The organism is Kaistella palustris DSM 21579 (assembly GCF_000422265.1).
In the GTDB taxonomy this organism is placed as follows: Bacteria; Bacteroidota; Bacteroidia; order Flavobacteriales; family Weeksellaceae; genus Kaistella; species Kaistella palustris.
Genome location: NZ_AULL01000018.1, coordinates 57,672 through 114,465, shown reverse-complemented (window position 1 = coordinate 114,465; position 56,794 = coordinate 57,672). Strand labels below are relative to the sequence as shown.

Annotated in this window: 58 protein-coding genes and 1 tRNA gene (2 of these 59 only partly in view); 15 read left to right on the top strand and 44 right to left on the bottom strand. The window is 41.7% G+C overall.

Annotation, left to right across the window (positions count from 1 at the left end; genetic code table 11):
- A protein-coding gene (locus H562_RS0108920) for an oxygenase MpaB family protein (RefSeq protein WP_394330173.1) crosses the window boundary here: on the top strand, window positions 1-409 show its 3' portion. 401 nt of this gene lie to the left of the window's left edge; 409 of the gene's 810 nt are visible here — the last part of the coding sequence; its start codon lies off the left edge, out of view; it ends in the stop codon at window positions 407-409.
- 287 nt (window positions 410-696) lie between these two features.
- Here H562_RS0108920 and H562_RS0108915 read toward each other — a convergent pair whose 3' ends face one another.
- From H562_RS0108915 to queD, 7 genes are all read right to left on the bottom strand, one after another.
- On the bottom strand, window positions 697-3,564 hold the full coding sequence (locus tag H562_RS0108915; RefSeq protein ID WP_027377186.1) for an alpha-amylase family glycosyl hydrolase: 2,868 nt from the start codon (window positions 3,562-3,564) through the stop codon (window positions 697-699).
- 109 nt (window positions 3,565-3,673) lie between these two features.
- Complete coding sequence (locus H562_RS14910) at window positions 3,674-4,417, bottom strand: DUF4230 domain-containing protein (protein ID WP_169463269.1); 744 nt, start codon at window positions 4,415-4,417, stop codon at window positions 3,674-3,676.
- 54 nt (window positions 4,418-4,471) lie between these two features.
- Complete coding sequence (locus H562_RS0108905; protein ID WP_034690997.1) at window positions 4,472-5,011, bottom strand: hypothetical protein; 540 nt, start codon at window positions 5,009-5,011, stop codon at window positions 4,472-4,474.
- Window positions 5,012-5,023: 12 nt separating this feature from the next.
- The gene (locus H562_RS0108900) at window positions 5,024-6,067 is read right to left on the bottom strand and encodes a LuxE/PaaK family acyltransferase (protein WP_027377184.1); all 1,044 of its coding nucleotides are present in this window, start codon (window positions 6,065-6,067) and stop codon (window positions 5,024-5,026) included.
- Window positions 6,068-6,216: 149 nt separating this feature from the next.
- Window positions 6,217-6,597 carry a GxxExxY protein gene (locus H562_RS0108895; protein WP_027377183.1) on the bottom strand — a complete coding sequence of 127 codons (381 nt, stop codon included), beginning with the start codon at window positions 6,595-6,597 and terminating at the stop codon, window positions 6,217-6,219.
- A gap of 34 nt (window positions 6,598-6,631) precedes the next feature.
- The gene (locus tag H562_RS0108890) at window positions 6,632-7,399 is read right to left on the bottom strand and encodes a UDP-2,3-diacylglucosamine diphosphatase (protein WP_027377182.1); all 768 of its coding nucleotides are present in this window, start codon (window positions 7,397-7,399) and stop codon (window positions 6,632-6,634) included.
- Window positions 7,400-7,518: 119 nt separating this feature from the next.
- Complete coding sequence (queD, locus tag H562_RS0108885; RefSeq protein WP_027377181.1) at window positions 7,519-7,965, bottom strand: 6-carboxytetrahydropterin synthase QueD; 447 nt, start codon at window positions 7,963-7,965, stop codon at window positions 7,519-7,521.
- 184 nt (window positions 7,966-8,149) lie between these two features.
- On the opposite strand from queD, the gene H562_RS0108880 reads away from it, so the two are divergent.
- Entirely contained in the window at window positions 8,150-8,803 is a 654-nt protein-coding gene (locus tag H562_RS0108880; RefSeq protein WP_027377180.1) for a ComF family protein, read from the top strand.
- 107 nt (window positions 8,804-8,910) lie between these two features.
- On the opposite strand, the gene upp is transcribed toward H562_RS0108880, so the two are convergent.
- Window positions 8,911-9,561 carry a uracil phosphoribosyltransferase gene (gene upp, locus H562_RS0108875; protein WP_027377179.1) on the bottom strand — a complete coding sequence of 217 codons (651 nt, stop codon included), beginning with the start codon at window positions 9,559-9,561 and terminating at the stop codon, window positions 8,911-8,913.
- Window positions 9,562-9,945: 384 nt separating this feature from the next.
- Window positions 9,946-11,253, bottom strand: a complete 1,308-nt coding sequence (gene der / locus H562_RS0108870; RefSeq protein ID WP_027377178.1) for a ribosome biogenesis GTPase Der — start codon at window positions 11,251-11,253, stop codon at window positions 9,946-9,948.
- 193 nt (window positions 11,254-11,446) lie between these two features.
- Between der and H562_RS0108865 the strand changes: the two genes are divergently transcribed.
- Complete coding sequence (locus tag H562_RS0108865; protein ID WP_027377177.1) at window positions 11,447-12,001, top strand: LemA family protein; 555 nt, start codon at window positions 11,447-11,449, stop codon at window positions 11,999-12,001.
- 173 nt (window positions 12,002-12,174) lie between these two features.
- On the opposite strand, the gene murA is transcribed toward H562_RS0108865, so the two are convergent.
- From murA to H562_RS0108845, 4 genes are all read right to left on the bottom strand, one after another.
- Window positions 12,175-13,482 carry a UDP-N-acetylglucosamine 1-carboxyvinyltransferase gene (gene murA, locus H562_RS0108860; RefSeq protein ID WP_027377176.1) on the bottom strand — a complete coding sequence of 436 codons (1,308 nt, stop codon included), beginning with the start codon at window positions 13,480-13,482 and terminating at the stop codon, window positions 12,175-12,177.
- Window positions 13,483-14,133: a DUF4290 domain-containing protein gene (locus tag H562_RS0108855; RefSeq protein ID WP_027377175.1), complete on the bottom strand. Its 651-nt coding sequence runs from the start codon at window positions 14,131-14,133 to the stop codon at window positions 13,483-13,485.
- Window positions 14,134-14,277: 144 nt separating this feature from the next.
- A complete protein-coding gene (locus H562_RS0108850) occupies window positions 14,278-14,682 on the bottom strand; it encodes a thiol-disulfide oxidoreductase DCC family protein (protein WP_027377174.1) in 405 nt (134 codons plus the stop codon).
- 38 nt (window positions 14,683-14,720) lie between these two features.
- Entirely contained in the window at window positions 14,721-15,203 is a 483-nt protein-coding gene (locus H562_RS0108845; RefSeq protein WP_027377173.1) for a heme-binding domain-containing protein, read from the bottom strand.
- Window positions 15,204-15,440: 237 nt separating this feature from the next.
- Between H562_RS0108845 and H562_RS0108835 the strand changes: the two genes are divergently transcribed.
- The 3 genes from H562_RS0108835 to H562_RS0108825 are packed head-to-tail and all read left to right on the top strand — an operon-like array spanning window position 15,441 to window position 16,644.
- On the top strand, window positions 15,441-16,079 hold the full coding sequence (locus H562_RS0108835) for a peroxiredoxin (protein ID WP_027377172.1): 639 nt from the start codon (window positions 15,441-15,443) through the stop codon (window positions 16,077-16,079).
- Window positions 16,080-16,087: 8 nt separating this feature from the next.
- Entirely contained in the window at window positions 16,088-16,396 is a 309-nt protein-coding gene (locus H562_RS0108830; protein WP_027377171.1) for a thioredoxin family protein, read from the top strand.
- Window positions 16,396-16,644: a DUF6952 family protein gene (locus H562_RS0108825; RefSeq protein ID WP_027377170.1), complete on the top strand. Its 249-nt coding sequence runs from the start codon at window positions 16,396-16,398 to the stop codon at window positions 16,642-16,644. The genes H562_RS0108830 and H562_RS0108825 overlap by 1 nt, the downstream gene beginning before the upstream one ends.
- 53 nt (window positions 16,645-16,697) lie before the next feature.
- Here the strand turns inward: H562_RS0108825 and H562_RS15780 are convergent, their stop codons facing one another.
- The 9 genes from H562_RS15780 to H562_RS0108775 all read right to left on the bottom strand — a co-directional run bounded on the left by H562_RS15780 (window position 16,698) and on the right by H562_RS0108775 (window position 25,112).
- The gene (locus H562_RS15780; RefSeq protein WP_034690993.1) at window positions 16,698-17,219 is read right to left on the bottom strand and encodes a Ku family protein; all 522 of its coding nucleotides are present in this window, start codon (window positions 17,217-17,219) and stop codon (window positions 16,698-16,700) included.
- 76 nt (window positions 17,220-17,295) lie between these two features.
- Entirely contained in the window at window positions 17,296-17,793 is a 498-nt protein-coding gene (locus tag H562_RS0108810) for a GNAT family N-acetyltransferase (protein ID WP_051190456.1), read from the bottom strand.
- Window positions 17,794-17,809: 16 nt separating this feature from the next.
- Complete coding sequence (locus H562_RS0108805) at window positions 17,810-18,325, bottom strand: DUF421 domain-containing protein (protein ID WP_027377168.1); 516 nt, start codon at window positions 18,323-18,325, stop codon at window positions 17,810-17,812.
- Between the two features lie 34 nt (window positions 18,326-18,359).
- A complete protein-coding gene (gene uvrA / locus H562_RS0108800) occupies window positions 18,360-21,194 on the bottom strand; it encodes an excinuclease ABC subunit UvrA (protein WP_027377167.1) in 2,835 nt (944 codons plus the stop codon).
- Window positions 21,195-21,683: 489 nt separating this feature from the next.
- Window positions 21,684-21,757: transfer RNA gene (locus tag H562_RS0108795), tRNA-Ala, on the bottom strand.
- Window positions 21,758-21,959: 202 nt separating this feature from the next.
- Window positions 21,960-22,376 (bottom strand): EamA family transporter, encoded by a 417-nt coding sequence (locus H562_RS0108790; protein WP_027377166.1) that lies wholly within the window; start codon window positions 22,374-22,376, stop codon window positions 21,960-21,962.
- A gap of 242 nt (window positions 22,377-22,618) precedes the next feature.
- On the bottom strand, window positions 22,619-23,968 hold the full coding sequence (gene hisS / locus H562_RS0108785; RefSeq protein WP_027377165.1) for a histidine--tRNA ligase: 1,350 nt from the start codon (window positions 23,966-23,968) through the stop codon (window positions 22,619-22,621).
- A gap of 293 nt (window positions 23,969-24,261) precedes the next feature.
- Complete coding sequence (locus H562_RS0108780; protein WP_027377164.1) at window positions 24,262-24,708, bottom strand: HRDC domain-containing protein; 447 nt, start codon at window positions 24,706-24,708, stop codon at window positions 24,262-24,264.
- Between the two features lie 74 nt (window positions 24,709-24,782).
- Window positions 24,783-25,112 carry a single-stranded DNA-binding protein gene (locus H562_RS0108775; RefSeq protein WP_027377163.1) on the bottom strand — a complete coding sequence of 110 codons (330 nt, stop codon included), beginning with the start codon at window positions 25,110-25,112 and terminating at the stop codon, window positions 24,783-24,785.
- 287 nt (window positions 25,113-25,399) lie between these two features.
- Here H562_RS0108775 and azu point away from each other — a divergent pair, with 287 nt between their 5' ends.
- Window positions 25,400-25,918, top strand: a complete 519-nt coding sequence (gene azu / locus H562_RS0108770; RefSeq protein WP_027377162.1) for an azurin — start codon at window positions 25,400-25,402, stop codon at window positions 25,916-25,918.
- Between the two features lie 86 nt (window positions 25,919-26,004).
- Here azu and H562_RS0108765 read toward each other — a convergent pair whose 3' ends face one another.
- Window positions 26,005-28,053, bottom strand: a complete 2,049-nt coding sequence (locus H562_RS0108765) for a M16 family metallopeptidase (RefSeq protein WP_027377161.1) — start codon at window positions 28,051-28,053, stop codon at window positions 26,005-26,007.
- A 6-nt stretch (window positions 28,054-28,059) separates the two neighbouring features.
- A complete protein-coding gene (locus H562_RS0108760; RefSeq protein ID WP_027377160.1) occupies window positions 28,060-29,373 on the bottom strand; it encodes a M16 family metallopeptidase in 1,314 nt (437 codons plus the stop codon).
- Between the two features lie 349 nt (window positions 29,374-29,722).
- Between H562_RS0108760 and H562_RS0108755 the strand changes: the two genes are divergently transcribed.
- Window positions 29,723-30,043 (top strand): four-helix bundle copper-binding protein, encoded by a 321-nt coding sequence (locus H562_RS0108755; RefSeq protein WP_027377159.1) that lies wholly within the window; start codon window positions 29,723-29,725, stop codon window positions 30,041-30,043.
- Window positions 30,044-30,192: 149 nt separating this feature from the next.
- Here H562_RS0108755 and H562_RS0108750 read toward each other — a convergent pair whose 3' ends face one another.
- On the bottom strand, window positions 30,193-31,116 hold the full coding sequence (locus H562_RS0108750) for a mechanosensitive ion channel family protein (protein WP_027377158.1): 924 nt from the start codon (window positions 31,114-31,116) through the stop codon (window positions 30,193-30,195).
- 198 nt (window positions 31,117-31,314) lie between these two features.
- Between H562_RS0108750 and tyrS the strand changes: the two genes are divergently transcribed.
- The 4 genes from tyrS (at window position 31,315) to H562_RS14900 (ending at window position 35,498) form a co-directional block, all read left to right on the top strand.
- Window positions 31,315-32,610 (top strand): tyrosine--tRNA ligase, encoded by a 1,296-nt coding sequence (gene tyrS / locus H562_RS0108745; RefSeq protein WP_027377157.1) that lies wholly within the window; start codon window positions 31,315-31,317, stop codon window positions 32,608-32,610.
- Window positions 32,611-32,733: 123 nt separating this feature from the next.
- Window positions 32,734-33,486, top strand: a complete 753-nt coding sequence (locus H562_RS0108740) for an acyl-CoA desaturase (RefSeq protein ID WP_027377156.1) — start codon at window positions 32,734-32,736, stop codon at window positions 33,484-33,486.
- A 164-nt stretch (window positions 33,487-33,650) separates the two neighbouring features.
- Window positions 33,651-34,289, top strand: a complete 639-nt coding sequence (locus H562_RS0108735; RefSeq protein ID WP_027377155.1) for an alpha/beta hydrolase — start codon at window positions 33,651-33,653, stop codon at window positions 34,287-34,289.
- A gap of 9 nt (window positions 34,290-34,298) precedes the next feature.
- Window positions 34,299-35,498: an alpha/beta hydrolase-fold protein gene (locus tag H562_RS14900; RefSeq protein WP_051190455.1), complete on the top strand. Its 1,200-nt coding sequence runs from the start codon at window positions 34,299-34,301 to the stop codon at window positions 35,496-35,498.
- Between the two features lie 76 nt (window positions 35,499-35,574).
- Here H562_RS14900 and H562_RS0108725 read toward each other — a convergent pair whose 3' ends face one another.
- A complete protein-coding gene (locus H562_RS0108725) occupies window positions 35,575-36,030 on the bottom strand; it encodes an Lrp/AsnC family transcriptional regulator (RefSeq protein ID WP_027377154.1) in 456 nt (151 codons plus the stop codon).
- Window positions 36,031-36,186: 156 nt separating this feature from the next.
- On the opposite strand from H562_RS0108725, the gene H562_RS0108715 reads away from it, so the two are divergent.
- A complete protein-coding gene (locus H562_RS0108715) occupies window positions 36,187-37,389 on the top strand; it encodes an aminotransferase class I/II-fold pyridoxal phosphate-dependent enzyme (protein ID WP_027377153.1) in 1,203 nt (400 codons plus the stop codon).
- A gap of 174 nt (window positions 37,390-37,563) precedes the next feature.
- On the opposite strand, the gene purE is transcribed toward H562_RS0108715, so the two are convergent.
- From purE to H562_RS0108700, 3 genes are all read right to left on the bottom strand, one after another.
- The gene (gene purE / locus H562_RS0108710; RefSeq protein WP_027377152.1) at window positions 37,564-38,073 is read right to left on the bottom strand and encodes a 5-(carboxyamino)imidazole ribonucleotide mutase; all 510 of its coding nucleotides are present in this window, start codon (window positions 38,071-38,073) and stop codon (window positions 37,564-37,566) included.
- Window positions 38,074-38,141: 68 nt separating this feature from the next.
- The gene (locus H562_RS0108705; RefSeq protein ID WP_027377151.1) at window positions 38,142-39,320 is read right to left on the bottom strand and encodes a BaiN/RdsA family NAD(P)/FAD-dependent oxidoreductase; all 1,179 of its coding nucleotides are present in this window, start codon (window positions 39,318-39,320) and stop codon (window positions 38,142-38,144) included.
- 46 nt (window positions 39,321-39,366) lie between these two features.
- Window positions 39,367-39,840 (bottom strand): CYTH domain-containing protein, encoded by a 474-nt coding sequence (locus H562_RS0108700; RefSeq protein ID WP_027377150.1) that lies wholly within the window; start codon window positions 39,838-39,840, stop codon window positions 39,367-39,369.
- A 202-nt stretch (window positions 39,841-40,042) separates the two neighbouring features.
- Here H562_RS0108700 and H562_RS0108695 point away from each other — a divergent pair, with 202 nt between their 5' ends.
- A complete protein-coding gene (locus tag H562_RS0108695; protein ID WP_027377149.1) occupies window positions 40,043-41,011 on the top strand; it encodes a YpdA family putative bacillithiol disulfide reductase in 969 nt (322 codons plus the stop codon).
- 239 nt (window positions 41,012-41,250) lie between these two features.
- On the opposite strand, the gene H562_RS0108690 is transcribed toward H562_RS0108695, so the two are convergent.
- From H562_RS0108690 to H562_RS0108645, 9 genes are all read right to left on the bottom strand, one after another.
- Window positions 41,251-42,366 (bottom strand): 5-(carboxyamino)imidazole ribonucleotide synthase, encoded by a 1,116-nt coding sequence (locus H562_RS0108690; protein ID WP_027377148.1) that lies wholly within the window; start codon window positions 42,364-42,366, stop codon window positions 41,251-41,253.
- Between the two features lie 2 nt (window positions 42,367-42,368).
- Entirely contained in the window at window positions 42,369-42,920 is a 552-nt protein-coding gene (locus H562_RS0108685) for a DUF1543 domain-containing protein (protein WP_027377147.1), read from the bottom strand.
- Window positions 42,921-42,946: 26 nt separating this feature from the next.
- Window positions 42,947-43,921, bottom strand: coding sequence for a chorismate-binding protein (locus H562_RS0108680; RefSeq protein ID WP_027377146.1), 975 nt, complete (start codon window positions 43,919-43,921; stop codon window positions 42,947-42,949).
- Between the two features lie 42 nt (window positions 43,922-43,963).
- Entirely contained in the window at window positions 43,964-44,380 is a 417-nt protein-coding gene (locus tag H562_RS0108675; RefSeq protein WP_027377145.1) for a PaaI family thioesterase, read from the bottom strand.
- A 44-nt stretch (window positions 44,381-44,424) separates the two neighbouring features.
- Window positions 44,425-44,991, bottom strand: coding sequence for a 1-acyl-sn-glycerol-3-phosphate acyltransferase (locus H562_RS0108670; RefSeq protein ID WP_027377144.1), 567 nt, complete (start codon window positions 44,989-44,991; stop codon window positions 44,425-44,427).
- A 366-nt stretch (window positions 44,992-45,357) separates the two neighbouring features.
- Entirely contained in the window at window positions 45,358-47,058 is a 1,701-nt protein-coding gene (locus H562_RS0108660) for a PspC domain-containing protein (RefSeq protein ID WP_027377143.1), read from the bottom strand.
- A 4-nt stretch (window positions 47,059-47,062) separates the two neighbouring features.
- Entirely contained in the window at window positions 47,063-47,434 is a 372-nt protein-coding gene (locus H562_RS14895) for a PadR family transcriptional regulator (RefSeq protein ID WP_051190454.1), read from the bottom strand.
- A 311-nt stretch (window positions 47,435-47,745) separates the two neighbouring features.
- A complete protein-coding gene (locus tag H562_RS0108650; protein WP_027377142.1) occupies window positions 47,746-48,036 on the bottom strand; it encodes a chaperone modulator CbpM in 291 nt (96 codons plus the stop codon).
- Window positions 48,029-48,955 carry a DnaJ C-terminal domain-containing protein gene (locus H562_RS0108645; RefSeq protein WP_027377141.1) on the bottom strand — a complete coding sequence of 309 codons (927 nt, stop codon included), beginning with the start codon at window positions 48,953-48,955 and terminating at the stop codon, window positions 48,029-48,031. The genes H562_RS0108650 and H562_RS0108645 overlap by 8 nt, the downstream gene beginning before the upstream one ends.
- Before the next feature lie 157 nt (window positions 48,956-49,112).
- Between H562_RS0108645 and H562_RS0108640 the strand changes: the two genes are divergently transcribed.
- Window positions 49,113-49,754 (top strand): hypothetical protein, encoded by a 642-nt coding sequence (locus H562_RS0108640; protein ID WP_027377140.1) that lies wholly within the window; start codon window positions 49,113-49,115, stop codon window positions 49,752-49,754.
- 98 nt (window positions 49,755-49,852) lie between these two features.
- On the opposite strand, the gene H562_RS0108630 is transcribed toward H562_RS0108640, so the two are convergent.
- From H562_RS0108630 to H562_RS0108595, 6 genes are all read right to left on the bottom strand, one after another.
- A complete protein-coding gene (locus tag H562_RS0108630; RefSeq protein ID WP_027377139.1) occupies window positions 49,853-52,363 on the bottom strand; it encodes a M1 family metallopeptidase in 2,511 nt (836 codons plus the stop codon).
- A 525-nt stretch (window positions 52,364-52,888) separates the two neighbouring features.
- Window positions 52,889-53,683 carry a thymidylate synthase gene (locus H562_RS0108615; RefSeq protein WP_027377138.1) on the bottom strand — a complete coding sequence of 265 codons (795 nt, stop codon included), beginning with the start codon at window positions 53,681-53,683 and terminating at the stop codon, window positions 52,889-52,891.
- Window positions 53,684-53,756: 73 nt separating this feature from the next.
- Window positions 53,757-54,197, bottom strand: a complete 441-nt coding sequence (locus H562_RS0108610; RefSeq protein WP_027377137.1) for a GreA/GreB family elongation factor — start codon at window positions 54,195-54,197, stop codon at window positions 53,757-53,759.
- A gap of 107 nt (window positions 54,198-54,304) precedes the next feature.
- Window positions 54,305-55,651, bottom strand: a complete 1,347-nt coding sequence (locus tag H562_RS0108605) for an alpha-amylase family glycosyl hydrolase (RefSeq protein WP_027377136.1) — start codon at window positions 55,649-55,651, stop codon at window positions 54,305-54,307.
- 108 nt (window positions 55,652-55,759) lie between these two features.
- Complete coding sequence (locus tag H562_RS0108600) at window positions 55,760-56,344, bottom strand: IS1096 element passenger TnpR family protein (RefSeq protein WP_027377135.1); 585 nt, start codon at window positions 56,342-56,344, stop codon at window positions 55,760-55,762.
- 135 nt (window positions 56,345-56,479) lie between these two features.
- Window positions 56,480-56,794 carry the 3' portion of a sensor histidine kinase gene (locus H562_RS0108595; RefSeq protein ID WP_027377134.1) on the bottom strand. 720 nt of this gene lie beyond the right edge of the window, so 315 of the gene's 1,035 nt are visible here — the last part of the coding sequence; its start codon lies beyond the right edge, outside the window — the gene reads right to left on this strand; the stop codon is at window positions 56,480-56,482.

Here is a 56,794-nt window from a genome sequence, read left to right as displayed (position 1 = left end):
ATTTCTGCCCGACAACCGGCAGCAGGCAGTTGAACAGTTTTATTGGTGGACCACTTTACAAGCTGCCGGCGACAATGATTCGGCACAGCTCGCACAGGCTTTGCTTCAGGAGAATTTAGACAATACCATTTACAAACATTCGTTTCAACGCAGGATGTTGCTGAGACTTCACCAAAGTATGAACTGGTATTTGCTGGACGGGGAAATCAACAACCGCTTACAGATTCCAAATCCCGGAAAAGCTTTTAGTCTTTTTCCAAAAATGATAAAGAAAGGAAATTACATTTCGCAGAAAATATACCTGCAAAACGTGCAACAATATCAAAAACTGGTAGAAATGGGACATTTGCAGCAGCAAAAAGTCCTGGATGATTACATAAAACATACACCGAAAGACTTTCATTATTAGATGAGTCAAATGCGCAACAAGTTTTGGCTAAAGCCGCACGCATTCATCAATCTAAAGGACGGGCTAAAGCCCGTCCCTATTGAATCAAGGTATCCTTTAATAATTTAAAAGAAAGCATAGACTCCTTTTACTGTGATTTCTGTCAACTGCTCAAGCTTAATGCTCCTGTTAACTATTAATCCTTAAAGTAAAACAATTTTCGAAACGGGAAATTTCCAGGCGTTTACACAAAAAAAGAAACGGTTCGCAAAATATGCGAACCGCCCCGGACTATATTTAAGTGGAACTTATTTGACTATCATTTTTGTAACCGCAACACCTTGATCGGATTTTAACTGCATAAGATACATGCCGGTTTTCAACCCACGTACTGAGATATTCTGATCACCGTTTTCTTGCGATACCTTTACCGTTGTAATTAGAGTTCCGGTTAAGTCATAAATCGCAAGCGAGCCGTTTTTGGCGTTGGTGTAACGGATTGAAGCTGTGCCGTTGGTCACAGGATTTGCCGTAAGCATTAACGTAACCGCATTTTTTGCGGATCCGGTTTCATTGGTTGCTAAAGCAGATGCGTTCCCGAAAATCCTGAAACCGCCCGGTTCAATCGTGATTGGACTGGCAACATCAGAAACCGTGAACGGTGAGTTATCCATGAGATTCACCCAGTTTCCGGTGTAAGGAAAATTCGGAACTATATTTTGAGCCGTCAAAGTGAAGTTTGCCAAAACAACCACGTTTTTCAAAGCACTAGCGGTCGCAGTATTATTAATATAAATTCTCGGCATCAGGTTGCCGGATTCTACCGTGAAATCTTTGGTATTGAATACATCGTTGGACAGTCTTATTTCCAGAATTTTCGCCCACGTGTCATACACCGATTTTCTGGCGGCATCTATATCGTAAGCTAAACCAAAGGCAGACGGTTTTTTGTCGAGTTTACAATCTCCGGGAGTGGAGTCGCTTTCTGTATTTACAGTACCGTCTTCGCAGGTATAAATACTTTTATCGAAACCAAGTTCGGCAAACTGCCAGATCATTTTCGGACCTGGAACGGTAAGAAAAACAGCTCCGTAAGCTTTCTGTCTTTCCAAAGCGGTGGCGAGATCCCGGGTATTATAACCTGCACCTACAGCTCCGAAGTTTAGATTTTTATACATAATCCTTTCTTCATCATGGCTTTCGCCATAGCTTATTGCCCGGCGGTCGGTAAAGCCGTGCGCGCTGAATTTTACGCGGTTGAAATTGCTGTTTTCTGCAAAACCCATGGTATTTTGATTGTACGGCGTAGTTTCCTTATCCCACATCATTACCCCTTTTCCTTCGCCGACTCTGTAATTTGCCCATTGCGACTCTTCGGAATCGGTCCCCAAATGTTCGAAAATAATAAATGACGACGGATCGTAACTCCACTGGTAATCGGCATAGGTTCGAAGTATATTAACCCTGTCCTGTTGGTACGCATCGGTACAGGCGTTGTCGCCGGCGCTGCAGTTCTGGGTAAAACCTTTGGTAAGATCCCAACGGAAACCGTCGACTTTATATTCTTTGATCCACTGTTCCAATACGCGGTTCACGTAATATTTGGTTTCAGGCTTTGAATGGTTGAAATCATTAAAAACACTGTAAGCATGTTTTGCCACCTGATTGAAATAGGGGTTATCTGCCGCGGGATCACCGTAACCGTCGCCATCCGGATCAATCATCCACATTCGCTCGATGGGACTTCTGCCGGTGGCATGATTTAAGGCAATATCCAAAATCACCGCGATCCCGTTCTGGTGACACAGATCGATAAACTCTTTGAATTTTTCGGGAGTTCCGTAAGCTTTGTCTAAGGCATAATGAAATCCGGTATTATAACCCCACGAATTATTTCCATCGAATTCCATGACCGGCATGAGTTCGACCGCATTTATTTTTAATGATTTCAGGTATGTCATCTTATCAATCAATGACTGCCAGGTTCGTTCGGTGGTGAAATCGCGCACAAGTAATTCATAAACGATCAGATTTTCTTTAGCCGGTTTTGCAAAGTTAGTAACCGTCCAGGGGTAGGCTGGTTTCGCCGTTTCTATTACCGAAACTTCAAAATTCTGGCCTGCCGGATATGCCGGTAAACTAGGGTAAACATTGGCATACTGATTAATATAGGGATCGTCATAAGGCGAAAGCACGAGTGGCGAATAAGGATCGGCAACTTTTATTCCGTCGGCAGTCCGGTATTGGAAAGTGTAAATCTGCTGCGGTGTAAGACCGGTAATTTCTGTCCAGTAAAGATCGGGATTAGCCGTATCTCTTTTCATTAAATACGGTTCGCTCACCGTCCAGTTGTTAAAACTGCCGATCACATGTACGAAAGCCTTTCCGGGAGCATAAAGTGCAAGACCGACCTTAGTAGGATCGTTGGGGTTGTAGGTGATCCCCTGTCGCATGTAAGACGGAATCGCGGCCACAGGAACAGGAATCGACAGAGCGACGGTGAATGATTTGGTAATCGTGCTTCCGTCGGTCACATTAGTAGCGACAATTTCAATCAACGCATCTTTAGTAACCGTGTAGTTAAAGTCCAATGTTTTTGACGTTGCCGGACTTGCGTATATTCCGGTTCCATTCTCTTTAACCACAAAATTCGAAAACAAGGAAGTATTTCCAGTGATATGGATTACGGTTCCCGCATTGACTACGTTTGTACTGCCTTCGACCGGGCTGGTAAGATTAAACTGAAACTTACCCAAGTTAAATAAAATATCCTGCGACTGAACGCCGCCATCAGCAGTTTTTACAAGCATCCCGATCTTTGACAAAGGAAGCGCGCGGTTGCCGAAATAGGATTTTACCGTGTTCATTGTAAAAGTGTAAGTTCCTGCAGAACCCGTGCTGGAAACGTAGGTGAGTTTATTTGCAGGGTTGGAGGCAGTCCAGGTGCCATTGGTCGGCGCATCCTGCGAAACACCGTTGCTGTCTATTGACCAGGCCCACAAATAAAGTGCATGCGAAGACACTACGCCAAAGGCTGTTTCATTTACCGTAAAAGTTACGGTAATGGCATCGGTTTCATCGAATACCAAAGGACTTACAGAGTAGGTCACATTCTGCTGACCGTAACCAAAATACGGCAAAAGCAACGCGAGGAAAAGCGTGTAAAAGTATTTCATTTTCAATTTTTTTTAAGTGTGTAAAAGTAAATAATCTATTTGGTAAAGGTGATTATTACGGTATTTTATGATTTTTTTACCTGATAAACGAAGATTCGTGGAATAAGGATCAGATCTGATTGCTGATTTTATCCGAATTTTGATTCATCTTATCGTAGTCGATCTGGTTTTTGCTTTCGGATATTTGTGCTGGATTTTCCAGGAAAAAGTTCTTGCCTTCCAGCAATTCTGTAAGTAAAGTGCGCATCTGCTCGGCAGCAACCTCGGGCAGATGAGATTTTTTAGCAGCTTCTATCACCTGTCTTTTTCCGTTCTGCTGAATTTTTGCCAGATCTTCTTTGCTGAAGAGATTAAAAAACTGCTCCTCGATATTGTAGTATTTGTAGTCGGTTTCTGTTGACAGAATCTCGGGTGCGGGGAAGCTCAGTAACTTCACTTTACGGTTCTGCTCATCAACTTCCCACTTGAACTTTTCGAAATCATAGCCTACCAAAACCTTGGCCTGCACGATCACCAAAGCTTTTTTCTTTGAAGGAATAAAATTAAGCAGTTTGGTCGTCTCTTCGTAATTATAAATTTCGTTAAAGTGTCCCTCGGCAGCTACCACTTTGAAAACCTTGCGCATACTTTCGGCAATGGTGTGCGAACTTTCCGTAATAACCGCGGGTTGCGCCGTCATTTTTTTTGAAAGTAAAAATGCAATTACGCCACCTAAAATAAGGCCCAAAATTAACATGAGGATCGTCATCATGGAATTAATATTCTGACTCTGAGTCATTTGGTAAAAGAAAAATCCCAGAAAGACAACCAACAAAATACCGAATGCCCAAAGTACAGTTTTAAATTTATTCATCTTCATCCGTATTATATTTACGTAAAGATAGGGAATTTGCAAAAGGCTTGGTTCTCATTTTTTGTTTAGAAACGTCGGTGGCAGGATCAACTCTTCAAACTTTCCTTTCACTTCCAGTTTTTTAAAATAAAGATTTCTGGCCATGATTTTCAGCATCAGATCCTTATCAAAAAATTTCCAGAAAACATCATCATGAACTTTGGCAGGTTTCCGGATTTCGTAAAAAGAAGTTTGCCAGGCATCAGGATTGTGGTAAAACTCAATGATACCGCAATTCTCCGGAACCTGAGCAACATCGATCATACCTTGCGGCACCAGGAAACTGAAATAATTACACGGATAGTCGCCGCAGGATATTTTGTCGTGTTTCAGGAATTTTTCTTTGGTCTTCTGGTTTTGATATTTCTTTTTGAAATCATTTTTAAAGTCAGCTTTAGAGAATTTGATTTCGATCTCGTGACTCAGACCTTTTTCATTAATGATCAAAATATCTGCTTCCCAATCGGAATGGAAATGGTTCGTCAGCACCAGATCTTTCTCAAAATCGCAGAATTTCGAGATATAGTTGTACGTAAGTTCTTCTACCTTCAGCATGTAAATTTTAAATTAAGAAACGAGCAGGCTGCAACCGCGGATATCTGAATGATCGATCCTGCCCAAAACCTGAAATCTGTCGGACAAAACCTTCGGGCCTTTCAGAACGGATTCTGGCACCGAAAATGGCTCTGGATCCACGATAATTTTTCCCAAATCCTGCGTGGCAATAAAACTGCAGGAATATTGGTTTGCAAGATCGATGATATTGATCGCGCCACTTCGACCTTTCTCCACATAAGAGAAGGGATCTTCGGTATTTCTGATGAGAACGCGCATCCAGTTGGGACTTTCGTATATGTTATGACCTAAAGAATAGGCCTGCGAAAGCAATTCGGTCATGGAATATTCGGAATAAATCCGGTCCGTACCAAAGCCCTTTTGCAAAATCCCGAGCAGTTCGTCTTTGGTCATTTCCTCCTTCCGCCCTTTCATACCGCCGGTTTCGATAATGGTGAGTTGGGCAGACGATTTGCCAAACCGCGGATCACTTTGTGCAAAATCCAGAAAGTCCAACAGTGCGAACGAAACGCCGAATAAAATGACTTTCTTATCTTCCACTGCGAGTTTCTGCAGCAACTCCAGTAGTTCATTATGATTGTAGAGAAAATATCCGTTTTCCGGTTTTCCCGATTTTTCCATCAGAAAATTTACCATATAAATGAGTGAGGAATTCTGCTTTTCGAGATAGCTTGGTAATAATCCCAGAAATACAAAGTCTTCCGGCTTTCCGATAAACTGTTCAAAACTTTTTGCAATGCTTTCACGGTACAGCTTTTCGTCTGCAATCCAGTGTTTGGAAAGATTCATTTGCGTGGTGCCGGAACTTTGAAAATAGAGTTCAGTGTTTTTTGTGTGGTCAAGGATCGTGTGATTCTTGAACATTTCGATTGGTAAAAAAGGAATGTTGTCTACTTCGTGAACTTTTGTTGGATCAATGTTCAGATAATCTACAAATTTGCGGTAGACTTTTATGTTCTGATATTGATAGCGAAAAGTCTCCAGGCATTTTTGCCGGAAATCGGCTTCGGTTTGGATGTTGAAAATGTTTTTCATTTTTTTAACCACAAAGTTCACGAGGGATTACACAAAGACACAAGAATTCATACTTTAGTTCTTTACCTTTCATATTCTCTTTTCTAATAATTAATGAGCAGATCTGATTTGCATTTTTCATAACCACAAGGACTATATAAAAGGTTGCCTTAAATATTTCCGTTGATTACACGTTTGATACCATTTTTAAATAACAAAGTATTAAAATTAATGAGCATACCCAGCTTGCAGTGACTAAGTTTAAGATATGTAAGAACCTGCGCAAGATGGATATCATTCAGTCCCTCTACAGCTTTCACTTCAATTACAACTTTTCGCTCCACCAGCAAATCAATCCTATAGCCAACGTCTAATTTTACTTCATCATAAATGAGCGGCATCGGCATCTGTTTTTCAATTAACAATTGTGTTTTGCGCAATTCATAATAAAGACATTCTTCATATGCCGACTCTAAAAGACCAGGACCAAGCTGTCTGTGAACTTTTAATCCCGCATCAAAAATTACTCGTGAAATTTCATTTTCATTCATAACAATCGTGATCTTAGTGAAGCCCTTTGGGAACTTAGTGGTTAAATACTACTAATTCAAACCTTTCATTATCGTAAACCCCGTATGTAAAATACGTAATCCAGTCGCCGAGATTGATGTATTTGGCTTTGCCGTTTTCAAGATCCAACACCATAGGCAGATGCCGGTGACCATAAATGAAATAATCAATTTTTTCGGTCTTCAGTTTTTCTTTGGAGTAGATGATCAGATATTCTTTGTCTTCACCTAAAAATGCTTTGTCTTCCTCGCCGGAGATCATTTTATTTTTAGTCGAAAAATAAATGGCCAGTTTCATGGCAATATCGGGATGCAGCCATTTGAAAGCCCACTGTGCCAAAGGATTTGTAAAAAGTTTTTTCATCCTTTTATAACCTTTATCACCAGGCCCGAGCCCGTCGCCATGTGCAAGAAGAAAGTTTTTTCCGTTGATTTCAAAATACTGCTTTTCGAAAAAAACAGTACATCCTATCTCCTCTTCGAAGTAGTTCTTCATCCAAAGATCATGATTTCCCACAAACATAAAAAGTTGAATTCCCGAATCCTTCAACTCGGCCAGTTTACCCAAAACCCGCACATAACCTTTGGGAATTACGTGGTTCCATTCGTGCCAGAAATCAAACAGATCGCCCATCAGGAATAAAACCTGTGCATCGGCTTTAATCCCATCCAGCCAGCGGATAAATTTCTCCTCGCGTAATTTGCTTTCTTTGGGAGTCGGTGCGCCAAAATGCTGATCAGACGCGAAATAGACTTTTTTATTTGGTTCTAAGGTGATTTTCATTTGAAAGAGTCAAGATAAAGGATTGCGTTTCCAAAGTTCTATAAATTACTAAAAATGATCATAGGAACGGCAGATTAAAATTTACGAGCTTCAAATTTCCACATCTTCAATTTACGACATTAAACCTGGTCCTCTGCGAACCATTCACCGTAAGAGTTTTCAGTTTCATGAAGTTTTAGGTAAGCCAGAGAAACGTTCCCGGGAAGATGTTTTTTAATCTTGTCAGCAATTTCGTATAACATATTTTCGCAGGTCGGCTGGTAGTTACAGAAGATCACTTTGTGTCCTTTATCCTCCAAATCCTGACCCAGTTCACGGTGCGGCGAAACGCCATTGACCAAAACCGCATGGTCCCAAACTTCGGTGATCTGCGACTTTACAATTTTCTTGATATCACCGAAATCTACCACCATTCCGTTCTTTTGATCATCCAGGTCGTTGATGGGATTTCCTTTTACAGTAACAAAGAGTTTATAGGAATGCCCGTGCATATTTTTGCATTTGCCATCGTAATTGTAAAGAACGTGCGCCGTTTCAAAAGTAAAGATCTTGGTAATACGTATCATGCCGCAAAGATAAGATTTTTGAAGCCGAATGTTAAAGTGTACCGTAAAATGAGTTTTCCTGCAGACGTGTTTTGACGAGATAATAACAGGCTGCTCTGAAATTATATTTTTGGGCAAAAAGGCTTTTTCTTAATCTGAAAATTTTTTTTAAATTTAACAGTAACTTTCTGTAAACAAATGGAGTATGTTTTTGGTCGACTTACTTTTCCCTAACCGCTGCCTTGCGTGCAGCCGCATTACTGAGCCCGATGAAGTGGTTTGTAATCTGTGTTTCGATCAGATCCATTTTACACATTTCAAGTTTTCTGCAAGTAATTTACTTACTGAACGTTGCCGCTTGCTTTTTCCTGTGGATAAAGCCTGTGCCTTAATGGAATTTGAAGAGGAAAGTCTGAGCCAAAAGATAATCCATCAGCTGAAGTACGGCAGGCGCGAGAAAATCGGAAAAATACTGGCAAACTGGACAATCGAAAGGGTAGATTTTGCCGACTTGAAACCTGACATGTTGATTACCGTTCCTCTTCATCAGAAAAAATTAAAAGAAAGAGGCTATAATCAGCTTCATTTATTTGCAGATACACTCTCGGAACAACTTAAAATTCCATGTTCACATACACTCATCAAAAGAAATTTTTACAAAAAAGCACAGGCTAAGAAAAACAAAGCGCAAAGGAATTTTAATGAAAACCTGTTTTCCAATACGCAGAGAATCACAGGAAAGCACGTGCTGATCGTTGATGACGTGCTAACAACCGGCAATACTATGAGTGCTGTGGCATGGGAACTCCTGAAATCGGGAAATAATAAAGTGAGTGTTTTGGTCATGGCGATGGACTGATTTCCGGAGATGAGATTTTTAGATCTTAGATTTTGGTTTACTATTATTCACATTTATTGAAAAAAAACCCTCTGAAAAGAAGGATAATTTTTTGATTTTTAAAAGCGTTACTGCTGCAGTTTTTCACCGTAAGATAAATCGCCGGCATCGCCTAGCCCAGGCGTGATATATCCCTTTGAAGTCAGTTTTTCATCGATTACACCTACCCAGATTTTAGCTTCCGGATATTCCTTTTGAATGGTATCCACGCCCTGTTGAGAAGCAATTGCTGCCACAATATGAAGTTGTGTGGGTTTGCCGTGGTTCAATAGATCTTTGATCGCCTCGATGAGACTTGCGCCGGTTGCCAGCATTGGATCTGCGACAATCAAAGGTCTTCCGTCGATATTAGGACAGGTCAGGTAGTCCTGCTTGATGGAGAAATAATCATTGGCATCATGTTTCCGGTATGCCGCCACAAAACCACAGTCGGCCTTGTCGAGGTAATTGAGGATCCCCTGAAATAAAGGAACTCCCGCTCTGAGGATCGTGGTGATTACAGGTTGTACAGCAACTTCCTGAACTTTTATCTTATCTAAAGGTGTGGAAATTTCAATTTCTTTCTGTTCAAGACTTTTGCTGATCTCAAAAGCCGCGATCTCGCCAATACGTTCCATATTACGGCGGAACCGCAGGCGGTCATTTTGTATGTCTACATTTCGAAGCTCATTGATCCAGGTGTTTACGAGAGAAAAATTGTCAGAAAGAACAGTAATCATAATATTGATGTGATAATTAGATGATGTGATGAGTTGGTTATTTGGTGCTGGGGAATGTTATAATTGGTGATGTGTTAATAAGGTTATATTTTTCAATCTATTAAATGAGCTTTGCGGTAGATATAATTTTTGATAAAGTTTCTGACTGCTTAATAACTTCAGTTTTTAAATCATCTTTAAAAGGATAAACTTGGAGCCTTTTCGCAAAACAAAAGCCAATATTCAGATTCCTTTGCCTTTTTGTCTGCAATTTTTAATTTATCAATGACATCTGCTCTACTTTCTGCGCTCTAGGTTTCAGGTATATTTTCGCGACAGAGGTTCCGCTTTATAAAATTACATCATTAAATCCACAAACTCGAATCAACAAACCATTAGATCAGGTTACTTTTGGCGGAAATAAACTTCAATAGGAACTCCGGTAAAACCGAAATGTTTACGAAGTTGGTTCTCGGCAAATCTTTTGTAAGGCTCCTTCACATATTGCGGCAGATTACAGAAAAATACAAACTGCGGGCTTGGCGTAGGGAGCTGCACACAATATTTGATCTTTACATATTTCCCTTTCAGCGCGGGCGGCGGTGTGTTTTCGAAAACCGGCAGCATGACTTCATTAAGTTTTGATGTTTTGATTTTCTTTGCCCTGTTCGCATAAACTTCCATGGCGACTTCTACTGTTTTCAGAATTCTCTGCTTCGTTAGTGCCGAGACAAAAAGAATGGGAATATCTGTAAACTGACCGATCCTTTCCTTGATCTGCGCTTCAAAATCCCGTGTGGTATTGGTTTCTTTTTCCACAAGATCCCATTTATTCACCACGATCACTATTCCTTTACGGTTTTTCTGAGCCAGGCCAAAAATATTCATGTCCTGCGATTCCCAACCCAAAGTGGCATCAACCATAATGATCACTACATCAGAATACTCGATTGAACGTACAGAACGCATTACCGAATAAAACTCCAGATCTTCTTTCACTTTCGCTTTACGGCGCATGCCGGCCGTATCAACCAGAACAAACTCGTGCCCAAATTTATTATACAAAGTCTGGATTGAATCCCGGGTGGTACCCGCAACATCGGTCACGATATTCTGTTCTTTGTCTAAAAGTGCGTTGGTTAATGTTGATTTGCCCACGTTCGGTCTCCCGGCAATGGTAATTTTCGGTAAACCTTCGAAAGGATCTTTGTATTCGGTAGTCGGAAAATCCTTCACAATATCATCCAGCAATTCTCCTGTTCCCGAGCCTGTTGCCGAAGACATGGTGTAATATTTTGAAATTCCCAGTTGGTAAAATTCTGTGGCCGCCAGTTCCTCTTTGGCAGAATCCACTTTATTGATCACAATATAGACGGGCTTGTTGGAGCGGCGCAACAGTTCGTGGATCTCGATATCCGTATCCGTCAGGCCTTCCTCCACATTAAGCATAAATATAATAGAAGTAGCTTCATCTACAGCCAATTCAACCTGCTTTGTAATTTCTTCCTGAAAAACATCTTCGGAATTCACTTCATAACCACCGGTATCTATAACGGTAAACTCCACGCCATTCCAGTCGGATTTGCCGTAATGGCGGTCTCTGGTCACACCGGCAGTGGAATCTACAATAGCTTCTCTTCTCTCAAGAAAACGGTTAAAAAGGGTTGATTTTCCCACATTGGGACGGCCTACAATAGCCACGATATTCGACATAAAATTTTGTTTAATAACATTATTATTAATGGGTTACTCGAACTTTTCGAGCCCAAAAATTTTTGCAAAGATAGTTTTTTGCAGGCGATTTATTAGGGAATATTTGTAACTTTGAGTTAGTTGAACGCGACGATGAAAAAAAAGGACGCTTCAACTGAGGTATTTTGTAGATACATAATAACCAAAACACAAAATGATGATACTATTAATGATTCTGGCAATTTTTGCCGTTGTATTGTTTTACCCAATTTCAATTTACAACAGGCTGGTAAAACTCCGAACCCTTGTTCACGAAGCATGGAGCAGTATTGATGTCATGCTGAAAAAACGACATGACCTGATTCACAGCCTGGTAGAAACTGTAAAAAGCTATGCCCCTCACGAGACCGAAACATTCGACAGTGTCAACCGCGCACGCGCTGCTGCCATGAATGCCCATACTTTGCAGGAAAAAGAAGCCGCCGAAAAAAACCTGGATCAGGCGATGATGAATCTGAATGCTGTAGCAGAACATTACCCGGACTTGAAGGCCAATACCAACTTCCTGCAACTACAGGCAGAACTTGCGGCTTTGGAAAATGATATTGCAAACTTCCGCAAATATTACAACGGAACTGTGCGGGAAAACAACATCCTAGTGCAGACGTTTCCAAGCAACTCCATTGCCAATATGTATAAATTCGAAAAAGTAAATTTTTTCGAACTCGATAATATTGCAGAACGCGCTTTACCGAATGTAAGGTTCTGACACAACCCAATTCTTTCACTTTACTGTTACGTCCTTAATTTCACTTTAGGACTGGCTTAATGGCGATCGAGAGTATCAGTCTTTACCATGAAAAATGAGATTTTCCGTGGCAGTATTGGCTGCCAAAAAAAATGTCCCGAATAATCAGGACATTTATTTGTAGATGAAAAATTTTAAATTCTTTCAATATCGGCGCCCAAAGCTCGTAAACGCCCGTCGATATTTTCGTAACCGCGGTCGATCTGTTCTATATTTTGTATTACAGAGGTTCCTTCGGCAGAAAGTGCCGCGATCAACATCGCAATTCCCGCTCGGATATCAGGTGAAACCATACTCGTTCCGCGCAGCGGATATTCGTGATTAAGTCCAACAATTGTGGCCCGGTGTGGATCACAGAGAATGATCTGCGCACCCATATCAATAAGCTTATCCACAAAGAACAGTCGGCTTTCAAACATTTTCTGGTGCACCAGGACAGTTCCCTTAGCCTGGCTCGCTACTACCAGAACGATCGAAAGCAGATCCGGCGTAAAGCCCGGCCAGGGCGCATCTGAAACGGTTAATATCGAACCGTCGATAAATTTCTGGATTTTATAATTCTCCTGCGCCGGAATGTAAATATCATCGCCGCGCTGTTCAAGGTCGATTCCAAGTTTTCTGAAAGTATTGGGAATGACGCCAAGTTCGTTCCAGTTTACATTTTTAATGGTGATCTCCGATTTCGTCATGGCAGCTAAACCAATCCAGGATCCGATCTCAACCATATCGGGTAACATCGTATGTTCGGTACCGCCTAGTTTTTCAACACCTTCCACCGTTAACAGATTGGAGCCGATTCCCGTGATCTTTGCACCCATGCGGTTCAGCATTTTACAAAGCTGCTGCAGATAAGGTTCGCATGCCGCATTATAAATCCGCGTTTTTCCTTTTGCAAGAGCCGCCGCCATCACGATATTTGCCGTGCCTGTTACAGAAGCTTCCTCAAGCAAAATAAATTTGCCCTGCAGATTTTTTGCTTTAAAGGAATAATAGGATTCTTTCTCATCATAATGAAATTCAGCACCGAGTTCTACAAGACCCTGAAAATGAGTATCCAACCGTCGGCGACCGATTTTATCGCCGCCCGGTGTAGGCATATAGGCTTCGCCGAAGCGCGCAAGCATTGGCCCAAGAAGCATTACAGAACCGCGCAGTCTGGCACCGTCTTTTTTAAATTCGTCGGATTTTAAATAGTTGAAGTTGACTTCATCTGCCTGAAAGCTGTAATCGCCATGTCCATTTTTAGTCACCTTTACACCAAAGTCGCCCAGAATCTCTATCAGTCTGTTGACATCGTGGATATCCGGAATATTCTTGATCCGAACTATATCTTCGGTCAGCAGAACTGCACAAATGATCTGCAGTGCCTCATTTTTTGCACCTTGTGGCGTAATTTCACCGTGTAAACGTTTACCGCCTTTTATTTTAAAAGTACCGTTCATTTACTTTCGGTTTTTATTATTGGTGTGGAAATTCCGTTTTTTATTTTGGGCATTCTGGCTTTGATTATTTTTCGGATTGTTCTTGTTATTGCGGTTAGTAGCGTAATAAATTTTACTTTTTTCCAGTGAATCCAAACCTGTAAGATCCAGGCGGTTCTGGGAAAGATCCTTCAGGTGGCGGAAAATAACTTCATCCTGTACGTGTTCTTTATTATACACATTATAAGATTTCTTCATGTTATTGGCGATAACCTGAATCAGCGCATCTTTTTCGTCACCGCTTTCCAGTTCAATCGCCTTGTCGATGAGCTGCAGAATACTTTTGCCGTAGAATTTAAAATCGCCCTGCAGCTTTGGATATTCCATGCGCGAAGGTTTTACGTGCAGTTCCTCTTCCGTCGGGAAGGGATAAGGTGAATCCACATCCAGATCGTAATTCGCGAGAATATAAAGATGGTCCCAGAGTTTATGCTTGTAATTTTCTTCGTCGCGGAGTTGCGGATTGCGCTGACCCATAAAATCAACAATCGCCAAAGCCATTTCGTTGCGTTCTTCTTTGGTTTCGAGCTCTTTGCAGCGCTCTACCAACTGCTGTATAATTCTGCCATACTCCGGCAGGTGAAGGTGTGTTCTTTGGGTATTGTATTCCATGGGTGCAAATATAAGAATTTGTTCGGTGTATTTTGGGTGTGCTGATGTGCGCATTCTTCCCCAAAAGAGAAGTGAAGGCAAGTCACAAAATAAGTACCAAAACGAAAATATTGTTTAAATATGCAGGTTGCAAATGCTGAAATTCTACGCCACGAATTTCGATTTCTGTTTTTCATTCGGAAGAAAACATTTCTGGGTGTAAAGTTTCTGGCGGTTGGCAGCCACCAAATCATATACAGCATCCGTTAAAAAGCGCGGAAAGAAGTTGAGATTCCCAAGGACCGCAAACTTGCCACCCAGAATTCTTGCAATCGCAAAGACCGCCTGGGATTTTTTAAAGTAAAATGATTTCGGTTTCCAAAGATAAAGGGTGCTTAAATTTCCGGCCTCAAGGTTGCGATCATTGAGGAAATTTTGGCCAAAATCTGATTGTAGCGAGGCAAAAAGAAACTGATCATTCCGGTCATTTTTCAGGATCCACTCCACCCAATGATTACAGAAACCACAGTCGCCATCGTAGAAGACATAATATTTTGAGGAATCTGTCATTTTAAATATTTTCTGCAAGTATGAACCTGGTTATTAAGTTATTTCTTCTTTGCATCGGGCGGTAAATTGTGGCTGCGGCGGATATCGGCTTCAATAAGTTTAAAATACTGAATGATCTCCTGTTTCTGAGCCGCTGAAAACTTGGCTTCCGGATGTCCCAAGACGTAGGAATCCAAAGGCATTTTGCCATTTTCAATCATTTCCTGCACTTCAGAAAGCTTATGTGCCTGCCTTTTGGCTGGATTCGTAGCAAAGGTTGAAAAATTTAATTCTTTGCGTCCTTCTTCAATATGATCTTTCAAAAACCAGCCTACCGGTTGCAAATTAGCGTACCAGGGATATTTACTTTCATTGCTGTGGCAGTCATAGCAACCATTTCTAATTAAATTTGCGGTACTTTCCGGCGTATCTTTAATTTTTAAAAAATCGAGCTGCGGCGTGGGAGCCGGATTATTTTTATCGATCTGGAAAAACTGAATCAGGATAAATGCAACCAGTAAGATCAGGAGAATTTTTTTCATAAAAAATAATTTACAGCGTGAAGTTACAAATAAAACCGGTTTGCGGAATTAAATATAAAATCGCCGGCTTTTTAAACCGCATATAAAGGGTAATTAAAATCTTCTCTTTTAAATGATAAAATTCCATTTTCAGAAAATCGCACATTTTACCACAATAGATTTTATAAATCGATAATGCTTTCGTGATTGATGAAGGCTTGCTATCTTTGCATAAGAAATTTTAAAAACAACAATATTATGTCATTAGTAGGAAAAAAATTCCCAAATGTAGCCATCGACGCCATGAGCGAAATGGGTGACGATTTAAAAATTAACATCTTTGAAGAGAGCACTAAAAACGAGCAGAAGATTCTTCTCTTCTGGTATCCTAACGATTTCACTTTTGTATGCCCTACGGAACTTCACGCATTTCAGGAGGCTTTGCCGGAATTTGAAAAAAGAAATACTAAAATTATCGGTGCATCTTGCGACTCCAACGAAGTACATTTTGCCTGGTTAAATACACCAAAAGACAACGGAGGCATCGAGGGTGTAACTTACCCGATCCTTGCTGATACGCACAGACAGCTTGCAAATATCCTTGGAATTGTAGATCAGGATTTTGAATACGATGAAGAAGGAAACGAGAATTATACAGGTTCCAACGTAACTTACCGCGCCACTTATCTGATCGATGAGACCGGAAAGATCTTCCACGAATCTGTAAATGATATGCCACTGGGCAGAAACGTAAAAGAATATCTTAGACTGATCGATGCATATACGCACGTGCAGAAACACGGCGAAGTTTGTCCCGCAAACTGGGAAGAAGGTAAAGATGCGATGAAAGCGAACCGGGAATCCACAGCCGAATATCTATCAAACCACCAAAACTAAAAAGGATTATGTATACTGAACTGGCAGAAGACACTTTGCAGGACATTGTAAGCAGCAACCCCAAGGTTGTGGTACAGTATGGTGCAACATGGTGTGGAAACTGCAGAATTATGAAACCCAAATTCAAAAAACTGGCGGTAGAAAACGACGAGATCCCTTTCTATTACGTAGATGCCGAGAAGTTACCTGAAAGCCGCAAACTTGCAAAGGTAGACAACTTACCAACTTTTGCGGTTTTTAAGAACGGTGAACTTTTGAATCAGGTGCAGACAAATAAGGCAGAAAGCCTCACTGAACTTTTTAATGAACTGAAATAATGAAATTACCTATCATCAGACAACTTTATCAAACGCAAACTCCCGAAAATCTGGAGGCTACGCTGGAAGTTCTGGAAGCCTTTTCAGAATTCCGCGGAACCACTGAAGAAGATCTGAATGTTGCCGGCGAACTGATCACCAATATTTGCGGCGCGCTCGAAGTACACGCAAGCGTGAAAACCGGTATGGCAGAACGTGATGCATTGAACGGTTTTGCCCAAAAGGTGTTGGGATCTATTGATAAGTAAGTCTTAATAAGCAAAGAAAAAGCGGGAATTTAAATATCCCGCTTTTTTTGTGATCAGTCATCACTGTTGCGCTTGCCAGTTCGGTTTTTAAACCCTTTCTTTCTGTTATCTTTTTCAAATTTCCGGTCACCGTTTTTATTATAATTACGGTCGTCATCTTTTTTTAGATATCGGCCGTCGTAACTGTTGTTATTTCTTTTTTTAACCTGACCAGGTGCGTAATCTCTTGCGTTTCCGCCGTAGATTTTTTTTGCCTGTCCCGGCGGCAGCCGCCGCGCTTTTGCGGTCGGATAATAGACGGTGTTTGTATTTCGGCTGATAACTCCCGGTCTGCCATAAGTATTATCTCTGCGAATTACCTGGCCATTTTGGTATACATTACCGTTTCTGTCGCGGTAGATTTCTCCCGGTCTGTAAATAGTACCGTCTGCAGTTCTGTACACCGATCCGTTGCTTGGGTAACTTGCGGGGTAGTTATTTGGATAATTGCTTCCGTAAGGATCGTTGGCCGCTCCACAGGAAGTCAGTACAAATCCTAATCCAGAAAGCGTGAGTATTTTAAATGCGTTTTTCATTGTATTGATATTAAAGGTTACCTAATCTATCTCAATGATGATGCCAAAAAATAAATAACCACTGAATATCAGCAAGTTACAAACCAACCGTTTTGCTTCTGCGTTCCAAAAAAGCGATATCGCGCCAGCGCCCATTCATCTGCCCGATTTTTTCACGGTTCCCGACGAGACGGAATCCAAGTTTTTTGTGTACCGAAATGCTCGCCTGGTTTTCAGGAAAAATCCCCGCCTGCAAGGTCCAGAAATTTTGTTCTTCACTATCGGTAATCAATTTTTTTAAAAGCATGGCGCCCAGTCCTTTTCCCTGCACATCTGCCGTTAAATAAATACTCACTTCAGCCACGCCGCGAAAGCATTCGCGATTGCTGACAGGTTGCAGTGCGGCCCAACCCACTATTTCATCGGTTTCATCTTCCAGAACCCAGCGGCAGGATTTCACATATTTCTGCTCCCACTCGTCCGCCGAGGGAGCGCGTGGATCGAAGGTCGCATTGCCACCTGCAATTCCTTCTTCAAAAATTTCAATCACCCTTTTGATATCCGAAGATAACATGGGCCGGATTTCGTAGTTCATTCCTGTCTTATTTTAATTAAAGATGATGCGATTTTCTTGGAAATTTCTTTTTATGATGCGAATAATTGGTCTGATGATTTTCGTTTTCGGATATAATGCTGATGTTTCCATCAAACTCTAGAATTGCAAGCCTTACGTTTTCTACGTTTTCCAGACCGTGCTCATGAATCGTTTCAATAAGCTCATCCACCGTGATCTCGGCTTTTTTCATCAGCTGCAGGTCAACAATACCGTCTTTTACCAGAATCTCCGGCTGAGCTTCGATCAGATTCTGGATTTTTTTACTTCGAAACATCAACTTTTTCAGCACCATGTTGGCGACAAATAAAATGCCGGCCGCCACCAATCCGCCCTGGAGCGATGTATCAGGTCCGACCATTGCATTCTGAACCGCATTCGAAATCAATAGCAGCAAGATCACATCTGCAGCATTGAGCTGCGAAAGCTGGTTTTTGCCAAAGATCCGCAGGGCGAAAATCATAAAAAGATATACCGCAAGGCTGCGTATACTGATTTCAAGTAACGGTTCCATGGTTTATTGTAAATCGAGGTTCAAAAAGTGAATATTAACTTTCGAGTTCGCGTTTCAGGAATTTGGCAGTCAGACTTTTTTTCGATTTCGCCACGGTTTCGGGTGTTCCTTTCGCTACGATTTCGCCGCCATGTTTACCACCTTCCGGACCAATATCTATAATATGATCTGCCATTTTTATAACGTCCAGATTATGTTCGATAATGATAAATGAATTACCCAGATCTACTAGCTTGTTTATTGCTTCCATCAGAATCTTTACATCCTCAAAGTGGAGGCCTGTGGTCGGTTCATCTAAAATATAAAGCGTATTGCCGGTTTGCCTTTTCGACAGTTCTGCCGCAAGTTTAATTCTCTGCGCCTCACCTCCACTCAGCGTGGTACTTTGCTGGCCTAAAGTGATATAACCTAAACCTACATCCTGCATCGTCTTTACACGCATATAAATTTTGGGGATCGGCTGAAAAAATTCTGTTGCTTCATCAATCGTCATTTCCAGTACATCGGAAATAGATTTTCCTTTGTAGCGAACTTCAAGCGTTTCGCGGTTGAACCGTTTGCCGTTGCAGGTTTCGCAATGCACGTAGACATCAGGAAGAAAATTCATTTCAATCACCTTCAGCCCACCACCCTGACAGGTTTCACAGCGGCCGCCTTTTACATTAAAGGAAAATCTACCCGCCTTATAACCGCGAATTTTTGATTCGGGAAGTTCGGCAAACAGGTTCCGGATATCCGTGAACATTCCCGTATATGTAGTGGGATTTGAGCGCGGTGTGCGACCGATTGGCGTTTGATCCACATCTACAATTTTGTCGATGTTATCAATGCCTTCGATCTTTTTATAGGGTAAAGGTTCCTGCACACTTCTGTAGAAATACCGGTTAAGGATCGGATACAGTGTGCCGTTGATCAGGGATGATTTTCCGCTGCCGGAGAGCCCGGTTACAACCACGAGTTTACCCAACGGAATTTCTACGGTAACATTTTTCAGGTTATTTCCTGTGGCACCTTTCAAAACGATACATTTTCCGCTTCCTTCGCGGCGCTGCGCGGGAACTTCAATACGGCGTTTGCCTGTAATATAATCTGCAGTAATGGTTTCGGCTTTTAACAGTTCGGTTGGCGTACCCTGCCAAAGCACTTCGCCGCCGAATTTCCCTGCACGGGGACCAATATCTAAAACCTCATCAGCTTCCAGAATCATATCTTTATCGTGCTCCACTACAATCACAGAATTGCCTATATCCCGCAAATTTTTCAGCGAACGGATCAGCCGCTCATTGTCCCGCTGGTGCAGGCCGATCGACGGTTCATCTAAAATATAGAGCACATTTACAAGTTGCGAGCCGATTTGTGTCGCGAGGCGGATCCGCTGGGATTCCCCTCCTGAAAGCGTGCGCGAACTGCGGCTCAGACTCAGATACTCCAGTCCTACATCAAGCAGAAACTGGAGCCGGGTTTTAATCTCTTTCAGTATTTCGTGGGCAATTATTTTATTTTTCGGACTGAACTTGTCTTCGATATCAATCAGCCATTCTTTCAGTTCCAATAAAGGCAAAGCGTTGATCTCTGCAATATTTTTACCGTCAATTTTGAAACTTAAACTTGAAGGCTGAAGGCGTGTCCCTTTACATTCGGGGCAGGTCTCTTCAGTTGTAAAATGCCGCTCGAGCAGAATTGCGTCGTAGCTTTCCCTCTCTTCGATCATATCGTTTATGATCGGCACAAGGCCATCGAAACTCACTTTTATCTTTTTGGTTATGCCGGCATATTTCAGATCTTTATTAAATTCCCTGTGGCAGCCATCGTAAATATATTCGAGTGCTTCCTGTGGAATATCTTTAAACGGAGTCGCTAAACCCAAACCAAAGATCTCCAGAATATTTTTGATCTGGCCGAGGATCCATTTGTTTGATTTAAGATCCTCTAAAGGTTTTAAAGCTCCCTGATTGATCGATAGTTTTGGATTCTCTACAAAGTAATCTGTATTTACTTTTTTTACCGTTCCCAAACCTTTACAGTAAGGGCAACTGCCTTTGGGTGAATTAAAGGAAAAGCTGTTGGGCTCCGGCAATGCAAGCGAATGTCCCGTTTCGGCATCCATCAGATTTTTCGAGAAGTATTCAATTTCCGTACTGCCGAGCTTTTGAATCCCGATGAGTCCTTCACCCATTTGAAGTGCCGTTTTCATCGATTTTTCCATGCGGTTTTCGGAAGCGTTTTCGCCCATGATCCAGCGGTCGATCACGATATCGATATCGTGGGTTTTGTAGCGGTCGAGTTTCAGATCATATTCAATATCCTGAAGTTCACCGTCGATCCGTGCCTGACCGTAACCTTTTTTGGCCATCTGTATAAAAAGTTCGTGGTAATGGCCTTTCCGGGAACGGACAACAGGAGCCAGCAGCATGATCTTTTCGGTTTTATAGTTTTCCTTGATGGTTTCCAGGATCTGATCTTCGGTATAACTCACCAGTTTTTTACCGGTCGTTGAGGAATACGCATCGGAAACCCGGGCGAAGAGAAGACGCAGAAAGTCGTACAGTTCTGTCACTGTTCCCACGGTGGAACGTGGATTTTTATTTGTGGTTTTCTGCTCTATAGCGATTACCGGCGAAAGTCCATCGATCTTGTCCACATCCGGCCGCTCCAAGCCGCCGAGGAACTGGCGGGCGTAAGCAGAGAAGGTTTCAATGTAACGCCTTTGTCCTTCGGCAAAAATGGTATCGAAAGCCAGGGATGATTTCCCACTGCCGGAAATACCGGTAATTACCACAAGTTCGTTGCGGGGAATCTTTACGTTAATGTTTTTTAAATTGTGTTCACGGGCGCCGTAAACCTCGATATATTCTTTGGGATCAGTCATAGATAAGTACCGAATTTTGAATTTTCGGAATTTTACAAAAATACGCAATTTTTAAACCAATCTGAAATGGAAAAGACTTTCTGCTTTTAATTAAAGAGTTGAAAATGAGAAAAAGAGTACGCCGATATTTAATCAGTTTTCTTAATGTTGTAGTATTGCGCGACAGATAAAAATACCTCCTAACGGAGTCCTGGAGTTCAGGAAAGAAAACATCAGGGTTTCGGAATGGTTAACCTGGAAATTAATCAAATGGTGGGAATTCTAAAAGAAGATTTATTTTACAGGATCTCTTTCCATAAACACAGTTAACCGCACAAACCGTAAATCGCGCCCCACCCTGAGTGGAAATCCTTTTTTGTGCTTTCATCAGAAAGCACAAAAAAGATTGGGAACGGAGGGTGGAAATGTGCGCCCAAAAAAATCTGATGGCGAAACTTGCGGAAACATTATAAGATATAAAAAAACCACTTACCCGATGATAAGTGGTTGTGGAGGATATCGGGATCGAACCGACCACCTCTTGACTGCCAGTCAAACGCTCTAGCCAGATGAGCTAATCCCCCGTTTTCTAAAATTCCGGATTAAATTCTGGATTTTAGAATTGCAATGTTACGAAAATTTTTGTTTCAGTGAAACAGGTGGCGAAGGATTTTTTTTACAATTAAGATTAGTGGATTGTAATGTATTTAGAAAAATTCAAGATAAAGCGGCGCGTGACCTTGGATCTTTGAGGAAATTTTCCTCATTCATCGGTTAATATGAATGTTATTTCCAGATTAAAAATACAGTTCCCGCGATGATTAATACAGCTCCCACTGCAGTTTTCCACGTTAAAGTTTCGCCCAAAAATACGACGGCGAATATGATTGTTAAAGCCAGGCTGAGTTTGTCGATTCCCGCGACTTTTGAAACTTCGCCCATTTGCAAGGCTTTAAAATAGAAGATCCACGAAAGTCCGGTTGCAAATCCTGAGATGGTGAGAAAAATCCAATTTCGGGAAGATAATTCGCCGATTGATTTATACTCATTCCGAAAGAAAACAATCATCCAAATCATGACTAATACAACAACTGTTCGAATGGCAGTCGCTAAATTTGAATTGACATTTTCTACGCCGACTTTCGCAAAAATCGCGGTTAGTGCCGCAAAAACTGCGGAAAGTAAAGCGTAAATCCACCACATGATTATGAGTAATCAATGATCTTACAGTGCACGACTGTTATTTATACAAAAAATTTAAACACAAAAACGCAGCGATTTAATTCCCTACAACGTGTATTCGTGCCTTTTTTTTGGACGCCAAAGCGTTTGACTCGTCGAATTTTCGATTTCACTTAGCAAAGTTTAAAGATAATCGCTTTTACATCAGACGAAAGGTATTCTTTCAATTTCACTGACTCACTCTTGACAAGGTTAATTCCTGCTTAGCGAAGAAACTCTTCAGTTGTCTGCGTAATCTGTTCGCCCGTTTTCAAATTCTTAACGGTAATTTTTCCTTCAGAAATTTCCTGCTCTCCAAGGAAAACCAGGTTTTTAATACCTTTTCTTTCGGCATACGTAAACTGTTTCTTCAGTTTGGCAGCTTCGGGATAAAGTTCGGCAGAAATTCCTTTCGTACGAAGTTGCGCGATAACCTTCAGCGCTGCCAAAGATTCAGTTTCGCCATAATTTGCAAAAAGATATTCAATGGAAGAGAGCGCTTCCTCCGGGAATAACCCGAGTTCTTCCATCACCAGATAAATTCGGTCGAGACCAAAAGAAATCCCGATTCCCGGAATATTTTTTACGCCGAAAACCTCGGTGAGATTATTGTATCTCCCACCGCCGCCAATGGAACCCATGGCAACGTTTGTGGCTTTGACTTCGAAAATGGCTCCGGTGTAATAGTCCAGACCGCGGGCCAAAGTAACATCAAATTTTAACGATTCAGGTGTAATCCCCAGTTCCAGACAGTTTTTTACTACAAATTCCAGTTCTTCAACTCCTGCAGTTCCGATCTTGTTCCCCAGGAATTTCTCTTTAAGCTGGGTAATATTTTCAAGAGTATTTTTATTCTGTTCAAAAAGGAAATCAAGTTGATCAATCGAGTTCTGCGAAATATTTTTTTCTAATAACTCTTTTACCACACCTTCTTTACCGACCTTATCCAACTTATCCAGTGCAACGGTGAAGTCGACGACCTGATCCGGAATTCCTGCAATCTCAGCCAGGCCGGTAAGGATTTTCCGGTTGTTTAGGTGAAGCGTCACCGGAATGTTCAGATCGGCAAATGATTTCAGATAAAGCTGTATCAACTCCACTTCCTGCCATAAACTTTCGCTTCCTACCACATCGGCATCACACTGATAAAATTCACGGAAGCGCCCTTTCTGCGGGCGGTCAGCACGCCACACAGGCTGAATCTGGTAGCGCTTGAACGGGAAAACCAACTGTCCCTGATTCATGGCGACGTATCTTGCAAATGGCACGGTAAGATCATACCGCAGGGCTTTTTCCGAGATCTGTGTAATCAGTTTCTGCGAGTTTTTAGCGCTCCAGTCCTCATCATTTGTTTTGGAGGCGTAATCGCCGGAATTCAATATTTTAAATATCAGGCGATCTCCTTCCTCACCATATTTGCCGGTCAGCGTCGAGAGATTTTCGAAACTTGGTGTCTCCAAAGGCTGGAAGCCGAAAAGTTCAAAATTTTTCTGTAATATATTGATAATGAATTTCCTGCGGGAAACTTCCTGCGCAGAGAAATCTCGGGTTCCTTTCGCTAAACTGGGCTTCATATTTATAAATGCTTTGATGTACTGAAACTGGGTCCTAAGATTCCGTATCCCGGACAAAACGCAAAAATACGGAATTGTTAAGGATTTGCACCTTAGGTCAGCACAGGTTACAGGGCCGCCTAACCATTTATGAACAGAAAGCTAAATGGCATTCTAGAATTCAGCTGCAAAGTGAATGCATTTAAAATATAAATTTATTGCGATCGATTCGTAGTTGAGCAACTATAACAGTCTTCAAAAACAATAAGTTTAAGATTTGTGCGAGAAATCAGCGGTAACGTGCAAGAATAAAACTACACAGTTTCCAGAATTTCGATAATCTCTTCGCCATAATTTTCGATTTTAAATTTACCAAAACCTTTGATGTCGCGGAGTTCCTCCTTTTTGACCGGTTTATATTTGGCGATGGAGAAAAGCTCTTTATTGGTGGCAATCAAATAAACCGGCAGACTTTTTTCCCGAGCTTTTTCGGTACGCCATAATTTGAGACAGTCGAGGATCTTTATTTCGTCGGAACTCAACTGTTCCTGTTCAGCACTGTATTTTTCGGGTTTACCTTCATTGAACTGGACTTTCAACTCTTCATAATAAAGAATTACCGACCAGTAATTTTCTTCATCTTTTACAAAGGCTGTTTCATATTTCAGAATGCTGTTTTCCTGTAAGAAACGGTCCAGAAGCTTTTGATCTGTGTGAATATATTCTTCTGAAAGACGGATTTTAAAAATTTTTGTTTTCATAATTTGGTGTTTTTATTAACATTAAAAAAAGCAGGCCGACCTGAACTGAAAATACATGCCGGCGCTGCGTTCCGTTATTTGCCGCTCAGGAGTACGAGCTGATCTACCCTGATATCTGTAGAATATCGCTTTATACCTTCCTTATCTTCGTAATTTCGGTATACAATTTTACCTTCTACAGCGATCTCCTTTCCTTTATCCACATATTTCTCCATTATATCTGCAATCTTTCCGTTCGCAGTTAAATTGTGCCATTGTGTTTCCTCCACTTTCTCACCAAGACCATTTGTATAATGGTCGGTGGTTGCCAAACTTACTTTCGCGATTTTTCCGTTTTCGAATTTCACGATTTCGACATCTTTGCCTGTTCTACCGATAAGGGTAACTTTGTTTCTTAGTGACATGACTTTAAATTTTATTATTAAACATTAGAAACGGGTCTCACTGATTTTTCCCCGAATCTCTGCTGCAAAGGTTCATCGGTTTGTAAAATTTAGTCGGTAAAGAATTGTTTAATATCGTTTGTAGTCGTTTGCAACGCTTATATAACTGAAAAACAATTCGTTATTAACGATGGAAGCGCATTTTTAACCGAGATAATTTTAAATAAGATATATTTGTCTTAATTAAATGCCCAAAAATTTGACTGCTTAGAACAATATGGCTAACTTTGTAGAAAATTATATTAAAAATGACAAATTTAAATTTTAAATCAATGTTTTTTGCCCTTGCAGTAAGTGGGGCTGTGTTCACGTCATGTTCAGACAAAAAAGAAACTGTGGTTGCTGCCGATACACCGGAAGCCACTGTGGCTGATGATAGCGCTGCAAAACAGGACACCATTAAAATAACCCTGAACGCAAACGACAAAATGCAGTATGACCAAACAGAACTTAACGTGCAGGAAGGTCAAACCGTAGTGTTAACGCTTAACCATACAGGTACGATGCCTGTGGAAGCAATGGGACACAATTTTACACTGTTGAAACAAGGAACAGACCTGACTAAATTTGAAGAAGAAGCTGCAAAAAATAAAGAGAACGGTTATATCCCAACGGATACCAGTTCAATTATTGCGCATACAGATCTGATCGGCGGTGGACAGTCTACAACTATCACCTTCCCGGCACCGGAAAAAGGTTCTTATGATTTCCTTTGTTCTTTCCCTGGACACTATTCTGTGATGAAAGGAAAATTCAACGTAAACTAATTACAGCATTTATTTGTCCTGCAACAGGATAACAAAATAAAAACGGCGCTCCTGAGAGTGCCGTTTTCGTTTGCCGCTGCTTTTATTTATTTAAAATCTTCGGCAGTCGCTTTGTTCAGTTCATAGGATTTCACATCCAACTGCATGTCCTGGCCCATTTGATTTACTTTAATGGTAAACGGAAACTTTACGCCGTCCACCTCCTTATAATTAGAGAAATAAGTCGGCACCTCAATTTCCTGGCCCTGCATTTTCTGTTTTTTGATCTCGCCCACTTTCAGACCGGTCTTTACATCATAGTAATAAGTCGTGTCGCCGGATTTTACCACATAAGCGTCCGCTCCTTCAATTTTTTCGATGCCGCCCAGCGCAAGATCTTTTGATGAAGCAAAAGCCAGCTCCGGGAAAATATTTTGTTCTTTTGCGTACGCTGCCAGCATTTCCGCGGGCATTTCCATTTTGTTTCCCTGGGTTGTCATAAAACCTTTGGTACCGTCGTAGGTCATTTTCTGCACAACATTACCCATCATAGAAACTTCCATGTTTGCTTTAGCGCCCAGTGCGCGGATGTTTTTAATGCCCAGTTCCATCCCCTGCATTTTCGTAGCAGCAGTACTTGTAACTGAAGTGATTTTGGAAACCTTGTCTTTGCCACCGATGGCAGCCAGATAATTGTCGGCAATGCTTGCCACGGTCACATTCGCGTCTACTTTTTTTACTTCCGGTTTTGAAGTCGGGTTCGCATACGCATCAAAGTACTTTACCGGGTAACCCAACGTAGCGAGCTGATCTGCAAACTGACTGGTTTTTCCGGCCACGAAAATTCTCATATTATTTGGCTTAATGAATTCATCCGAAACCTTTTGTACCTGATCCACTGTCAGCGCGTCTACCGATTTTAAGTAATTGGTATAGAAATCTTTCGGCAGATCCTGAGTAATTAAATTCAAAGCAAAACGTGCAACTGTTTCCGGTTTTTCCAGTGAAAGTATAAATGAGCCTTTCTGTTTTTCTTTGGCGTTGTGTAATTCTTCCGGTTTAATGGTTTTGATGCCTCTAATTTCCGTCATAAACTCTTTGATGGCTTTGTCGGTCACCTCGCCGCGCACATTTGCAGTTCCACCAAAATTAGAATCATATTTAGATGTGTCCAAACTGGTATAAGCTCCGTAAGTAAACCCGTTTTTCTCGCGAAGATTCATATTCACCCGCGTTTCCAGACTGCCGCCACCTAAAATATAATTCGCAGTTGTGGCTGCAAAATATTTGGGGTCCTTCATTTTAAGGTCGTGCAAGTTGCCCAACAGAATAACCGACTGCGCAGCGTTTGGCACATCAACCACATCGATTTCAGTTTGCGCTAAATTGTTGAACTTTTGAAGTGGTTCGAATTTGTAATCAGATTTTTTCCAGTCGGCGAAGGCTTTTTCCATCAGCTTTTTAACCTCAGCATATTTCACGTCGCCAATTACAACCAAATATCCGTTGTTTGGTGCATAGTTCTTTCGGTAAGAATCCTGCACGTCGGCTAAAGTAATGGCGTTCAAGGTTGTCTCGGTTTCAAATTCACCCGGAGCAGAATTTTTTCCGTAGGTCAAAGCATTAAAAACCCGGTTTCCGATGACCTGCGCACTAAGCTCTGTAGATTTTAATCCGGCAATACTTCTTTCCTTGGATTTGCTCAGTTCATCAGCAGAGAATTGCGCATCGGTAATTCCTGCAGCGAACAGATTCAGGATTTCCGGATAATATTTTGAAAGCGTATTCGCGGAAGCGCCGTTAGCCCTGTAATTGATGGACGCACCAAGGAAATCTACTTTTTTATTAAAGTCGTCCTTCGTTATTTTTGATGTTCCGCTGCCTAACAGATCCGCCATAATTCCACTTACACCTGCTTTGCTGCCTTCCACCAGCGGCGCGTGATCAAAGGTCAAAGTCGTGTTTACGCGCGGCAGTTTGTGGTCTTCAACTACCATGACCGTTAAACCGTTTTTAAGTTTAAAGGTTTGGGGAGTGGCAATATTTACCGTGGGCGTTGGGCCCGGCTTCGGCATTTTATTAATGTCGATTGCCTGCGCGCTGATAAAGCCAGAAATAAAAAATACGGCGGCAATACTATATAATGATCTTTTCATGAGTAATTATTTTTTTTCCGGTATATAGTTAATGATTACGCGCTGGTTGCTGTTCAGGTATTTTTTCGCAGCCTCGCGGATTTCTTCACGGGTTATGTTTCTGTAGATCTCAATTTCTTTGTTGATCAGATTGGTATCGCCCTGTAATACATGGTAAGTTGCGAGCGAGCCTGCAATTCCCTGAATGCTGGAGTTCGCGTTTACAAACTGATTTTCGAACTGGTTCTGAAGTTTTGTGAAATCTTCTTCACTGATCAGCGTAGTCTGAAGTTTTTTCACTTCAGCATCAATATCCGCCCGCAGTGTTGCTTCGGTAGTATTTCCCATAGGAATCGCGAAAAATGCGAATACACTGTAATCCTCCTGCCCTAAATTAATGGCCTGAACTTCCAGCGCTTTTTTCTCCTGATCAACCAGTTTTTTGTACAACACAGAAGATTTTCCCGTGCTTAAATACGCAGAAACGAGATCCAGCACTTTGGAGTCGCGGGTCTTGTTGCCGGGCGTCCGGTACGTGTACAGATACGCCGGCAGCTGAATGTTCGGATCGGTGTAAGTCATTACAGTTTCGCTGGTTATCGGATCTTCCTGCGGAAAATTTCTTACGATCGGCGCACCTTTGGGAATACTGCCAAAATAAGTTTCGATCATTTTTTTGGTTTCTGCAGGATCAATGTCTCCCGCCACAACCAATGTAGCATTGTTCGGAATATAATATTTTTTAAAGAATGCTTTGAATTCATCTAAAGTCGCCGAATCCAGATCTTCCATCTCGCCGATGGTTGTACTTTTATACGGATGCTTTTTGAACAGACCCATTTTAATGGCTTTCATAATATTGCCATAAGGTTGGTTGTCTACACGAAGTCTTTTTTCTTCTTTTACCACTTCATTCTGCGTATCTACGCCGATCTGATTGATGACCGGATGTCTTAAGCGCTCAGACTCCATCCACAATCCCAGCTGTAAGTTGTTAGATGGGAAAGTTTCGTAATAATAAGTGCGGTCATCACTGGTATTCGCATTGTTGCTGCCGCCGTTCGCACCCACGATCTTCATCCATTCACCACGTTTTATGTTGGGCGTACCTTCAAAAAGCAGATGTTCGAAAAAGTGGGCAAAGCCGGTTCTGTTCGCAATTTCATCTTTTGCACCCACATGATACATCACCGCGGTCGTAACCACAGGTGCCTTATTGTCCTGATGCAGAATCACATGCATGCCGTTGGGCAGGTCATATTCTTCAAATTTAATTTCCTGAGCCTGTGACAAAACTCCTAAAAGCAGGAGGCCAAAAGCTGAAAAAGATTTTTTTATCATAATTTCTAAAAGTATTTCTGTACGCGATAAGTACGGTAAATGCGCGATAAGTTACAGCGTGCCGAATTTTCAGCAGGTTTTTGCAGCGCGCAGCTCGGTTACATATTTTTAGGCACTCACTGATCAGGAACCTTTCTTTTTTTAAAGTTTTCATCTCTGAGATCTAAATTAAAAACCATTTTAAATGAATATTTTTTGGAATATTTTTCACGTTTGAAATTATCCTAACAATCGAAATTATATTGCACAACCTGAAGTTTTCAGTTATCGGTAACACAACATTTAAAACACAGTGAAACTTACATATTTAAAAAATTATTAACTTTAAGATTCATAAAAAAGTACAGTTATGAAAAACCAGAATTTAATTGAAACTCTAAATGCCTGCATTGCCGCCTGTAATTACTGTGCCAGCGAGTGTTTGCGCGAAGATGACGTAAAAATGATGGCCAACTGCATACGCACAGATATCATCTGCGCAGAAATTTGTGCAACAACGGCAAAATTGCTGGCGATGGATTATTCTTCTGCTGCTGAAATTGTACAGCTATGCCAGAAAATCTGCAGAGAATGCGCCGACGAATGTGCACAACACAACCACGAACACTGTGAAAAATGCGCAGAAGCCTGCAGAAAATGTGAAGAAGCATGCAAAGCTTACGCGGCGTAACGCCACTGTAAAAAAGCAAATCTCCTGGTAAAGCAGGAGATTTTTTAGGTTGGCTTCAGGTTTTCGCAACAGAAACTTTAATTACAAAGCCATGCGAAACTTTCCATTTAAACGGAAGTCGCCGGTACCAGTTTTTTTCAAATATTTCCTCACCGCTGAACCCCGGCCGGAAACTGAACCCGGTCAGGCGCTTCATTAAGTTTTGGCAGCACATACTTCAGGATCCTGTTTCGGCGACCCGTGGTGTCACGCGGTTGCACTGGATACGAGACCACCGCTTCCATCCAGGCATAAGCATTGTTCCGGAAATACACAGACGGTTCCCAATGCCGGTGTTTCTGCATATCCATTCGCGGATATTTATCTTTAAAGTCTTTTCGAGCGGCTTCCAACAGACAGTCTTCTACAAACTGCATGTCGCTGGTGTATGCAATTTGAAGGGCAGTTTCATTCCAGATAAAGGGAACCTGCGGACCGGAATAATTAATGATTTCCTCACGCAGAATCAAGCTGTTTGGGAAACGCACCGTTCGTCCGCTGCGCCGGTCATTTCCCAGGTAATCGCCGGCACATTCCAGAATTGAGGTATCCAGATAATTGATCTCCACCACATCACCCCGGAAATCCTTGATCTGAATTCGGTCGCCTACCAAATATGAACGCCGCAGAATTAAATAAATCCACGCAATAAACGACGAGATCGGCGCCTGAAGCGCAAAACCCAAAACCAGTGATATCAGCCCAAAACTTACAGCCGCGGCATATAAATTTTGAAAAAGAAAAGATGCGGCAACAATCAGACTGAAAACCAGCGCCAAAAACCGCACGATACGCAGGAGGTTGTAGCGGTCTCCCTCCAGATGGTTTTGGCTGTAGATGAGTTTTTCTACAAATTTACTGATGAGGTAGATGATGGCTATAAGAAACAAACTCAAACTTAACTTTCTCAGAAAAGGTACGAGATCGCCCCAAGACCGGAACAGTGGCAGATTTACAAGATAGTAAACGGCGATAAGTAAGATCGCTGCAGCGCTGTATATAAGGATCCATTTCCTGTTATTTTTTTTATCCATAAATTATTTTATTTATTAAAAGTCAGCGCAAAAACCATCTTCTTAAAGCATTTTTAAAGTTATAAAAACTTCGCTGAAAATGTCTCTGGTTGCGTGTGAAAGATCAGTTGCATACCTGAAACCATCCTTATTATACCAATTAACATTCCGAAAATCAACCCCAAATCATTACCTTTGCCGTTTAAAATTTTGCACCGAATGAATGCTTTTATTGAAGAACTGAAATGGCGCGGCCTCTTTGCCGATATGATGCCCGGAACCGATGAACAACTGAATAAAGAGATGACGACTGCCTATATCGGTTTCGATCCCACGGCAGATTCACTGCATATCGGCAGTTTAATTCCTATAAAAGTTCTGGCACATTATCAGCAGCACGGCCATAAACCTATCGCCTTGGTTGGAGGTGCAACCGGTATGATCGGAGACCCTTCCGGAAAATCCAATGAAAGAAACGCACTGGACGAGAAAACGCTGAACCATTATGTGGACTGCTTAAAAAGCCAGTTATCCAGGTTTTTAAACTTCGATGGTACTGAAGAAAACAGCGCAGAACTGGTGAACAATTACGACTGGATGAAAGAAATTTCTTTCCTGGATTTCATTCGCGATACCGGAAAACACATTACCGTAAATTATATGATGGCCAAGGATTCTGTAAAAAAAAGAATCACCGGCGAAGGCGGCGCGGAAGGCATGAGCTTTACCGAATTTTCTTATCAGTTGCTGCAGGGTTATGATTTCTTACATCTTTATAAAACAAAAAATATAAAACTGCAGATGGGCGGCTCCGATCAGTGGGGAAATATTACCACAGGAACAGAACTCATCAGAAGAAAAGTGCAGGGTGAAGCTTTTGCGTTAACCGTTCCGCTAATCACAAAAGCCGACGGCTCCAAGTTTGGGAAATCAGAAGCCGGCGAAAATTACTGGCTTGATGCGAAGCGTACTTCTCCCTATAAATTCTACCAGTTCTGGGTTAATGCTACTGATGAAGATGCCGAGCGGTTTATAAAGTTCTACACTTTTCTCAGCAAAGAAGAAATTGAAGCACTTATTGATGAGCATAAAACCGCACCGCACGAAAGAAAATTACAAAAGAAACTCGCAGAAGAGGTTACTGTTTGGGTTCACAACCGCGAAGAATATGAAAAAGCGGTGAAAGCTTCGGAAATTCTTTTCGGGCGGTCGACTGCAGAAGATTTAGTGAGTCTGGATGAGGCTACCTTCTTAGAAGTTTTCGATGGTGTGCCACAAAAAGAGCTGTCGAAGTCTGAGGTGCTGGGAAGTAATGTGATCGATCTGATTTCCGAAAAATCGGGTTTCCTGAAATCAAAAGGTGAAGCTAAACGGGATTTGGTGAGCAATGCAATTTCCATTAATAAAGAAAAAGTAAGCGAAACTTTCGAAGTAACAGAAAAATATTTGATCGACGGTAAATTTTTATTACTTCAGAAAGGCAAGAAAAACTATTTTATTGTAAAAGCGGTTTAATGATTTCCAGTTGCAGCATGACCGGTTTTTATCTCTAAAGTATTATGTTTTACGAAGTTAAAAAATTCCCAAATAAGATATTAGGCACCAAAAATCAATTATCTTTACATAAATCAAAATTTAATGGCAATCATATTATTTATCATAGTCCTGTGGTATTCAGGGCTGTTTTTTCAAACTTTCTTTCTGCACCGTTACGCCGCGCATCAATCCTTTAAAATGTCGAAATTTGGCGAAAAACTTTGCTTTGTTCTCACCTGGGTGACTCAGGGATCCAATTACCTTTCAGCTTACGGCTATGGCGTAATGCACCGTATGCACCACGCTTTTGCGGATACCGAAAAAGATCCTCATTCACCGAAATACGACGACAATTTATTCTCGATGATGTGGCGGACAAAGAAAATATATGCCGACATTAACAGTCAGAAAGCCATCATCGAAGAAAAATTTACCAAGAATGTACCACAATGGGAAGGTTTCGACAGGTTCGCCAGTTCATGGTTTTCGCGGATTGGCTGGGCAATCGCTTACACCGCTTTTTTCTATTTCTTTGCAACAGCGTGGTGGCAATGGCTTTTACTGCCCGTTGCCTATATGATGGCGCCAATTCACGGCGTGATCATCAACTGGTTTGCGCATATTTACGGGTACACCAATTTTAAAGTTTCCGATACGTCTAAAAACCTTTTCAGATTCGACTGGCTGATGATGGGTGAAGCGTACCACAACAATCACCACAAACACGGTGGCCGCGCAAACTTCGGTGGTGTAAGATGGCACGAGATCGATGTGACTTACTACATCATGATCGTATTGGATAAAATGAAACTCATTAAACTGAAACCGATAGAAGTCGTCCGCAGGGATCACTAATCAAAAACCGCCCGTCTTACCAGGATGAGGTGGATTTTTGTTTTAATGCCTGATGATTTTCTGTAAAAACGGAATTAGCTTTTACAGTAGAGCTAAAAAAAAAGCATCTTACAAAAGCGGTCCCAAAACTTCTGAAGCCTGTATTAAAACTTTATCTTTGTCTTATGGATTTAAAATACCTCGTGCGCGAACCCGCAACAATCACCGAAAAAACGCCGCTTTTAATTTTGCTTCACGGCTATGGCAGCAACGAAAATGACCTTTTCAGTTTTGCGCCCACACTGCCGGAGGATTGGCTCATCGTGAGTTTCCGCGCACCCTTCAACACTGCTTACGAAGGATTTTCGTGGTATGACATCGATCTGGTGAACGTGGAAAACCGTATAGATTTGCCGCAAGCCAGGAAATCACTGGATATGATTCTGGAGAATATAATGAAAATCACCAATCTTTACGGTCTCACTGAAAACAAGACGCATATTGCCGGCTTTTCACAGGGCGGAATTCTGAGTTATGCGCTGGCGCTCCAGAACCCGCAGTTGTTTTCGAAGGTAGCCTGCCTAAGCTGTTATTTGGAAGAAAAACTTGTGGATCCTGTGGTGAAAGACAAGAAGAAACTGGAACACCTGCGATTTTTCGTTTCACACGGCACCGACGATGCTGTAATTCCTGTGGAATGGGCCAGAAAGGCTGCAGAGATACTTTATGACCTGAGTTGCTATTTCAGTTTCAGGGAATATATGAGCGGGCACGGTGTGAATCAGAAAAACTATATGGACCTGATGGAATTCTTTAAAAAATAATTACCGTTAATGTGTAAGCTGAATACATTAAAAAGAAAAACGAAAAAATTTTTCCTGCCCGCTTTGCTGGTTTCTGTACAGATCACGGCGCAAATCACGCTTAAAGTAAGAAACATTCCCACCGGCACGCCTGATAAAGCCACTATTTTTGTCGCCGGAAATTTTAATGGCTGGAATCCCGGTTCTACGGCGATGAAGAAAGATAGCCACGGCAATTACACTTATACTGTTCCTGAAAGTTCCGGCACGCTGGAATATAAATTTACGCGGGGAACCTGGGCTTCGGTAGAAACCGACTCGACTTCCGGTGAAATGAAAAACCGGACCGCCCACTTCACAGGGAAACCCCAAACCCTCAATTCGAATATTCTTTCCTGGAAAGATTTTGCGAGTGTACCAAGCCGCGGGACAGCTGCGTCAAATGTGCATGTGATGAGCGAAAATTTCGCGGTACCACAGCTTAATACAACCCGTAAGATCTGGATTTACCTGCCTCCGGATTACGATACGGGCGCCAAGAATTATCCTGTACTTTATATGCACGACGGTCAAAATCTCTTTGATGAAGCAACTGCTTTTGCCGGCGAATGGCAGGTAGATGAAACATTGAATACACTTTTTACACAGGGTGACTATGGCGCGATTGTCATCGGGATCGATAATGGGGGCACCAGCAGGATTGACGAGTATACACCGTGGAATAATCCCAAATATGGCGGCGGCAAAGGTGATCTGTACATGCAGTTCATCTGTGAAACTTTAAAACCTTACGTCGATGCGCATTACCGCACTAAACCTGAAAAGGAGTTCAACGCTTTGATCGGAAGTTCTTTGGGCGCTTTAATTTCAACATACGGCGGCATAAAATATAGCGGCACTTTTTCTAAGATCGGTGCTTTCAGTCCTGCTTACTGGATTGTTGGCACTCAACTCAACAGTTATATTGAAAAATCTGCGGCGAATCTGTCTGCGATGCGGATTTACTTTGTGGCCGGTTCAGCCGAAAGCGCTACAATGCCTGCTGATATCGAAGCTGTGAAGTTACGGCTGCAGGCAAAAGGCTTAACTACGGAAAACACATTCCTAAAACTGGATCCTTACGGCAAACACAATGAAAATTACTGGCAAGGCGAATTTGCTGCGGCATACCGGTGGCTTTTTCAAAACACTTCATTTGAAAACGCACACGTTGAGAAAAGTAAGAGGTGATACATGGCAAATTCAATCCCGAATCTTACTTAAAATATTTCTCATGTGACAGTCGCCCTTAATTATTCCTTCCGTTTTATGGTTCGATCACGGTCGTATTTTTGACTTCTTTGATCATAAAAGAACTTTGCGTACTCGCAATATGCTGCAGGTTAGTGAGCTTATTTACCATAAATTCACGGTACTCTGTAATGTCGCCAACGCAGATTTTCAAAATGTAATCGTAGTCGCCGGACACATGAAAACATTCCAGAACTTCCGGGAACTGGGTAATTTCCTTTTCGAATTGAGTAATATACTCTTTCCTGTGCTGCACCAGCTTCACCTGCGATAAAACAATAAAGTTTTTTGCGAGTTTATCTTTGTCAACCAGTGCCACATATTTTTCAATGACATGCTGCTTCTCAAGTTTTTTAACACGTTCAAAAACTGCAGTTACCGAAAGATCGAGTTCACCGGCGAGTTCTTTGGTGGTTTTTTTGGCATTGGTCTGGAGTAAAACAAGCAGTTTTTTATCTTTCGCGTCAAGCATTTGGGAATTTTTTTCGCCGGTAAAGCATTAGATTATTCAAATATAGATTTTTATTCTTTAAAAATAAATCTGCACCGTTTTAAAATCTAAAAATTACAGGTACCGTTGTTTCTTAATCTTAAAAGAGTGATTTTTAACAAAACAAAAAATTAAATCATGGAAAATTTCGATGCGGCAAACAACATTCAGGACCTGCAGTATTTTGGTGAATTTGGCGGTGTAAACCCTTCAATTTCCGACAGTTCAACCTACACTTTTCTTTCAGCAAAAACCATGTTCGACACATTTGAAGGCAATACTGAAGGCTGTTATCTGTATTCCAGGCATTCCTCTCCCAGCAATCTGTATCTTGGTGAAGCTCTGGCTCAGATGGAAGGTACCGAAAGTGCGAATGTCACTGCCTCGGGTATGGGTGCGATCACTTCTACCCTTTTGCAGCTGTGCAAAAGTGGCGATCACATCATTTCCAGCCGTACCATTTACGGCGGTACTTATGCTTTTATGAAAAACTTTCTGCCCGGCTTTCAGATAAAAACTTCATTCGTAGATATTACTGATCTCTCAGCAGTAGAAAACGCCATTAACGAAAACACCAAAGTGCTGTTCTGCGAAACCGTGAGTAACCCGCTGCTGGAGATCGCTGACCTGCGGGAGTTGGCAAAGATTGCCAAAAAACACAATCTCAGACTTGTTGTAGATAATACTTTTTCGCCGCTTTCAGTTTCGCCCCAGACTTTGGGTACCGACATCACGATCCACAGTTTAACAAAATTCATCAATGGCAGCAGCGATGCGGTAGCAGGCGTGGTTTGCGCTTCCTCGGATTTTGTTAATGACTTAAAGGATGTGAATTCCGGTGCGTGCATGCTGTTGGGACCGACCATGGACAGTTTCCGTGCGGCGAGTATACTGAAGAATCTTCGCACACTGCATATCAGAATGAAAAAACACAGTGAAAATGCACAGTATCTTGCTGAAAGATTTGAAGAAGATGGCCTGACCGTGAAATATCCGGGGCTGAAAAGTCATAAACAACATGAACTGTTCAAAACCATGATGAATGCTGAGTACGGTTTTGGTGGCTTAATGACTTTGGATGTGAAAACCGTGGAAAAAGCCAACGAACTGATGGAATTGATGCAGAAAGAAAACCTGGGCTATCTGGCGGTGAGTCTGGGATTTTACAAAACTTTATTCTCAGCTTCGGGAAGTTCCACTTCCTCGGAAATCCCCGAAGATGAACAGAAAGAAATGGGACTGTCGCCCGGCTTGATCAGAATGTCTGTCGGTTTGGATCATGACATTAAAAGAACTTATGAAAAAATGAAGTGGTGTATGCAGCAGGTCAACATCCTTTAAAATATTTCCGATCAAATAATTGTAAAAAAAAGACCTCATCGCAAGGTCTTTTTTTTATGCTACTGCCAGTGTTCAAATTAAAGTGAGTTCAAACTGCTTGTCGATTGATACCTGCAAATGCAAATTAGTTTTAAAGGAACATTACACTTTTCGTTTTCGGCTATCGGTTTATTTCTAAAATTTTCGGTCGTAACTGTTAGGGTGCTTTTGCTGAATTTCCTGTATCGTTCCCAACACTTTGTCTTTCAATGAATCCTGATACAATCCCAGCTTAGCCGAAATACTTTGATCGGAAGTCCCCAAAATTTTCGCCGCCAAAATTCCTGCATTCGCAGCACCGTTCAGCGCAACCGTTGCCACCGGAATCCCAGCCGGCATCTGCAAAATCGACAACACAGAATCCCAACCATCAATGGAATTTGACGACAGGAGCGGCACACCGATCACAGGCAATGTGGTACAGCTCGCAACCATTCCCGGCAGATGAGCAGCACCGCCCGCACCGGCAATTATTACTTTCAAACCGCGTGCTTTAGCGGTTTTTGCATAATCAAACATACGTTCCGGTGTTCTGTGCGCGGAAACTACGGTGAGTTCGAAAGGAATGTCGAGGGATTTCAAAAAATCTGCCGCCTGCTCCATTATTGGCAGATCGCTCTGGCTGCCCATTATTATTCCGACCATTGATTAAAATTTAAGGTTTTTATGCGGGCTCAAAGTTAGGGAAAATTGAAATTAAATTAAGTTTCCCGTTAATGTGGTTTTAGCGAGTTACTCACCGCCTGGCCAACCCAAAATCCGGTGCTGAAGCAGGCCTGCAACAGATAGCCGCCGGTTGGCGCTTCCCAGTCCAGCATTTCGCCCGCGCAAAACACATTTCGATATTTTCTAAGTTCAAGTTCGTGCGTAAGTTCACAAAACGACACACCGCCAGCGGTAGAAATAACCTCATCGATTGGTCTGAAACTCAGGATCTCAACGGGAAATTTTTTGATCAGTCTGGCCAGAATTTCAACATTGGTATAAGTTTCTTTATCTAAAGTCTTTAAAAGATTTAGAGCAGTTGTCGAAATTTTCAGCTGTTTTTTTAAAACCGCACTTATTCTGTCGGAAGATTTTAAATAACCCAGGATTTCTGCTTCGCTTAGGTTCGGCTTTAAGTCGATATAAAGTGTCAGCGGAAACTCAAACGGCCTGGTGAAACGGTTCAGATAATAGACGGGACTTCCTTCGATCCCATATTTTGTAAAAACGAGTTCACCATTTTTGGTATGTTCCTGAAAGGTCAGCCGTATATTTTTCAGATACTGTCCTTGCAGAGTCGTAAATTTAAAATGCGTATTGTATCCTGAATTTGCCGGCTCCAGCGGTTTTAGACCAATATTTTTTTTACTTAAGATTTCCATCCATTTCGCATCGGAACCGGTTTTTTTCCAGGAACCGCCGCCGAGCGCAAGAATTAGTTTCGAATATTTGACTGCTGTCTGCTGCTGATTATTTTCAAAATAGATTTCAGCGTCATTAAAATCAACAAAAACGTGACTGTAATGAATGGTGACTCCGAGCATCTCTAAGCGCTCCAGCCAGGCTTTCAGAACCTGGATCGGTTTAAAGTTTCTGGTCGGGAAGATTTTGCCTGAACTTCCGGTGTATGTAGTAATTCCCAGGTCAGCCAGCCAATCTATGACTTTTTGGTTATTAAAACATTCGACGATATTCCGGATTTCTTCAGCATCGTATTTCTCCAGAAAAGTGCCGATTTGTTCGCTGTGGGTCAGGTTAAAACCGCCGTTTCCTGCCACGAGAAATTTCCGCGCTGCAGCTTTGTTTTGTTCGTAAACGTGAACTTTATGACCGTTTTCGGCCAAGATCTGCGCAGCCATTAAGCCTGCAGGACCGGCGCCCACGATCACGATTTCATTTTCAGTCATGCTGCAAAAATAGGATTTTGTTTGTCGTCAAGCTGCAGGTTTTCAACTATAGATCCCAACTCTTGAAGGGTTTAAGCGTGAGGTTCGAGTTATAATATTTTCCCTCACCTGTCACTTCGCGCCCGACAAAACCGGGGATCCCAAAATCTTCATCTTCGCTTTCTAGTTCTATTTCTGCGATGATGAGTCCCTGGTTATCGCCGAGAAACTCATCAACTTCCCAAAGTTTTCCCCCAAAAGATATTTTGTAGCGTATTTTCGAAAGTTCAGACACCGCGAACTGATCCAGAAGTTCCTGCGCCTCGGTCACCGGAATTTCATACTCGAACTCGGATCGGGTGGCACCCGTGGAAATTCCTTTAATTGTCAGAAAACCTTTATCGGCGGTCTTTCGCACGCGAATGGTTTTCTGTGGGTCGGTCAGCAGATATCCCTGGCGAAAATGTTCGCCTGTGCTTTTCTCTATCTTGTTCCACTTTTCCCGATCGACCAGGAATTTTCTTTCAATCTCTAATGGCATATTTTGGTATTTAAAAAACACCGTGAAAACTCTAAAAAATATTCACGGATCATGTTTTATTATTTATCTAATATAAGTTTTAGTATTCTTACAAATGTGATCGCAGTCTAAAAATTTGCAGCCTTTTTTCATACCGCTCACTACTTTTTTTTCAAAGGACTTTAGCTGAAATCTTTTTTCGCTTTTACGCTATCTTTGTACCATGCAAACTTTGGATATTCTCATCATCGGCGCAGGACCGATCGGTTTAAACTGCGCGCTGGAAGCCGAAAAAAATAAACTCAGTTATCTGGTCATCGAAAAAGGGACGATCGTTAATTCGCTTTACAGCTATCCCTTATATATGCGCTTTTTTTCAACCGCAGAAAAACTGGAGATCGCCGAAATTCCATTTATATCTACCGCGCCAAAACCGGGCCGGCAGGAAGCCCTGGAGTATTATCAGGGAATTGCCAGACAGAAAAACCTGAACATCAAGCTGTACGAAAAAGTATTAAAGGTCAGAAAAAACGCAGACGGCGCTTTTCTTGTTGGAACCACAAAAGGCAACTATACCGCCAAAAATGTGATCATTTCTACAGGATTCTATGACATCCCGAATATCATGAATATTCCCGGCGAAGATCTGCCGAAAGTCAGACATTATTACACTGAGCCCTATCCTTATGCCAAACAAAAAGTCGTGGTTGTGGGTTCCAGCAATTCGGCGGTAGATGCGGCGCTGGAAACTTACAGGAAAGGCGCACAGGTCACCATGATCATCCGTCATGCAGAAATCTCAAAAAGCGTAAAATACTGGGTGAAGCCCGACATAGAAAACCGAATTGCAGAAGGAAATATCACCGCATATTTTAATTCTGAATTAATGGAAATCGGCGAAAATTCGGTTACCTTTAAAAACGAAAAAGGTCAGATCGCGGAAATTGAAAATGATTTTGTCCTGGCCATGACCGGTTATCTGCCCGATTTTGATTTCCTGAAAGACAGCGGCATTATATTACAGGGCGAATGCCTGAATCCCTTCTACAACCCCGGAACTATGGAAACAAATGTGCCGAATCTGTATTTGGCAGGCGTGGTGTGCGGCGGGAAAGACACACACCTTTGGTTTATTGAAAACTCGCGGATCCATGCGGAAATAATTGTTTCAAACATCTTGCGGAACGCGTAGAAATTTCCGGTGGTTTAGCAACCACAAAAAATCATTTACGAAATTAAATTTCCTTTGAAGGTGAGATTACACGGGGCTAAACGGTGATCCGCAGATCTGCATTTCAAGACAGGAATTTCGGCTTAAAAAGGGGAAACAGATTCATAAAAAAAGATCTTTACTTCGGTCTATGCGGATGTTTATTCAATGTGTATTTCGCTGATTTATGAAGGTTAGATAATTTTTTTTGATTTGCGCTTTTACTTTTCCGCAACAACTTTTACCAAAGATTTTATGTGAATGAGGTCCTGCATGAGTTTTTCTCGCGAGTCTGCCAACACATTGATATGTCCCATTTTACGGCCCGGTTTCGTGTCTGTTTTTCCGTAAAGATGTACATAGGAATTTGGGAGTTTCAAGACATTTTCCAAACCTTCATATTTCACTTTACCGGAATGGTGTTCGTCGCCAACCAGGTTTAACATACCTGAATAGGCGAAATGTGAAGTATCTGCTAAAGGTAAATTTTTCAGCACGCGGTAAAACTGCTCAAACTGCGAATTGGTATTGCCCTCCTGCGTCTGGTGGCCGGAATTGTGCAGTCGGGGCGCGGTTTCATTAACCCAGACTTTTCCATCCGTATCGAGGAAAAGTTCTATGGCAAACAAACCTTCAGAATTCGCAGCCTGCATGAACTGTTCAGCAATTTTATCGATCTGTGTCTGAACATCGTCAGTAATCTGGGCCGGGCAGATATTAAAATCCAGAAGGTTGAGCTGCGGATCGGCCACCATTTCTGTGACCGGAAAAGTCTTGATTTCGCCGCTTTCATTTTTAGCAATAATCAAAGACAGCTCCTTATCAATATCAACAAGTTTTTCCAAAACCGAAGGTTCGTCCCACAGTTTACTGAGATCGTTTTCATCTTTAATGACCTGCACGCCTTTGCCATCATAACCGCCGGTATTTAATTTCTGCACAAACGGAAAGCCAATTATGATCTCTTCCTCACGGGAAAGTATAACCTGGAATTCAGGACTTGGGATTTGGTGTTCCTCATAAAACTGTTTCTGCAAAATTTTCTGCTGAATGATCTTTATGATATTTGAGCTCGGGATGACCTTGACACCTTTCTCTTCCAGCATTTCGAGACCTTCTACACTTACATGTTCAATTTCGATTGAAACCACATCTTTATCTTTTCCGAAACTGAAAACCGTATTTTTATCATTAAAATTGCCCTGCGTGAAAAAAGAAATATGCGCACAGGAACATTCCGGTTTGGGATCGAGCACGTAAAATTCGTCATCATATTTCAAAGCTTCCTGAATCAGCATTCGGCCTAACTGGCCGCCGCCTAAAATTCCGATTTTCATATTTATTTTATTTTGTCGATTTTTAAATAGCCAATGTGGGTAAAGTTTTCCTGCAGTTCTTCGGGTGATTTCACGAGCTGAATTGAATATTTACTTTTCATTTCCGGCGGCAGGATATCATTCACTTTAAAAATATCATCAATGTCGACGCCGTGTTTGTCATCAATATGGCTGGTCGCATTTTTAAATCCCATTGTTTTATAAAACTCGGTCTGCTTTACTCTTTTAATGATTTCGCCCAGCGATTTTCCCACCATTAAATATTGCTGGTGAAGCTCCTCAAATCTGCCGGGCTGATATCCACCAAGATTGATGAAAAAAAGATGCTCATCGAAAACCTTCGAGGTCTTCTCCACGATCTTAATTTCGAAACCGTCTGCAAACTGCACTTCCTGATAACAGTCGATATGAATCTGACCTTTTGCCTCGGGCCAGAAACTTTTCATGTGCGGGATCAAATCCTTCAGTGTTTCTGCGATACCAAAAAACACGTCGTGCTGCTCGGTATTCCTGCCCGTTGGTGTGGCTCCGAGAATGGTATAAAATAATTTCATGTTAATTTTTTTGCCGGTCCGGCTGATTAAGGTGCGAAAATGATGTTGTTTAAGAGCGCCTCCGCCTTCAGTTCAGTTTCCTGCCATTCTTTTGCTGGCTGGCTGTCTGCGGTAATTCCGCCACCAACGTAGATCAGCGCGGCATTTCGGAAAAACTCTGCACAGCGTAAATTTACAAAATACTGCAGGAAACCCTCAGTTTCTATTTCAATGTAGCCGGCGTAGAATTTCCGTGGATGTTCTTCGAAATCATCAATAATATCTTTACAAATCGCTTTGGGAATGCCGCATACAGCCGGCGTGGGATGAAGTTCAGCAATAAGTTGCGGCAAAATTTCCGCTGAGACCGCGGCTTTAAAATCGGTGCGTAAATGTTTGATGTTTCCGGAGATATGATCGCATGTTTCGCCCTGTTCTACCGACTGCGAATAATTTACCAGTACACTTTTAATAAAATCTGTAACCGCCATCTGCTCCTCGGTTTCTTTGGCAGACCAGGTTTCATTTAAAGGAAGCGTGCCCGCAAGGCTCATGGTTTCGAAGGCGCCGCTTTTGCGGTTGAACTTTCCCAAAAGTTCCGAAAATGCTCCTAACCAACAACGCTCACCTTTAATGAAAAAATAAACCAAAGCATTTGGATAGGAATTGCAAAGCTGCAGAAAAGTCCTCGATAAACTGACTATTTTATTGCTGAGGTCTAAGAGTTTGCGGCGCGAAATCACCACTTTCGCAAGTTGCTTTTGCTTGATGACATCAATTACTTCGCTGATTTTCTGCTCATAGAAAGTCCGGGATTCTTCAGTAAAATCATTAATTTCAGAAATTAATTCATCGCTGAAAACTTCATTTTTTAAAAAGTCACGCTCCGAAATTTCGGTGATATTGCCGGTGAAGAAAAGTTTTTCATTTTCATCAAAGGAATGAAAAGTCACCGCATTTTCCGATGAATCTTCATCTGTAGTATAAAGCTGGTCGGAAAAAGGAAATCGAAAATAGAGCATTGTATCTGTATTATCCGGAATATAAATCTAATATAACGGTGCTTACCGCGGAATAATATTATTTGTCATGGTCGTATGGTTGATGAGCTCACCTTTCTCGTCGCGTATTTCGATTTCCGAAACGTGCATGGTTTTTCCTTTGCGGATGAATTTTGCAGTGCCCGTAACCAGACCTTCTCTCTTACTTCTTAAATGGTTGGAATTGATGTTGGTTCCGACCGGCGCAAATTTTTCGGTATCTACATGTATGACCGAAAGACAGGAACCCAGCGTTTCTGCCAGCACGCAACTGGCGCCGCCGTGCATAATTCCGTATGGCTGATGAACTTTTGGTGTCACAGGCATTGTAGCAGTAAGCGTTGTAGAAGTGACATCTGTAAACACGATATCTAAGGTCTTACCTAAATTTTCGCCGCCCCAGGTGTTCAGTTTTTCTAATATCTGTTCTTTATTTTCCATTTAAAAATGAGGTTGAGTTTAAATTTTGCCGGTTTTTTGGAATATCAGTAGATTTTCGGATTCCATTTTTCGGGATATTTTGGCGTGATTTTTTTGTAATAATCTTCCATTTCCCGCATAATGTCTTCGTATGGGCGGGTTTCGAGATCGTGTACAGAAATTTTATAGCCGAGGTGAATTTCTTTTTGTTTAAAATCGCCGGCCGCTACTACGATGGGAACTTTCGCCGCCAAAGCCATGTGGTAAAAACCTTTGCGCCACTTTGGTACCCAGCTTCGGGTTCCTTCGGGCGTGATCACCAGGCTGAAACTGTCTTTTTTAAATTCATCGACCACAAATTTTACGAGGTCATTTTTCTGTGACCTGTCGATGCCGATGCCGCCCAGCGCCTTTACCACAAAACCATACCAGGCTTTGGTGTGCGCATCTTTGATGATCACCTTCAAGGGTTTATCCAGCGCCCAATATGCCAGGTTTCCGAGCAGATATTCTTCATTGGCCGTATGCGGTGCGACAACCAGGATGCAGCGGTCGAGATTATTCACATCGCCTTCGAGCACGATTTTCCAGCCGATGATCTTGAGGATAAGTTTTGCGAGGATCTTTTTCATGAGGGTAAAATTCTGGAAACAGAAAAAAAATTTCGTACAGTTAACAAAAAAGTATAACCAAAGATCTGGTTATACTTTTACAAATATATTGAATAAATTCTTCTAAAATAAACTGCTGATCAGATCAACGATTTTTACTGCGATCTCGAAAACGAACTGTACCATGTTGTAGATTTTAAAATGTTAATTGATAATCTGAAAATTAACGATACGAAATTAGGTATTTTACCGCTGACCATGCAATCCCGAATGTTAAATTTTAATTAAAATTTGGTATGGATGAACAAGCGAAAAGCAGTTTCTGTATCCTCAGCACCAGCAAAGATGATTGGGTTGCAGTCTGCTGCTTTTGCTTATCCACTCTCATTATTTGGTTTTAATGGAAATTTCTTTCTTTCCGTTTTTGATGGAGATGTTCACATTCTTTAGGTCCTTGAAATCCACATCCATAGAATCGATCATTCGTTTTCCGGTTTCTTTGGAAACTTTTTTACCGTTCACAATCATCGAATCTCTGTTCCCGGAATTTGCCACGATGGAATTCTTGCCGATGTTGATGTTCACATTGTCACTCATATCATCATCATCATTATCATCGCGGTTACCATCACCATCCAGCTCTCCTTCCAGGTTCAGCACGTTGTCTCGGACTTTGAAGATCTTGGTTTTCTGCGGAACAACAAGTTCATAATTCACATTGTAATTTCGGAATCGGTGCTCGTAGGGATATTTTACAAAGTTTGGCAGCAGAATCCGATTACCCTGAATCTCCACAGGAACATTGAGCTGAATTGGAATATTATAGCCTTTTCCTTCTTTTTTAATGACAAGATAAGGCGCAGTGATATCGGATTTTCTGGTAACATCCACCGATGGATAATCTTCTTCGAACACCATTTTCTTGTCAGAATAAATATCATCATCGTAACCTGTAAAATTCTGAGGAATCGTGACCTGCTTTAAATCCACATATAAACTGTCGGACGTGGTGTTGATGTCTACATTTTCGGTATCCTCTTTATGACCTTTCAGGAAGGCTTCCTTTTTGGCCATGCTCACGCCGAAATAAGCGCCCAGAGCCATTAGCGTTATAAACAGTGCGCCAATTACCCAACCTACATTTCTCAGTTTTGTTTTTGGCGAAAAGATCTTAATGCTTAACAGACTGAAGAGTATCGCCGGAATGAGAGAACCGATGATGATGATTGCAGAGAGAATCTTATCCAGACCGTTATCAGCAAAGTAAAACCGGATCTCATTGGCACCCGGAAAATTGGTATCCATACCGAACATTCCGAAAAGAACAAATACGCCGATGATACTGCCAATCGCCATCATCGCTAAAATTCCACCGATAATGTATTTTATCACATTCCACAAGCCGCTGCCAGCTCTGTCGATGTAAGGTTTGTTTTCGTTGTAGATCTCACCTACTCTTTGCGTAGATTCATTTGCAAACTGTACAATTTTGGTGCTCTCTTCTTTTAAATTGTCAAAGTTCATCGGCTTTCCCTTCATCTTCAGGAAATCTGTAGCCGTTTCTGCCTTAGGTAATACTGCCCAAAGTATCACGTAGATCAGAATGATCAGCATGGTAGAAATCGCAGCGCTGAAGATCCCGAGAATTGCAATTCCGAGCCAGATCGCACGCATTGCGCTCACATCCATTCCCACATAATGCGCTAAACCTGCGCAGACACCGGCAATTTTCTGTTTTTCCGGATCGCGGAAAAGTTGTTTTGAGCCGCTGTATGCGGTAGAAGTGCGGCTTTCTTTTTTTGCAGATTTTTCGGAGAAGTACGCTTCTTCCTGTTCTTCAATCTGCTCCGGGCGGCCGATCTGAGCGATCACTTTTTCTACGTCGGTATCATTGATCACTTCCCGTTTACCGAGAGAGTCCTTGAATATCTCGACCATCCGGATTTCGATATCGTGCATTACTTCATCTGCCTCACCAGCATCGAGCGAGCTTTTAAGGGCGGCCAGATAATCGCTGAGTTTTATATATGCGTGTTCCTCGATTGTGAAAGAGAAACCGGCAAGTCCTATTGAGAGTGTCTTGTTCATCTTTTTAAGAATTTGGTTGGAACGCGCTGTCGGCAGTTTCCGTGGGGTTATCGTTTTTGGTAATTTGGGTAACGGATTCGGTCAGTTCCGTCCAGGTTGTCATCAGTTCGGCAAGAAACAGTTTGCCTTTGTCTGTCATCTGGTAGTACTTGCGTGGCGGGCCGCCGGTTGATTCTTCCCACCGGTAAGCAAGGAATTCACCATTTTTCAATCTTGTGAGGAGCGGATACAGAGTCCCTTCCACCACATCCAGTTTTCCTTTTTTCAGCTCATCGATAAGGTCGGAAACATACATCTCCTTTTTATCAATCAAACTCAAAATGCAGAATTCCAGAATGCCTTTTCGCATTTGCGCTTTGGTATTTTCTGTGTTCATTTGTAAGAGGTTATTATTAGTTCTGTAAGAATTTGGCTGCGTATTTTAAAAGTTAATTTATCTAGAATTAAACCTTGTTTCAAAATCCTTCTCCAATCTTACAATACAAAGATATATAATTTATTTAGTATTATGCAATACAAAGTAGTAAATATTTTTAAATTTATTGTGTAAATATTTTTCTGCAACACCGAAAAGCCCCATCAATAAAGGCTTTACGCAATTTCAGCTTCATTAGAAAAAAACAAAAAAAATATCCACTTCAGAGCTGAGGCGGATAATTTCGTGATTATTTTAAAAGATTTTAAAGGTTACCGGTCAAAGTCGGACCTTGAAAAGTGCAGCAACCTTCGGTTTTCGGCGCGCAGTTCTTCCATTTTTTCGAGTAAATGATGCAGGACTTCCAATCCCGGAAGATTGACTTCCAGATCATAATGCCAGTTGGCAAACCGCTCGAAAGCCGGCAGTTCCTCATAACGCAGATATTTAATGTCGTTTTCGTTTTCTGTATGCAGAAGTCCCGACTCTTCCAGCGAATCGAAAAAGGCGATCTCTATATTGTAGATTCTTACAAGCTCTTCACGTGATATTCTCTCAACCATTTTTTAAATCTTTTAACTGTTGGAACAGGTCTTTTTCTTTCTTTGTGAGGTCTGTCGGCAGTTTTACCACATAGGTCACAAACAGATCTCCGAATTCGCCTTCTTTTTTATAAACTTGGAATCCTTTGCCTTTCAGGCGGACTTTGGTGCCGCTTTGTGTTTCGGGTTTTACTTTTAAAATCACACTTCCGTCAAGCGTATGAACCGTAACTTCGCCACCAAGAATTGCGGTATAAAGGTCAATTTCTACATCTGCAGCTAAATTATCGCCGTTTCTTTTAAAGTGGTGATCTTCCTGAATATTGAAGGTGATGTATAGGTCACCATTTGGCCCACCATTAACGCCGGGATTTCCGTGTCCGCGCAGTTTAATTTTCTGCCCGTCGGCAACACCAGCAGGAATGGTGATGCGCACTTTTTTACCATTGATGTCAAATGTTTGCTGATGGGTTTTTGCAGCATCGCGTAAATGCAGATTCAGTTCTGCGGAAATATCCTGCCCTTTGAACTTACCCGAAGCACTGCCGCGCGAACTTCTGCCAAAACCGCTGCCACCACCGCCGCCAAACATACTTTGAAAGAAATCTGAGAAGTCTGCACCTTCGCCAAAGTCTGAGTCGGAAAAACCTCCATAACTGCCGCCCTGCTGCGAACGCTGCTGCTGCTGCTGCTGTGTTTTTTCATATTCTTCGCCATGTTTCCAGTGTTCGCCGTACTTGTCGTATTTCTGGCGGTTCTCAGGATGGCTCAGCACTTCGTTGGCTTCATTGATTTCTTTAAATTTCCTTTCGGCCTCTTTGTCACCGGGATTTACATCGGGATGAAATTTTCGGGCGAGTTTCCGGTAGGCTTTTTTAATCTGCTCAGCGGTGGCTTTTTTGTCGACGCCCAGTATTTTATAATAATCGATATATGCCATGAAGTTGTATGCTTTCTTCAAATTTAAAAAATTCCAAAGGCAATCTGATTTAAAATTGTGTTAAAATTTTTGCTCAGGAATTTTGAAGTCTTTAATAAAAAACAAAAATGCAACCTTTAAATCGAAGGTTTACCATAATTTTCGGAACTTCGGTCGTATGAAAAAATTTGCCATACTTTCTTCGGCTTTCCTGTTAATGAGTTGTACAAAAGAGGTTACAAACGGTAATTCCGTCCAGGAAACAGGTGCCGGCCGTGCGCACACTACAGTTGATGACGGCAAGGAAAATTCTGATGTAAGCAAAGAACAAAACCTTAAAAACCTAAACGACAGCCTATTAAAAAGTCTGGAAGATAAAAATTATTCGGATTTTGCCAACTTCATCCATCCTAAAAAAGGCGTTACGTTTTCGATGTACGGACATGTAGATCCGGAGCGCTCAAAACATTTTACAAAAGAGGAATTTACGCAATATCTTCCAACACATACGAAGTTTACGTGGGGTGAAAAAGACGGCACGGGCGAGCTGCTGGTACTTTCGATCAAAGATTATTTTGACGAATGGATTTACCGCGCGAATTTTGCAACCGGCGAATATGCACTGAATACTTATAAAGGAGAAGGAAACAGCTCAAAAAACATCAGGGAAATTTTTCCCAATGCTGACTTTACCGAAAATTATGTCGCAGGTTCACAGGCATCTTCGGGCATGGACTGGAAATCGCTGCGGTTCGTGTTTGAACAATTTGAAGGTCAATATTATCTCATCGCCGTAGTTAACGATCAGTGGACCATTTAATCAAAAAAAAATTGCGGCAGCACAATTCTCATTAATAAAGTAAAATGAAAAAGGCTGCTCCGTTTTGAAGCAACCTTTTCATTAATAAGCATATAGCATTATTTGTACGCCTCAATTGCACTGTTCAACAGATCAACTTGCTTGTTGATTGTTGTGCTGGATGGGTTTGCTTTCAAAACCGCCATTTTCTTTGCAAGGCCGTCCTTTAAAATCTGAACGATCATCATTTTTGCCTGGGGGTTCTGACCGATCTGGCCTTTCACCTGCATTAAAACTTTGGTTACATTTTCCGTGGCTTTTAGATTATCCGTAGACATGATCCAGTTGAAAGCTTCTTCGGCAGCAGTTCCAAGTTCCGGTTTCTGGAATTTGATGAAAGGGTAAAAAGCAGCTGTTGACGCAATTGCAGGCATCTGTTTTTCAATTTTATTCTTTACAATGACCGGCAAAAGCTCCATAATAATATCATCGCTTGCTCCTTCCAGATCAATTTTATCAGCGAGGGCCGCAACTCTGGCAGGATCTACCGCTGCAATGGCTGCAAGAGAATTTGCTTTAACGGAGTTTGAAACTGCATTTAGTCCTTTCTCGAAAAGTGGTAAATATTTTTTATCCTTTGTTTTTCCCAAAGCCGCGGTGGCAGCGCCCTGCACCAAAGTTTTGGGATCATTCGCCGCCAGCTTTTCTACATCTGCGAGCGCCGCTTTGGACTGATCGGCTTTGGAGAGATCCAGCGAATTCAGTGCCTTCATACGGATGCGGAAATTCTTATCCTTGAGTGCAGCAGTGAGAATTTTGAGTGCAACGGGATTTTTGGACGCGTTCTCTGAAGCATTTTCCACAGCTTTGTAACGGCTCAGGAATTCTGTAGCACCGGTATACTGGGTTAAATACTGCTCCGGCGTTTTATTGTCCGTAAATTCCGCGACCAACACGCCATCTGCATTTATATCAACAAGTTCAGGGTTTTTTGAAACTGTAAACGTGAAGGCATTTTTTTCCTTAGCACTTACCCACACATTTTTGCGTGTTGGTTTGCCATTTTCGTAAAGATCGATTGCCAGCGGAAACTGAAAATTCTGGCCGATCTGGTCCTGACTTACGGTCACGGTAACCTGCTTTTTCACCGGTTCGAAATTCGTGGTGTAAGAAATCTTCGGATGTCCGCTGCCATAATACCACTGACTGAAAAACCAGTTCATATCTTTTCCGGAAACTTTTTCCATAGAAAGCCGAAGCTGCTGTGCTTCGCCACTTCCATATTCGTTGGTTTTCAAATAGTCATTTAGTCCCGCAAAAAAGGCATCGTCGCCCAGATAATTCCGCATCATGTGCAGGATCGCACCGCCTTTGTTATAAGAAACGCCATCGAACATATCTTCGCGGGAGTGATAATTGAAACGCACGAGATCTTTAGATGGATTTGAAGGATCCATCATGTATCCTTTGGTCTCTTTCATCAAACCGTAATCGGCGATATCTTTGCCGTATTTGTGCTCATTCCAGAGATACTGGGAATAATTTGCAAAAGATTCGTTTACTGTAAGGTTGCTCCAACTTTCTGCCGTTACAAGATCACCGAACCAGTGGTGAAACAGTTCATGAGCAATAGTATCTTCCCAACGGTTTTCATCGATGAGGTCGCCGGGTTTCTGCTGGGCAGATTCCTGGTGCAGCACCGCGGTGGTATTTTCCATAGCGCCGGATACATAATCTCTGCCGGTAATCTGCGCAAATTTGGACCACGGATAATCGTAATTTAATTTTTTGGAAAAGAATTCGATCATTTCCGGTGTATCACCAAAAATCTGTTTTGCGTAAGGTTCATATTCTTTTTCTACGTAATAATCTACGGGAATATTGCGCCATTTATCTTTAACAACAGCATACTCGCCCACGCCCATAAAAAACAGATACGGCGAATGTCTTTTCGACATTACCCAGTGATCGGTGCGCAATCCATTACCGTCCTTTACAGAGGATTCCATAATTCCGTTGGACAGAGTGACGTACTTATCCGGCACAGTCATGTAGATTTCGTTTGTGGTTTTCTGATTGGGTTTATCGATGGTGGGGAACCAGGCTGAACTGGCTTCGGTCTCGCCCTGTGTCCAGATTTGTGTGGGTTTATCGGGATCGGTGCCTTGTGCGTTGATGAAATACAGACCTTTCGCATCGGAGATCGCCGCACTTCCCTTTTGAGTCACCTCGTTCGGACGTGCCGTATATTTTATATAAACGGTATAATCCTGGTCGCGGTTATAGGTTTTGTCCAGATTAATTTTGAGCATATCATTTTTATACTCATATTTCAGTGGCGTTTTACTGCCGTTTTTATCTAAGGCCACTTCGTGGATGAGCATTGCCTTGGCATCCAGCACCAGAGAATCAGTGGGATAAAAATAGGGTGATGCGGTGAGCCATTCTTCGCCGGCCATCTGTTCCTTTTGGTAATCGAAACTCACTTTCAGTTTGGTGTGTTTCAACTCTGTAGTTTTGGTATGCGTTTGGCGGTAAATCTCGGTTCTGCCGGAAGTATCGGTCTGTGCAAAGGCAGTTCCGGAGAAAAGGATTCCGAGCAGACTAAGTGACAGTACAATTTTTTTCATAGATAAGTTTGTTTTTAACTGAAAATTCCCCCTTAAATAAGTTTGATTATTTTTAAGAGAAATAAAAATATTAAGATTTGGGTTTTAAAAATGTATCGAAAAGGTCATTAACAAGTCCGTCATAATCGCCACTTTTTAACTGTTGCTTTCCTTTGTTCACCGCTTTTCTCAGATCGCTTTAGGCATTTGCTTCATCGGTTATTTCCACGGATCTGATGCCTTTGATCTGGATCAAAAGTTCGGAGAGTTTCCCTACATCAACATTTTCTTCGAGATTGATTTTTAAAGTTCTCATTGAACGATAGGTATTTAATTTAAAAGAAAAGTTACAAAGAAAGTGGCCCGTAAGAAATTCAGTCCTAACAATAATTTAAGTTTTTGACAATAACTTCTTTTTACAGGAAACCTGCAGCCCGACTTGAACGGAGCTCTTTTTTATTGCAGGCTGAGCGGAGCCGAAGCCTGCAAGAAAAAAAGCGGGAGTGGAAGGCGGAAATTGCTGCCCAAAAAACAAAAACTGAGGAATTAAACAGCGACCGGCGCTTTAATTCCAGGATCTGGCGAATAATTTTCTAAAGTAAAATCTTCATAATCAAAATCGAAAATATCCTTGATCTCCGGATTAAGTTTCATGGTGGGCAAAGGCTTTGGCGTGCGTGAAAGTTGTCTTTCAACCTGTTCAAAATGATTGCTATAAATATGAACATCGCCGAAAGTGTGTACGTAATCGCCAACTTTCAAATCGCAAACCTGAGCAACCATCATTAACAGCAAGGCATAACTCGCGATATTAAAAGGAACGCCTAAAAAAACATCTGCGCTTCTTTGATAAAGCTGCAGCGATAATTTTCCATCGGCAACATAAAACTGAAAAAGTGCGTGGCAAGGTGCTAAAGCCATATTCGGGATCTCCGCGGTATTCCAGGCAGAAACTATGAGACGGCGCGAATCCGGATTTTTTTTAATCTGCTCAATAACCTCTGTGATCTGATCGACTACTTTACCGTCAGCGCCCGTCCAGCTGCGCCATTGTGCGCCGTAAACCGGACCAAGATTTCCATTTTCATCGGCCCATTCGTTCCAGATCGAAACACCGTTATCATTCAGATATTTAATATTGGTATCGCCCTTCAAAAACCACAAAAGTTCATAAATAATTGATTTTAAATGTACTTTTTTCGTGGTCATTAAAGGAAAACCTTTCGACAAATCATAGCGCAATTGATAACCGAAAATACTTCGTGTTCCGGTGCCGGTTCGGTCGGTTTTGTCGGTTCCGTTTTCTTTTATATGTTGAAGAAGGTCGAGGTAATTTTGCATTAAAAATAATTTGAAAATGTGATGATTTGCTGAGTCGAAAAATTGAATTCAGAAAAAAGTCAGGCGGCCAAATTTACCAAATTTTTATAATTTTTTGTCTCGTCGAATTCAAAGAAAATTCATCGCCTTGAGATTTCCCAGCCATTGCCTGAGCTACAGGACTTTCGGGAGAGATTAAAAATATTTTCCGCTGAGCCATGTCTATAATTCCAAAAGAAACTGCGATATAAAAAAGTCCTTTATCGGTTTCCACCAAACTACCCAAACCTACTATTTGATGCGGATTGGTATTGATGAATTTTAAAAAATTTTTTGCTTTTAGATTTTCATTCAACTGAAGCTGAAGCGTATTGATTTCCTGCTGAACCATTTCACGCGACGTTTCGTACTTATCGCCCATTGAACTTTTGGTCTCGTTGTTTGCAGCGCGTGTTTCGGCAATCAGAAATTCCAGATTATCAATTTTTTCTGAAAGTTTCAGATGAACGATCTTCAGGATTTCAGATTTATTCATTTAAAATTTTAAAAATAAATTTTGGCTAAAGACAGTGAAATCTTTCATAAAGGAAAACGCGCATAGTCCGTAAAACTCAAAAAACATTGCTGATTGTGGTCATTTTTTTATTTAGCCATCACCGCATAACCGCCAATAGGGAGGTAAAAGCTTTTATCCTGCGCAAAATCCTTGACAGGTCCGCTGAATACATTTCTGAAAACTCCCGAAATATTAGCATCATCGATGGTGAAAGAAACTGCCTCTTTAGAAAAGTTCAGAACGGTCAACACCGCATCGTTCCCGTTTTTTCGTACGTAGGCTAAAATTTTATCGTCTGCAGATGTTTTCAAAATGGTAGTTGTTGCAGCCGGATCGCCCCCACGAAGTGCCGGATTGTTTGATTTTAAGGTAAACAGCGTTTTATAGAAATCAGCCATTTCATAAGTGCCGTTCCACTCGATCGGGTCTTTTTCAAAAAATTCCAGACGTTTCATATTGGGGAGTTCCTGCCCGGAATAGATGAGCGGAATGCCGTTCCAGGTGGCAGAAAAAACCGCCAAAGGTTTTGCGATAACGCCATATTTTTCGTATTCAGTTCCGTTCCAGGTATTTTCGTCGTGATTGGTTGTAAACCAGGCGCGCATGGAACTGTCACCAATTGCGGTATATTTTTGCAGCAAATCCTTCAGCTCAGCCAGTGGCAGATCTTTCTTGTAATATTCCTCGGTTTTATGCATCCAGGTCCATGTATAGCTGGCGTCGAAAACTTTGCCATATTCAGGATTATCGAGCTCATCGAACTCGCCGATGAAGAAGAGCGGTTTTATTTTTTCAACTTCAGGTCTTGCCTGTTCCCAGAAATCGACTTCAACCCAACTCGCCAGGTCGCAGCGGAATCCATCGATATTTGTTTCGCTTACCCAATATTTCATGGCATCGATCATGGCGGTTCTCATGTCGGGATTGCTGTAATCGAGTTCTATGATATCTTCCATTCCGGAAGCAATATGGAATTTACCGTCGGCATCGTGCAGATAATATTCAGGATGAGAAACAGTCCACACATGATCCCAGCCTGTATGGTTTGCCACCCAGTCGATGATCACTTTGAAACCCATCTTATGTGCTTCATTCACCATGTGTTTAAAATCTTCGAGCGTGCCGAATTCCGGATTGATGGAGACGTAATCGTGCGCCGCATACTGACTGCCAAGACTTCCTTTTTTCACTTTTTGGGAGATCGGAGTTATCGGCATAAACCACAGGGTTTTCACACCCATATCTTTCAGGCGCGGCAGTTCTTTTTCAAATGCGCGGAAAGTACCTTCCTCTGTATATTGCCTTACGTTTACTTCGTAGATGTTGGTGGTATGTTTCCAGTCTGCCGGTGCGTTGGTCATTGTTGTTATTTTTTGAGTCGTACAGGAGAGAATTCCCAAAGCTGTGATTGCCAGAAGCAAAAGTTTTTTCATTGCGAATTGTTTCGCACAAATGTATCAATAATAAAGCTATGAAGCAATTCCCGGCGAGTCAGCCAGGCGTCTTTCCACAAAAAAACCCCGAAAAATCGGGGCTGTGTCTTACACTTCGTCGGAGTCATCTTTATCGAAGAAATCTTCTTCGAAATCATCGTCATCGTCATCGAAATCATCATCGTCTTCTTCAGCAAAACTGCCCGAAGAGAAATTGGTATCATATTCGTCGAAATCATCATTCAACAAAGGAATGGAAGAGTTTTTCGAGTTCTTTTTCGTGCTTTTGCTTGGTGCTTTCAGCGGCATATTGCCGAAACGGAAAACGGTGATCGGATAGTTTACGGAAGGTTTTTCGTCCTGAATTTCCACCAGCTCGCAGAAGAACTCCCAGAGATCCATAAATCCGTACTGAAAGTGAATCTTATCGCCTTTCTTTTCGAAAGCTTCATTCAGATAAATATCGCTCATGATCTCGCCATCGCCATCATCGCTCATATCTTCCAGCGGCACCGATTTTACAATGGTTCCGTCAGAATCCAGGATATTGAATACCGACAGGTCGTCGCCCATAAGACTGAAAGCGCTCTTAATACCAAGATGTAAATTCCAAAGATTCTGCTTATCCTTAATCTCGACATCTCTGAAAATGTCGTCTTTAGCATCTAAAATTACACGTATCTTATAAATCATTTTTATCCTTTAAAAATTTTGGGGATTGTACTTTTTCAGATTGAATTGCGGGTACAAATATAAAACAATTGCTTTTTGGCAAAAGGGAATTTGCTTTTTTTTTATTTGAAATATTTACCTACATTTTGCCGCTGCCTAGTTGGCTTTTTCGAGCAGAAAGTGGAAGCGCGAACCCTCCAAATATACACTTTCTACGTAAATGTTTTCGCCGTGTGCCTCCAGGATATGCTTCACAATTGCAAGACCGAGACCGGAGCCGCCGTCGGCTCTGTTTCTGCTGGTTTCCACGCGGTAGAACCGCTCAAATATCCGTGGCAGCACTTCGGGTTTTATGCCCATGCCGTTATCGGAAACCTCTACGAAAACTTTATTCTGAAGGATTTCTGTGCGTACAATGATCTGTGCCTGGTTCCGGTTGGCGTAATGTATGGCATTGGAAACCAGGTTGAT

Excerpts from the sequence above, each read along its gene's own strand:
- H562_RS0108915 (WP_027377186.1), bottom strand. The coding sequence starts at position 3,564 with ATGAAATACTTTTACACGCTTTTCCTCGCGTTGCTTTTGCCGTATTTT.
- H562_RS14910 (WP_169463269.1), bottom strand. The coding sequence starts at position 4,417 with ATGAATAAATTTAAAACTGTACTTTGGGCATTCGGTATTTTGTTGGTT.
- H562_RS0108905 (WP_034690997.1), bottom strand. The coding sequence starts at position 5,011 with ATGCTGAAGGTAGAAGAACTTACGTACAACTATATCTCGAAATTCTGC.
- H562_RS0108900 (WP_027377184.1), bottom strand. The coding sequence starts at position 6,067 with ATGAAAAACATTTTCAACATCCAAACCGAAGCCGATTTCCGGCAAAAA.
- H562_RS0108895 (WP_027377183.1), bottom strand. The coding sequence starts at position 6,597 with ATGAATGAAAATGAAATTTCACGAGTAATTTTTGATGCGGGATTAAAA.
- H562_RS0108890 (WP_027377182.1), bottom strand. The coding sequence starts at position 7,399 with ATGAAAATCACCTTAGAACCAAATAAAAAAGTCTATTTCGCGTCTGAT.
- queD (WP_027377181.1), bottom strand. The coding sequence starts at position 7,965 with ATGATACGTATTACCAAGATCTTTACTTTTGAAACGGCGCACGTTCTT.
- H562_RS0108880 (WP_027377180.1), top strand. The coding sequence starts at position 8,150 with ATGTTTTTGGTCGACTTACTTTTCCCTAACCGCTGCCTTGCGTGCAGC.
- upp (WP_027377179.1), bottom strand. The coding sequence starts at position 9,561 with ATGATTACTGTTCTTTCTGACAATTTTTCTCTCGTAAACACCTGGATC.
- der (WP_027377178.1), bottom strand. The coding sequence starts at position 11,253 with ATGTCGAATATCGTGGCTATTGTAGGCCGTCCCAATGTGGGAAAATCA.
- H562_RS0108865 (WP_027377177.1), top strand. The coding sequence starts at position 11,447 with ATGATGATACTATTAATGATTCTGGCAATTTTTGCCGTTGTATTGTTT.
- murA (WP_027377176.1), bottom strand. The coding sequence starts at position 13,482 with ATGAACGGTACTTTTAAAATAAAAGGCGGTAAACGTTTACACGGTGAA.
- H562_RS0108855 (WP_027377175.1), bottom strand. The coding sequence starts at position 14,133 with ATGGAATACAATACCCAAAGAACACACCTTCACCTGCCGGAGTATGGC.
- H562_RS0108850 (WP_027377174.1), bottom strand. The coding sequence starts at position 14,682 with ATGACAGATTCCTCAAAATATTATGTCTTCTACGATGGCGACTGTGGT.
- H562_RS0108845 (WP_027377173.1), bottom strand. The coding sequence starts at position 15,203 with ATGAAAAAAATTCTCCTGATCTTACTGGTTGCATTTATCCTGATTCAG.
- H562_RS0108835 (WP_027377172.1), top strand. The coding sequence starts at position 15,441 with ATGTCATTAGTAGGAAAAAAATTCCCAAATGTAGCCATCGACGCCATG.
- H562_RS0108830 (WP_027377171.1), top strand. The coding sequence starts at position 16,088 with ATGTATACTGAACTGGCAGAAGACACTTTGCAGGACATTGTAAGCAGC.
- H562_RS0108825 (WP_027377170.1), top strand. The coding sequence starts at position 16,396 with ATGAAATTACCTATCATCAGACAACTTTATCAAACGCAAACTCCCGAA.
- H562_RS15780 (WP_034690993.1), bottom strand. The coding sequence starts at position 17,219 with ATGAAAAACGCATTTAAAATACTCACGCTTTCTGGATTAGGATTTGTA.
- H562_RS0108810 (WP_051190456.1), bottom strand. The coding sequence starts at position 17,793 with ATGAACTACGAAATCCGGCCCATGTTATCTTCGGATATCAAAAGGGTG.
- H562_RS0108805 (WP_027377168.1), bottom strand. The coding sequence starts at position 18,325 with ATGGAACCGTTACTTGAAATCAGTATACGCAGCCTTGCGGTATATCTT.
- uvrA (WP_027377167.1), bottom strand. The coding sequence starts at position 21,194 with ATGACTGATCCCAAAGAATATATCGAGGTTTACGGCGCCCGTGAACAC.
- H562_RS0108790 (WP_027377166.1), bottom strand. The coding sequence starts at position 22,376 with ATGTGGTGGATTTACGCTTTACTTTCCGCAGTTTTTGCGGCACTAACC.
- hisS (WP_027377165.1), bottom strand. The coding sequence starts at position 23,968 with ATGAAGCCCAGTTTAGCGAAAGGAACCCGAGATTTCTCTGCGCAGGAA.
- H562_RS0108780 (WP_027377164.1), bottom strand. The coding sequence starts at position 24,708 with ATGAAAACAAAAATTTTTAAAATCCGTCTTTCAGAAGAATATATTCAC.
- H562_RS0108775 (WP_027377163.1), bottom strand. The coding sequence starts at position 25,112 with ATGTCACTAAGAAACAAAGTTACCCTTATCGGTAGAACAGGCAAAGAT.
- azu (WP_027377162.1), top strand. The coding sequence starts at position 25,400 with ATGACAAATTTAAATTTTAAATCAATGTTTTTTGCCCTTGCAGTAAGT.
- H562_RS0108765 (WP_027377161.1), bottom strand. The coding sequence starts at position 28,053 with ATGAAAAGATCATTATATAGTATTGCCGCCGTATTTTTTATTTCTGGC.
- H562_RS0108760 (WP_027377160.1), bottom strand. The coding sequence starts at position 29,373 with ATGATAAAAAAATCTTTTTCAGCTTTTGGCCTCCTGCTTTTAGGAGTT.
- H562_RS0108755 (WP_027377159.1), top strand. The coding sequence starts at position 29,723 with ATGAAAAACCAGAATTTAATTGAAACTCTAAATGCCTGCATTGCCGCC.
- H562_RS0108750 (WP_027377158.1), bottom strand. The coding sequence starts at position 31,116 with ATGGATAAAAAAAATAACAGGAAATGGATCCTTATATACAGCGCTGCA.
- tyrS (WP_027377157.1), top strand. The coding sequence starts at position 31,315 with ATGAATGCTTTTATTGAAGAACTGAAATGGCGCGGCCTCTTTGCCGAT.
- H562_RS0108740 (WP_027377156.1), top strand. The coding sequence starts at position 32,734 with ATGGCAATCATATTATTTATCATAGTCCTGTGGTATTCAGGGCTGTTT.
- H562_RS0108735 (WP_027377155.1), top strand. The coding sequence starts at position 33,651 with ATGGATTTAAAATACCTCGTGCGCGAACCCGCAACAATCACCGAAAAA.
- H562_RS14900 (WP_051190455.1), top strand. The coding sequence starts at position 34,299 with ATGTGTAAGCTGAATACATTAAAAAGAAAAACGAAAAAATTTTTCCTG.
- H562_RS0108725 (WP_027377154.1), bottom strand. The coding sequence starts at position 36,030 with ATGCTTGACGCGAAAGATAAAAAACTGCTTGTTTTACTCCAGACCAAT.
- H562_RS0108715 (WP_027377153.1), top strand. The coding sequence starts at position 36,187 with ATGGAAAATTTCGATGCGGCAAACAACATTCAGGACCTGCAGTATTTT.
- purE (WP_027377152.1), bottom strand. The coding sequence starts at position 38,073 with ATGGTCGGAATAATAATGGGCAGCCAGAGCGATCTGCCAATAATGGAG.
- H562_RS0108705 (WP_027377151.1), bottom strand. The coding sequence starts at position 39,320 with ATGACTGAAAATGAAATCGTGATCGTGGGCGCCGGTCCTGCAGGCTTA.
- H562_RS0108700 (WP_027377150.1), bottom strand. The coding sequence starts at position 39,840 with ATGCCATTAGAGATTGAAAGAAAATTCCTGGTCGATCGGGAAAAGTGG.
- H562_RS0108695 (WP_027377149.1), top strand. The coding sequence starts at position 40,043 with ATGCAAACTTTGGATATTCTCATCATCGGCGCAGGACCGATCGGTTTA.
- H562_RS0108690 (WP_027377148.1), bottom strand. The coding sequence starts at position 42,366 with ATGAAAATCGGAATTTTAGGCGGCGGCCAGTTAGGCCGAATGCTGATT.
- H562_RS0108685 (WP_027377147.1), bottom strand. The coding sequence starts at position 42,920 with ATGAAATTATTTTATACCATTCTCGGAGCCACACCAACGGGCAGGAAT.
- H562_RS0108680 (WP_027377146.1), bottom strand. The coding sequence starts at position 43,921 with ATGCTCTATTTTCGATTTCCTTTTTCCGACCAGCTTTATACTACAGAT.
- H562_RS0108675 (WP_027377145.1), bottom strand. The coding sequence starts at position 44,380 with ATGGAAAATAAAGAACAGATATTAGAAAAACTGAACACCTGGGGCGGC.
- H562_RS0108670 (WP_027377144.1), bottom strand. The coding sequence starts at position 44,991 with ATGAAAAAGATCCTCGCAAAACTTATCCTCAAGATCATCGGCTGGAAA.
- H562_RS0108660 (WP_027377143.1), bottom strand. The coding sequence starts at position 47,058 with ATGAACAAGACACTCTCAATAGGACTTGCCGGTTTCTCTTTCACAATC.
- H562_RS14895 (WP_051190454.1), bottom strand. The coding sequence starts at position 47,434 with ATGAACACAGAAAATACCAAAGCGCAAATGCGAAAAGGCATTCTGGAA.
- H562_RS0108650 (WP_027377142.1), bottom strand. The coding sequence starts at position 48,036 with ATGGTTGAGAGAATATCACGTGAAGAGCTTGTAAGAATCTACAATATA.
- H562_RS0108645 (WP_027377141.1), bottom strand. The coding sequence starts at position 48,955 with ATGGCATATATCGATTATTATAAAATACTGGGCGTCGACAAAAAAGCC.
- H562_RS0108640 (WP_027377140.1), top strand. The coding sequence starts at position 49,113 with ATGAAAAAATTTGCCATACTTTCTTCGGCTTTCCTGTTAATGAGTTGT.
- H562_RS0108630 (WP_027377139.1), bottom strand. The coding sequence starts at position 52,363 with ATGAAAAAAATTGTACTGTCACTTAGTCTGCTCGGAATCCTTTTCTCC.
- H562_RS0108615 (WP_027377138.1), bottom strand. The coding sequence starts at position 53,683 with ATGCAAAATTACCTCGACCTTCTTCAACATATAAAAGAAAACGGAACC.
- H562_RS0108610 (WP_027377137.1), bottom strand. The coding sequence starts at position 54,197 with ATGAATAAATCTGAAATCCTGAAGATCGTTCATCTGAAACTTTCAGAA.
- H562_RS0108605 (WP_027377136.1), bottom strand. The coding sequence starts at position 55,651 with ATGAAAAAACTTTTGCTTCTGGCAATCACAGCTTTGGGAATTCTCTCC.
- H562_RS0108600 (WP_027377135.1), bottom strand. The coding sequence starts at position 56,344 with ATGATTTATAAGATACGTGTAATTTTAGATGCTAAAGACGACATTTTC.